Annotated in this window: 55 protein-coding genes and 1 rRNA gene (1 of these 56 running past the window's edge); 26 read left to right on the forward strand and 30 right to left on the reverse strand. The window is 39.0% G+C overall.

The window, feature by feature from the left end:
• The 3 genes from rrf to putP all read left to right on the forward strand — a co-directional run.
• Window positions 1-100 (forward strand): 5S ribosomal RNA (rrf, locus tag G7B20_RS18325); the annotation flags it as partial.
• 168 nt (window positions 101-268) lie between these two features.
• Window positions 269-1,738 (forward strand): S10 family peptidase, encoded by a 1,470-nt coding sequence (locus tag G7B20_RS18330; protein WP_205600282.1) that lies wholly within the window; start codon window positions 269-271, stop codon window positions 1,736-1,738.
• A 98-nt stretch (window positions 1,739-1,836) separates the two neighbouring features.
• Window positions 1,837-3,333: a sodium/proline symporter PutP gene (putP, locus tag G7B20_RS18335; RefSeq protein ID WP_164112879.1), complete on the forward strand. Its 1,497-nt coding sequence runs from the start codon at window positions 1,837-1,839 to the stop codon at window positions 3,331-3,333.
• Window positions 3,334-3,370: 37 nt separating this feature from the next.
• On the opposite strand, the gene G7B20_RS18340 is transcribed toward putP, so the two are convergent.
• A complete protein-coding gene (locus G7B20_RS18340) occupies window positions 3,371-5,230 on the reverse strand; it encodes a CocE/NonD family hydrolase (RefSeq protein ID WP_164112880.1) in 1,860 nt (619 codons plus the stop codon).
• Between the two features lie 84 nt (window positions 5,231-5,314).
• Between G7B20_RS18340 and G7B20_RS18345 the strand changes: the two genes are divergently transcribed.
• Complete coding sequence (locus G7B20_RS18345; protein WP_164112881.1) at window positions 5,315-5,815, forward strand: DinB family protein; 501 nt, start codon at window positions 5,315-5,317, stop codon at window positions 5,813-5,815.
• Between the two features lie 57 nt (window positions 5,816-5,872).
• Here G7B20_RS18345 and sucD read toward each other — a convergent pair whose 3' ends face one another.
• Together sucD and G7B20_RS18355 are read right to left on the reverse strand one after the other, a co-directional pair.
• Window positions 5,873-6,745: a succinate--CoA ligase subunit alpha gene (gene sucD / locus G7B20_RS18350; protein WP_079645253.1), complete on the reverse strand. Its 873-nt coding sequence runs from the start codon at window positions 6,743-6,745 to the stop codon at window positions 5,873-5,875.
• A 63-nt stretch (window positions 6,746-6,808) separates the two neighbouring features.
• On the reverse strand, window positions 6,809-7,357 hold the full coding sequence (locus G7B20_RS18355; RefSeq protein WP_164112882.1) for an RNA methyltransferase: 549 nt from the start codon (window positions 7,355-7,357) through the stop codon (window positions 6,809-6,811).
• A gap of 174 nt (window positions 7,358-7,531) precedes the next feature.
• Here G7B20_RS18355 and rpsT point away from each other — a divergent pair, with 174 nt between their 5' ends.
• Window positions 7,532-7,786: a 30S ribosomal protein S20 gene (gene rpsT, locus G7B20_RS18360; RefSeq protein WP_079645251.1), complete on the forward strand. Its 255-nt coding sequence runs from the start codon at window positions 7,532-7,534 to the stop codon at window positions 7,784-7,786.
• A 67-nt stretch (window positions 7,787-7,853) separates the two neighbouring features.
• Here the strand turns inward: rpsT and G7B20_RS18365 are convergent, their stop codons facing one another.
• Window positions 7,854-8,708, reverse strand: coding sequence for a DUF1080 domain-containing protein (locus G7B20_RS18365; RefSeq protein ID WP_164112883.1), 855 nt, complete (start codon window positions 8,706-8,708; stop codon window positions 7,854-7,856).
• A 39-nt stretch (window positions 8,709-8,747) separates the two neighbouring features.
• Complete coding sequence (locus G7B20_RS18370; RefSeq protein ID WP_240452902.1) at window positions 8,748-9,632, reverse strand: helix-turn-helix transcriptional regulator; 885 nt, start codon at window positions 9,630-9,632, stop codon at window positions 8,748-8,750.
• Window positions 9,633-9,899: 267 nt separating this feature from the next.
• On the opposite strand from G7B20_RS18370, the gene G7B20_RS18375 reads away from it, so the two are divergent.
• Entirely contained in the window at window positions 9,900-11,390 is a 1,491-nt protein-coding gene (locus G7B20_RS18375; RefSeq protein ID WP_164112884.1) for a succinate CoA transferase, read from the forward strand.
• Between the two features lie 21 nt (window positions 11,391-11,411).
• Here the strand turns inward: G7B20_RS18375 and gldG are convergent, their stop codons facing one another.
• The 7 genes from gldG to G7B20_RS18410 all read right to left on the reverse strand — a co-directional run bounded on the left by gldG (window position 11,412) and on the right by G7B20_RS18410 (window position 18,546).
• Complete coding sequence (gene gldG / locus G7B20_RS18380; RefSeq protein ID WP_164112885.1) at window positions 11,412-13,835, reverse strand: gliding motility-associated ABC transporter substrate-binding protein GldG; 2,424 nt, start codon at window positions 13,833-13,835, stop codon at window positions 11,412-11,414.
• A 98-nt stretch (window positions 13,836-13,933) separates the two neighbouring features.
• Window positions 13,934-14,515 carry a hypothetical protein gene (locus G7B20_RS18385; protein WP_164112886.1) on the reverse strand — a complete coding sequence of 194 codons (582 nt, stop codon included), beginning with the start codon at window positions 14,513-14,515 and terminating at the stop codon, window positions 13,934-13,936.
• Window positions 14,516-14,581: 66 nt separating this feature from the next.
• Window positions 14,582-15,292, reverse strand: a complete 711-nt coding sequence (locus tag G7B20_RS18390) for an ATP-binding cassette domain-containing protein (RefSeq protein WP_164112887.1) — start codon at window positions 15,290-15,292, stop codon at window positions 14,582-14,584.
• A gap of 3 nt (window positions 15,293-15,295) precedes the next feature.
• Entirely contained in the window at window positions 15,296-16,264 is a 969-nt protein-coding gene (locus G7B20_RS18395) for a glycerophosphodiester phosphodiesterase family protein (RefSeq protein ID WP_164112888.1), read from the reverse strand.
• Window positions 16,261-16,788: a shikimate kinase gene (locus G7B20_RS18400; protein WP_164112889.1), complete on the reverse strand. Its 528-nt coding sequence runs from the start codon at window positions 16,786-16,788 to the stop codon at window positions 16,261-16,263. The genes G7B20_RS18395 and G7B20_RS18400 overlap by 4 nt, the downstream gene beginning before the upstream one ends.
• Window positions 16,788-17,996, reverse strand: coding sequence for a BT_3928 family protein (locus G7B20_RS18405; RefSeq protein WP_164112890.1), 1,209 nt, complete (start codon window positions 17,994-17,996; stop codon window positions 16,788-16,790). The genes G7B20_RS18400 and G7B20_RS18405 overlap by 1 nt, the downstream gene beginning before the upstream one ends.
• A gap of 1 nt (window position 17,997) precedes the next feature.
• Entirely contained in the window at window positions 17,998-18,546 is a 549-nt protein-coding gene (locus G7B20_RS18410; RefSeq protein ID WP_164112891.1) for a DUF1599 domain-containing protein, read from the reverse strand.
• 168 nt (window positions 18,547-18,714) lie between these two features.
• On the opposite strand from G7B20_RS18410, the gene G7B20_RS18415 reads away from it, so the two are divergent.
• The 4 genes from G7B20_RS18415 to cysM are packed head-to-tail and all read left to right on the forward strand — an operon-like array spanning window position 18,715 to window position 21,601.
• Window positions 18,715-19,512: a HipA family kinase gene (locus G7B20_RS18415; protein ID WP_164112892.1), complete on the forward strand. Its 798-nt coding sequence runs from the start codon at window positions 18,715-18,717 to the stop codon at window positions 19,510-19,512.
• The gene (locus G7B20_RS18420) at window positions 19,490-19,873 is read left to right on the forward strand and encodes a DUF3037 domain-containing protein (RefSeq protein WP_164112893.1); all 384 of its coding nucleotides are present in this window, start codon (window positions 19,490-19,492) and stop codon (window positions 19,871-19,873) included. Before G7B20_RS18415 ends, G7B20_RS18420 begins: the two co-directional genes overlap by 23 nt.
• 31 nt (window positions 19,874-19,904) lie before the next feature.
• Complete coding sequence (locus G7B20_RS18425) at window positions 19,905-20,729, forward strand: serine O-acetyltransferase (protein ID WP_164112894.1); 825 nt, start codon at window positions 19,905-19,907, stop codon at window positions 20,727-20,729.
• Entirely contained in the window at window positions 20,729-21,601 is an 873-nt protein-coding gene (gene cysM, locus G7B20_RS18430) for a cysteine synthase CysM (protein WP_164112895.1), read from the forward strand. Before G7B20_RS18425 ends, cysM begins: the two co-directional genes overlap by 1 nt.
• Window positions 21,602-21,671: 70 nt before the next feature.
• Here cysM and G7B20_RS18435 read toward each other — a convergent pair whose 3' ends face one another.
• From G7B20_RS18435 to G7B20_RS18470, 8 genes are all read right to left on the reverse strand, one after another.
• Entirely contained in the window at window positions 21,672-22,481 is an 810-nt protein-coding gene (locus tag G7B20_RS18435; RefSeq protein ID WP_164112896.1) for an META domain-containing protein, read from the reverse strand.
• A 185-nt stretch (window positions 22,482-22,666) separates the two neighbouring features.
• Window positions 22,667-23,848, reverse strand: a complete 1,182-nt coding sequence (locus G7B20_RS18440; protein ID WP_164112897.1) for an aminopeptidase C — start codon at window positions 23,846-23,848, stop codon at window positions 22,667-22,669.
• 81 nt (window positions 23,849-23,929) lie between these two features.
• Entirely contained in the window at window positions 23,930-27,673 is a 3,744-nt protein-coding gene (locus tag G7B20_RS18445) for an ATP-binding protein (RefSeq protein WP_164112898.1), read from the reverse strand.
• Between the two features lie 141 nt (window positions 27,674-27,814).
• The gene (gene rpsA / locus G7B20_RS18450; RefSeq protein ID WP_164112899.1) at window positions 27,815-29,749 is read right to left on the reverse strand and encodes a 30S ribosomal protein S1; all 1,935 of its coding nucleotides are present in this window, start codon (window positions 29,747-29,749) and stop codon (window positions 27,815-27,817) included.
• A gap of 128 nt (window positions 29,750-29,877) precedes the next feature.
• A complete protein-coding gene (locus G7B20_RS18455; protein ID WP_164112900.1) occupies window positions 29,878-30,849 on the reverse strand; it encodes a YihY/virulence factor BrkB family protein in 972 nt (323 codons plus the stop codon).
• A gap of 175 nt (window positions 30,850-31,024) precedes the next feature.
• A complete protein-coding gene (locus G7B20_RS18460) occupies window positions 31,025-31,432 on the reverse strand; it encodes an acyl-CoA thioesterase (protein WP_164112901.1) in 408 nt (135 codons plus the stop codon).
• Between the two features lie 86 nt (window positions 31,433-31,518).
• Entirely contained in the window at window positions 31,519-32,559 is a 1,041-nt protein-coding gene (gene mltG / locus G7B20_RS18465; RefSeq protein ID WP_164112902.1) for an endolytic transglycosylase MltG, read from the reverse strand.
• Window positions 32,560-32,561: 2 nt separating this feature from the next.
• The gene (locus tag G7B20_RS18470; RefSeq protein ID WP_164112903.1) at window positions 32,562-33,314 is read right to left on the reverse strand and encodes a PASTA domain-containing protein; all 753 of its coding nucleotides are present in this window, start codon (window positions 33,312-33,314) and stop codon (window positions 32,562-32,564) included.
• A gap of 206 nt (window positions 33,315-33,520) precedes the next feature.
• Between G7B20_RS18470 and G7B20_RS18475 the strand changes: the two genes are divergently transcribed.
• A complete protein-coding gene (locus G7B20_RS18475) occupies window positions 33,521-34,522 on the forward strand; it encodes a D-alanine--D-alanine ligase family protein (protein ID WP_164112904.1) in 1,002 nt (333 codons plus the stop codon).
• A 56-nt stretch (window positions 34,523-34,578) separates the two neighbouring features.
• Here the strand turns inward: G7B20_RS18475 and G7B20_RS18480 are convergent, their stop codons facing one another.
• From G7B20_RS18480 to G7B20_RS18505, 6 genes are all read right to left on the reverse strand, one after another.
• Entirely contained in the window at window positions 34,579-35,799 is a 1,221-nt protein-coding gene (locus G7B20_RS18480) for a serine hydrolase (RefSeq protein WP_164112905.1), read from the reverse strand.
• An 82-nt stretch (window positions 35,800-35,881) separates the two neighbouring features.
• Window positions 35,882-36,481, reverse strand: coding sequence for an alpha-ketoglutarate-dependent dioxygenase AlkB family protein (locus G7B20_RS18485; RefSeq protein ID WP_164112906.1), 600 nt, complete (start codon window positions 36,479-36,481; stop codon window positions 35,882-35,884).
• A gap of 13 nt (window positions 36,482-36,494) precedes the next feature.
• On the reverse strand, window positions 36,495-37,337 hold the full coding sequence (locus G7B20_RS18490) for a bifunctional transcriptional activator/DNA repair enzyme AdaA (RefSeq protein ID WP_205600283.1): 843 nt from the start codon (window positions 37,335-37,337) through the stop codon (window positions 36,495-36,497).
• 52 nt (window positions 37,338-37,389) lie between these two features.
• A complete protein-coding gene (locus G7B20_RS18495) occupies window positions 37,390-38,091 on the reverse strand; it encodes a class I SAM-dependent methyltransferase (RefSeq protein WP_164112908.1) in 702 nt (233 codons plus the stop codon).
• Window positions 38,084-39,262 (reverse strand): nicotinate phosphoribosyltransferase, encoded by a 1,179-nt coding sequence (gene pncB, locus G7B20_RS18500; protein WP_164112909.1) that lies wholly within the window; start codon window positions 39,260-39,262, stop codon window positions 38,084-38,086. Before pncB ends, G7B20_RS18495 begins: the two co-directional genes overlap by 8 nt.
• Before the next feature lie 294 nt (window positions 39,263-39,556).
• The gene (locus tag G7B20_RS18505; RefSeq protein WP_164112910.1) at window positions 39,557-40,921 is read right to left on the reverse strand and encodes a DUF6600 domain-containing protein; all 1,365 of its coding nucleotides are present in this window, start codon (window positions 40,919-40,921) and stop codon (window positions 39,557-39,559) included.
• A gap of 239 nt (window positions 40,922-41,160) precedes the next feature.
• On the opposite strand from G7B20_RS18505, the gene G7B20_RS18510 reads away from it, so the two are divergent.
• The 5 genes from G7B20_RS18510 (at window position 41,161) to G7B20_RS18530 (ending at window position 44,791) form a co-directional block, all read left to right on the forward strand.
• Window positions 41,161-41,919: an MlaE family ABC transporter permease gene (locus tag G7B20_RS18510; protein WP_164112911.1), complete on the forward strand. Its 759-nt coding sequence runs from the start codon at window positions 41,161-41,163 to the stop codon at window positions 41,917-41,919.
• Between the two features lie 3 nt (window positions 41,920-41,922).
• Window positions 41,923-42,696: an ABC transporter ATP-binding protein gene (locus G7B20_RS18515; protein WP_164112912.1), complete on the forward strand. Its 774-nt coding sequence runs from the start codon at window positions 41,923-41,925 to the stop codon at window positions 42,694-42,696.
• 10 nt (window positions 42,697-42,706) lie between these two features.
• The gene (locus G7B20_RS18520; protein WP_164112913.1) at window positions 42,707-43,702 is read left to right on the forward strand and encodes an MlaD family protein; all 996 of its coding nucleotides are present in this window, start codon (window positions 42,707-42,709) and stop codon (window positions 43,700-43,702) included.
• Between the two features lie 26 nt (window positions 43,703-43,728).
• The gene (locus G7B20_RS18525; protein ID WP_164112914.1) at window positions 43,729-44,427 is read left to right on the forward strand and encodes an RluA family pseudouridine synthase; all 699 of its coding nucleotides are present in this window, start codon (window positions 43,729-43,731) and stop codon (window positions 44,425-44,427) included.
• An 88-nt stretch (window positions 44,428-44,515) separates the two neighbouring features.
• Window positions 44,516-44,791 (forward strand): DUF4366 domain-containing protein, encoded by a 276-nt coding sequence (locus tag G7B20_RS18530; RefSeq protein WP_164112915.1) that lies wholly within the window; start codon window positions 44,516-44,518, stop codon window positions 44,789-44,791.
• A gap of 29 nt (window positions 44,792-44,820) precedes the next feature.
• Here G7B20_RS18530 and G7B20_RS18535 read toward each other — a convergent pair whose 3' ends face one another.
• Window positions 44,821-45,105, reverse strand: a complete 285-nt coding sequence (locus G7B20_RS18535; RefSeq protein WP_164112916.1) for a DUF4286 family protein — start codon at window positions 45,103-45,105, stop codon at window positions 44,821-44,823.
• Window positions 45,106-45,209: 104 nt separating this feature from the next.
• Between G7B20_RS18535 and G7B20_RS18540 the strand changes: the two genes are divergently transcribed.
• From G7B20_RS18540 to G7B20_RS18580, 9 genes are all read left to right on the forward strand, one after another.
• Window positions 45,210-47,090 (forward strand): S9 family peptidase, encoded by a 1,881-nt coding sequence (locus G7B20_RS18540; RefSeq protein ID WP_164112917.1) that lies wholly within the window; start codon window positions 45,210-45,212, stop codon window positions 47,088-47,090.
• A gap of 3 nt (window positions 47,091-47,093) precedes the next feature.
• A complete protein-coding gene (locus G7B20_RS18545; RefSeq protein ID WP_164112918.1) occupies window positions 47,094-48,767 on the forward strand; it encodes a sensor histidine kinase in 1,674 nt (557 codons plus the stop codon).
• Between the two features lie 3 nt (window positions 48,768-48,770).
• Complete coding sequence (locus tag G7B20_RS18550) at window positions 48,771-49,466, forward strand: response regulator transcription factor (RefSeq protein WP_164112919.1); 696 nt, start codon at window positions 48,771-48,773, stop codon at window positions 49,464-49,466.
• A gap of 141 nt (window positions 49,467-49,607) precedes the next feature.
• On the forward strand, window positions 49,608-50,081 hold the full coding sequence (greA, locus tag G7B20_RS18555; protein WP_164112920.1) for a transcription elongation factor GreA: 474 nt from the start codon (window positions 49,608-49,610) through the stop codon (window positions 50,079-50,081).
• A gap of 196 nt (window positions 50,082-50,277) precedes the next feature.
• Window positions 50,278-50,691, forward strand: a complete 414-nt coding sequence (locus G7B20_RS18560; RefSeq protein WP_164112921.1) for an HIT family protein — start codon at window positions 50,278-50,280, stop codon at window positions 50,689-50,691.
• Window positions 50,692-50,724: 33 nt separating this feature from the next.
• Complete coding sequence (locus G7B20_RS18565; protein ID WP_164112922.1) at window positions 50,725-51,375, forward strand: DedA family protein; 651 nt, start codon at window positions 50,725-50,727, stop codon at window positions 51,373-51,375.
• 15 nt (window positions 51,376-51,390) lie between these two features.
• Window positions 51,391-51,933, forward strand: a complete 543-nt coding sequence (locus tag G7B20_RS18570; protein ID WP_079645170.1) for an inorganic diphosphatase — start codon at window positions 51,391-51,393, stop codon at window positions 51,931-51,933.
• Between the two features lie 6 nt (window positions 51,934-51,939).
• Window positions 51,940-53,253, forward strand: a complete 1,314-nt coding sequence (locus G7B20_RS18575; protein WP_164112923.1) for a hemolysin family protein — start codon at window positions 51,940-51,942, stop codon at window positions 53,251-53,253.
• On the forward strand, window positions 53,253-53,966 hold the full coding sequence (locus G7B20_RS18580) for a 16S rRNA (uracil(1498)-N(3))-methyltransferase (RefSeq protein WP_164112924.1): 714 nt from the start codon (window positions 53,253-53,255) through the stop codon (window positions 53,964-53,966). The genes G7B20_RS18575 and G7B20_RS18580 overlap by 1 nt, the downstream gene beginning before the upstream one ends.
• Here G7B20_RS18580 and G7B20_RS18585 read toward each other — a convergent pair.
• The 3 genes from G7B20_RS18585 to G7B20_RS18595 are packed head-to-tail and all read right to left on the reverse strand — an operon-like array spanning window position 53,963 to window position 56,593.
• Complete coding sequence (locus tag G7B20_RS18585; protein ID WP_164112925.1) at window positions 53,963-54,445, reverse strand: hypothetical protein; 483 nt, start codon at window positions 54,443-54,445, stop codon at window positions 53,963-53,965. The two genes, G7B20_RS18580 and G7B20_RS18585, sit on opposite strands and share 4 nt — an antisense overlap.
• Window positions 54,446-54,474: 29 nt before the next feature.
• Window positions 54,475-55,965 (reverse strand): ABC transporter permease, encoded by a 1,491-nt coding sequence (locus tag G7B20_RS18590; RefSeq protein WP_164112926.1) that lies wholly within the window; start codon window positions 55,963-55,965, stop codon window positions 54,475-54,477.
• A 1-nt stretch (window position 55,966) separates the two neighbouring features.
• Window positions 55,967-56,593 (reverse strand): ABC transporter ATP-binding protein, encoded by a 627-nt coding sequence (locus G7B20_RS18595; protein ID WP_164112927.1) that lies wholly within the window; start codon window positions 56,591-56,593, stop codon window positions 55,967-55,969.
• 289 nt (window positions 56,594-56,882) lie between these two features.
• Between G7B20_RS18595 and G7B20_RS18600 the strand changes: the two genes are divergently transcribed.
• Window positions 56,883-57,671, forward strand: the 5' portion of a protein-coding gene (locus G7B20_RS18600; RefSeq protein WP_164112928.1) for a TonB-dependent receptor. The gene runs 2,067 nt beyond the window's last position; the window shows 789 of its 2,856 coding nt (coding positions 1-789); the start codon lies at window positions 56,883-56,885; its stop codon lies beyond the right edge, outside the window.

The raw sequence follows: 57,671 nt of genomic DNA on the forward strand, positions 1-57,671 counted from the left end.
ATCGGCGGTGTCTACCTCTTCCCATTCCGAACAGAGAAGTCAAGCCCGCCAGAGCCGATGGTATTGCCGTAACAGGTGGGAGAGTAGGTCGGTGCCTTTTTTTACACGAAGCCCCTTCAGGAAACTGATGGGGCTTTTTTGTTGTTGTAAAGTTGTTACTATCTAGAAGTATAAAGTACACGTATTTCTCTATCATAATTTGTATTTTCATATAAATTTGTGTGAATAACACGACATCAATTTTATGAATACATTAATAACCAAAAGTATGAGAGTAAGTTTATGTTTAGTTTTTTTTCTCTTTTCTAATTATTTAAAGGCACAGCGAGTCCCCCTAGCGGACAGTGTGATTACCACAAAGCATCAAATAACTGCAAATGGACAGAAGTTTGCTTATACAGCAAAGACCGGGACTCAACCAGTCTGGGATGGAAATGGAAAAGTATTAGCAACTGTTCATTTTACGTATTACACGAGGGATGATGTCTCTAATCGCAACAAAAGGCCTTTAATAATTTCTTTTAACGGTGGGCCTGGATCTGGCTCGGTTTGGATGCATTTGGCTTATACGGGACCTAGGTTATTAAATATTGATGATGAAGGCTATCCCTTGCAGCCTTATGGTGTTAAGGAAAATCCCTATACAATATTAGATGTCGCTGACATTGTGTATGTAGATCCTATTAACACGGGGTATTCACGAATTTTGGATGAAAAAGCAGATCGCACATTGTTTTTTGGCGTTAATGCAGATATTAAGTATTTAGCGGAATGGATAAATACGTTTGTGACAAGGAACAATCGGTGGAGCTCACCAAAGTATCTTATAGGGGAAAGCTATGGTACGACACGCGTATCTGGACTGGCGTTGGAATTGCAAAATGCACAATGGATGTATCTTAACGGTGTTATTTTGGTTTCTCCAACAGACCTAGGCATTAAACGTGAAGGTGCTGTGGATAAAGCCAATCGTCTACCTTATTTTTTAGCAACGTCATGGTATCACAAACGATTGTCCCCGGAATTACAAAGTAGAGATTTAGAGGAGTTACTTCCTGAAGTGGAAGCATTTACATTGAATGAGCTGCTTCCCGCTATAGCGCGAGGAAGTAGTTTGCCTGTCACAGAGAAGGCTACTATCGTGAAAAAGATGGCTAGATATTCGGGACTTACGGAGCTTTTGATAGAACAGAACAATTTAGACGTTTCTACTTCCCTCTATTGGAAAGAATTATTGCGGGATAAAGGAATGACTATAGGACGGTTAGATTCTAGATATCTGGGAATAGATCTTAGGGACGGTGGAGAACGACCGGATTACAATGCGGAGTTAACTTCTTGGTTGCACTCATTCACACCTGCCATAAATTATTATTATTTAAATGAGCTAAACTATAAAACTGACGTGAAGTATAATATGTTTGGACAGGTACATCCTTGGGATCGATCAAATGATAATACTGGTCTTAGTCTGAGACAGGCTATGGCTGCGAATCCGTTCTTACACGTTATGGTTCAGTCTGGGTATTACGATGGAGCCACAGATTATTTTAATGCGAAATATAACCTATGGCAGATGGATCCTTCGGGCAAACTTTCTGGAAGGATGAATTTCTTTGGTTATCGAAGTGGACATATGATGTATTTGAGGAAGGAAGACTTGATAAAGGCTAATAATGATATTCGAGAATTTATCAAAAGGTCTATTCCGGCAGTCGATCAAGCAGCTAAGTATTAAGGTTGTTGACCGAATTCCTAGACAATGCATTTTTATTGGATCAAATTTTGGACGTTAAGCCATTTTAATAGCATCTTTATACTTTATAAATTTTACATATGAATGTATATGAACTAATCTCAATCGGATTATACATGTTGCTGATGATTGGAATAGGTGTTTATTCGTGGAAGAAGTCTACGAGCAACTCTGAAGAATTTTTAATCGGAGGTCGAAAAATGGGAGCTGCAGTGACAGCACTTTCTGCCGGTGCGGCAGATATGAGCGGTTGGTTATTGATGGGCTTGCCGGGAGCCATGTATCTTTCTGGATTGTCAAGTGCCTGGATAGCCATTGGATTAACAATTGGTGCCTTTTTGAACTATGTGATTGTAGCTCCACGTCTACGAGTTTATACCGAGGTTGTTAATAATGCGATCACACTGCCAGTTTTTTTTGAAAACCGTTTTCGGGATAAAACACAGTTGTTGAAGATCTGTTCTTCCGTATTGATTTTGGTTTTTTTTACCTTGTATACGTCGGCAGGTATGGTTTCTGGCGGAAGGCTATTTGAATCGGCTTTTGGAATAGATTATTATACAGGACTTTTTTTGACAACCTTTGTCGTCGTACTTTACACCTTTTTAGGAGGCTTTTTAGCCGTGAGTTTAACGGATTTTGTCCAAGGAACTATTATGGTCACTGCCTTAGTAATTATTCCTATCGTCATTGTTATGCAAATTGGTGGTTTAGGTACGACGTTGGATATTATTAAACAAAAGAATATCAGTTATTTAGATCTTCTAAAGGGTACAACAGCAGTTTCTGTGGTGTCTTTATTAGCCTGGGGCCTAGGTTATTTCGGGCAACCACATATCCTTGTTCGTTTCATGGCTATCGCTAGTATTAAAGATATGACTAAAGCGAGGCGTATAGGTATTAGTTGGATGATTTTTACCGTTGGAGGAGCAATGTTGGTTGGACTTTTTGGGATAGCCTATTTGTATAAATTTGATCAGCTCAAAATGGCTAGTTTCGATGGATCGAAAGAAATGGCGGAGACAATTTTTATACACTTGTCTAGGGTACTGTTTCACCCCTTGATTGGAGGTTTTTTGCTTTCGGCAATATTGGCTGCAGTAATGAGTACAATATCTTCTCAGCTACTGGTTACCTCGAGTTCCATGACAGAAGATATCTACAAGGCATTTTTTAATAGAAAGGCTTCTCCTAAGAATATGTTGGTGATGAGCCGTCTTTCCGTGCTTATAGTCGCAGTTATTGCATTATTATTGTCGTTAAATCCGAAAGATAGTATCCTGAATCTTGTGGGCAACGCATGGGCGGGATTTGGTGCTGCTTTTGGCCCCTTGATCATTCTGTCTCTCCTGTGGAAGCGAACTACGGCGATGGGAGGCTTATTGGGGATGTTAGTTGGTGGAATAGTCGTCTTACTATGGGTATATGTGCCACACAATTTTAAAACAGTGTATGAAATTATACCAGGGTTTATCTTGAGTTTTTTAACAATAGTAGTGGTTTCTTTAGCTAGCAAACCCGTTAATAAGGAAATTCAGGATGAGTTTGACGAAGTTAATAAAATTGTTAATTCATAATGAATAGAAAGGGAGTATGTGCATGCTCCCTTTCTATTTATAGCACAGCGAAGTTTATTCTGCTGGGTGCTGATTTATCAAAGTATATGCGGTGTGAGTTTTTGATGTAGTCTTCAGCCTTTGCTTTGTATATATCCATAAATTGATTCGGATTTCTGTCTGTTAAAGGGAACCAACTGTGTTGTACTTGAACCATTATTTTATGACCTTTTTTAAAAGTATGAGCTACGTCAGGTAGATTTACTTTTACATTGGTGATTTCATTGGGTTTGAATGGTTCTGGTAAACTGAAACTATTTCGAAATTTACCACGCAATATTTCACCTCGAACCAACATTTGATAATTCTGCATAACTGTTTCTGTATTCAATGGAGAAATATCACTTGAGCTATCTGGATATACATCGATCACTTTTACAATAAAATCAGCATCTGTACCAGTCATGGATACATACAGATCCGCTTGTATAGGACCTACTACAGTCAAATCGTTTGCTAGAACTGCCGTCTCAAATACCATCACATCAGGTCTGTTCGCAGCGAAACGCTGATCTGCAATCATATATTCGCGCGTTCGGTTTGTAAATATTCCATCTTGAGAAGGGATGGGCTTTTTTGGATCACTCGTATATTCAACATATTTATTTTGCGTGTCGTTCGCCTTTTCTGTCAGTTGATTATCTTCATTGAGGTAGAGTGAAGTCATTTTAGCTTCTTTAGGTGGCCATTGTGAAAATTGATGCCATTTATTTGAACCTGTTACAAATATATTAGCTTCTGCAGGATCAAAGTTACCCTTTCCTTTAAGATAGTATTCAAAGAAAGGAAGTTCAAAGTTCTCTTGATAATACGTGCTAGTTTCTTGATTAAACTTAATGTCACCAAAGGAATCTCCCTTTGTACGTACCCATCCGCCATGGAACCAAGGCCCCATCACTAAAATGTTGTTGTTCTTGTTATTTTTCTTTTCAATCTGTTTATAAGTTTCAAAGGCACCATAAGTGTCTTCTGCATCAAAGAGTCCTCCAACTACCATGACGGCGGGTTTTACTGCATGAAGATGGTGTGTAATGGTACGATTGTTCCAGAAAGTATCTAGCGTGCTGTGCTTGGCAAGGTTATCCCAGAATTTCACAGTATGATTTAAATACTTCGTTTTTAATTCGCTTAGTGTGGGATTGTCTAAAAAGAATTTATACCAATCTTTTGAAGGTAGATTAAATCCTTTCGGACCTTGCTCGTTAGTGATAGGTGCAGGTCTGGGAGCGTCAAAGGTATACATGAACCGAAAGGCATCAATAAGAAATAACGCACCTCCATGATGAAAATCATCACCGATAAACCAATCGGTAACTGGTGCTTGCGGGGAGACTGCTTTTAGAGCCGGGTGTGAGCCAATAAGTGATACTGTAGAATAGAATCCTGGGTAAGAGATGCCATACATTCCTACTTTTCCGTTGTTATTCTTAACATTTTTTACGAGCCAATCTATGGTGTCATAGGTGTCTGTACTTTCGTCTATTTTATGCTTGTTTTCTTTTGTTCGTGTGGGTCTGATGTCTTCAAATGTACCTTCGCTCATCCATTTGCCCCGTACATCTTGATATACAAAAATATAAGAAGATACCGCCATTTTGTCGAAATTACCCAAGCTCTTTTTGTACTTATCAATTCCATAAGGAGCTACCGTGTACGGAGTCCTATTTAGTAATATAGGGTATTTTGTACTCTTGTTTTTAGGGACATAAATAGATGTGAATAGTTTGGTTCCATCTCGCATAGGGATATATTCTTCTATTTTGTCATAATGTGCCTTAATGTAAGTTTCATTAACCTCCTGCGCCCGAAGAAAGTTAATGAGTAAAAGGAGCAGGGGTAGGGTAAATAATTTTTTCATAAATAAAATGGTAATCAAATTACAATTGAATATAGCGAATTATACTAATTTTTCTAAATTAGGCTACACAAATTTTAAAAGGTCATGGGGTTAAAGCAAGGATTTTTAGTCGAGTTAGAACGAGAAACAGAGAATACAAGACGTATTATAGGTAGATTGAAAGATGAGCATTTGGATTGGAGGCCGCATACCAAATCAATGACAGTTGGAGAATTAGCAGCTCACGTTGTCGAATTGCATAACTGGGTATATGCCGCCTTAGGGATGGCCGAGTTTGATTTTAAAAAGCATTATATTCCACTTAAAGCGACAAGTATAAACGCAATAAAGGAAGTGCTTGATCAAGGGTATGATAAGAATGTTGCAATGATCACTTCGTTAACAGAGGAGGACTGGTCTTCAATGTGGCGTTTACGCGCAGGAGATTATGTTATAGCGGAGATGTCCAAAGAGGGGGCAATGCGCTTTATAATCCAAAATCATCTCATTCATCACAGAGGACAGCTATCTGTGTATTTACGGTTACTAGATATTCCTGTGCCAGGAATATATGGACCATCTGCCGACGATATGAATAAAGGCTAGCAAATAAAAAAGGCTTCATTTCCCATGAAGCCTTTTTATTATATAAATTGAGACGGCTTATTTAGCTAATTCTTCCGCAATAGCTTTACCGATTTCAGCTGGTGATTCTACAACGCGGATACCGCACTCACGCATGATTTTCATCTTAGCTTCTGCTGTATCATCTGCTCCACCAACAATCGCTCCTGCGTGTCCCATACGACGTCCTGGAGGCGCTGTTTGTCCAGCGATAAAGCCAACAACAGGTTTAGTTCCGTTTTCTTTGATCCAATGAGCTGCTTCAGCTTCCATTCCTCCACCGATTTCACCAATCATGATGATTGCTTCAGTTTCTGGATCGTTCATTAATAATTCAACAGCTTCTTTAGTAGTTGTTCCAATGATAGGGTCTCCACCGATCCCGATTGCTGTAGTAATTCCTAAGCCAGCTTTAACGGTTTGATCTACTGCTTCATATGTTAATGTTCCTGATTTAGAAACAACACCTACTTTACCTTTTTTGAAGATAAAGCCTGGCATGATACCTATTTTAGCCTCTTCAGCAGTGATGATTCCAGGACAGTTAGGGCCGATTAAACGAGAGTTTTTGTCACTCAGGTAAGATTTTACTTGAATCATATCTTTAGTAGGAATACCTTCCGTAATACAAACGATTAAAGCGATTCCTGCCGCTGCCGCTTCCATAATAGCATCTGCTGCAAATGCTGGGGGTACAAAAATGATGGAAACATTAGCTCCGGTATTATCTACTGCATCTTGTACAGTGTTGAATACTGGACGATCCAAGTGGGACTGACCACCTTTACCTGGTGTTACACCACCTACAACCTGAGTACCATACTCAATCATTTGAGAAGCATGGTAAGTGCCTTCTGTTCCAGTAAAACCCTGAACGATAACTTTTGAATCTTTATTTACTAATACACTCATTGTTCTATTTTTTTGCAGAGCAAATCTACTATTTTGTAATGACTTCTGGAAATTATGCCGCCGCTAATCGGATTTTTTGTTAGAAAACTTCATCTTGGATAGCAAATCCCAAGATACGACTCCCACGGTAACGGAGACATTGAAAGAATGTTTAGTGCCAAATTGTGGTACTTCGATGCAGCCATCTACTAAGGGTAAAAGTTTTTCATCAACTCCGTTTACTTCGTTTCCAAATATTAATGCGTATTTGTCTTCAAGAGATGGGACAAAGTCCGGCAGAGATATCGAATTAGATACTTGCTCTATTGCATAAATTTTATAGCCTTCGTTTTTTAGTTCTTGGATGGCTTCTATATTATTGTCGTAATGTTTCCATTCTACAGATTGTGTAGCACCGAGAGCTGTTTTTTCTATTTCGCGATGTGGTGGTTGCGCTGTAATACCACAAAGTATAATTTTTGTTAGACCGAAACCGTCGGCCGTTCTAAATGTTGAACCCACATTGTGCATACTGCGAACATTGTCTAATACCAATACGATAGGGGTCTTTTCCTGTGCTTTAAATGAGGTTATATCAGTACGATTCAACTGATCCATTGAAAGTTTTTGCATGCACAAAATTAGCTAGTAAAAATGTAAAAAGGAAGATATGTGACAATTTGTATTTGTGCCGCTCGGGAAACACAAAATAAAACTTTAAAATAGATTTTGAATATTGGATAATACTGGTTATTTTTGCAATCCGAATTTAGTATAAAAAAGTATAATAAAATATAGCTAAGAGAAATGGCAAATCATAAATCAGCGATTAAAAGAATTAGAGCTAACGCTGCGAAGCGTCTAAGAAACCGTTACCAAGCAAAAACTACACGTAACGCGATTAAAAAATTACGTACTACAACTTCTGCTGAAGAGGCTAAAGCGTTATTACCACGCGTAGTTTCTATGTTAGATCGTTTGGCTAAGAAAAATGTTATCCACAAGAAAAAGGCTTCAAATAACAAATCTAAGTTGACAAAATTTGTTAACAAATTAGCATAGTCTTTTTATGAAAGAATATAAAAAAGGATGCCTGTGCATCCTTTTTTTTATATGTAATAAAGGCAGTTTATTGACTGCCTTTATTATTGACGATAGCTTCCGTGATGTTTTTTAGTTGCTCTGGATTATTTTTGTAAGCTTCTAAGTCATAGAGTTCGACTTTTCTAAAGTCAATTGGATGACTTTCTGATTGCAAGTAAATAAACCCCGATTTAAGTAACTGTCCATCTTTCTTTTGTGTCTTGTCGTAGTTATTTACATTTCCTCCGCCTATTTGAGGCTTATAATATTCGAGGACAGTTTCCCCCTCAAGTACATGTCGTATCACGGAGTCGCCTAATACTATAAAGTCGGCTTTGACCCATTCATCTCCATGGTATGTTTTAGAACTGGAATTAACACAATGTGGTGTGAATAATTCGTTACGATATACGACATTTGTCCCAGGGGTACATAGATTAGAAGTGGTACGTACAGAGCTAGGGGTATTATCTCCACCCAATAATTGGGCCTCGATAGATATAGGGAAATCTTGGTCTTTTAACATTGTATTCGGAGATTGACTATGTAACATTGCTCCGCTATTGCGCCAAGCCCATCCTTCACCACCACTTGCCTGTTCATCCACAAATCGATATTCAAGACGGAGTACATAATAACCGTAGGGTTTATTGTAGCCTAAATGTCCGTACTGTTGGTTAAAACTTTCATACCCATCATAACGTACTTTTAATAAGCCGTCCTCTACTCGGAATGTATTTTTGTAGTTTTCGCCAACCTCATGCGATCGAATTTTAACGGTCCAGTCTTTTATGTCTTTGCCATTAAATAGCTGTATAGGCTTTGGAACTTTTGAGACTGTGTTGGATGTGCTCTTGACCGTGTTGCAGGACAACAGTGTCGCGGTAGTTACTACCGCCATAAAAAAAGGTTTTAGGTTCATTTGATTATTGTATCTTGATTAGAGTAACGTGTTTTGATGCTTGACATAGTCGCTTGGACGTATACCTATTACTTTGTTAAAAGTATTGCTGAATGTCGGTAGACTACTGTATCCCACTCGTAAAGCGGCTTCATTGACGCTTATTCTTTCGTCTAATAAGAGACGAAGAGCTGTAAGCATTCTGAGTATGGTATAGTACTGGATGAATGACATGTTTAGCTCTTTTTGAAAAAGACGGGCCAACGTACGCTCACTAACATCAAATTTCTGTGAGAGGTCTTTAAAGCTAATATTTTCAGATATATTCTTTTCTAAGAATGATACGATATCTTTTAGTTTGTCATGTTGAGGATAAGGTAGAGCTAACGGCAGCTCGCATTGGGACAATTCAGGTAAAATTAATTTGAATGCTTTTGCAATAGAATACTTCGGCTCTTCGACAGGGAAGATATTGCCGTTCCAACGATTTGTAAACATGATTAACTCGATAAGTAAATCATTAACAGGATAGATGTTTATTTTATCAAAGAAATCAGTATCTGTTTCATATTTTGGAAAATATAAGTTTCTCATAACGACATGAGAAGAGCTAGGATGAATGCTGTGTTTAATACCTGCTGGGATCCAGATGTAATGGCGAGCGGGTAAAAAATAAGACTTATCTGAAGTTTTCAGGAATACCACGCCACCTTCAGTATACAAAAATTGTCCCTTTTTATGTAAATGCTCTTCGATATGATTATTGCCCATCAATGCATGGTGACAATAAATACTATCTTCAAATGCGTCTACATCGGTCATGTAATACTTATTAACATACTCCTTTTCCATAGCTTGTTGTTTGAGCCCTAAATTTCTTGATTTTTGCTTACAATACCAAAAAGTAAGTGTTAGCTTACTCAAAAAATAAACGATGCCATGTAAAACAGTGTCTTAACCTTTGTCTGAATAAATTTTTAGCTATTTGATATTTAAGGGATTAAAGTGTTTCGTACTTCTCTTGTCTTTGTTTTTTATCCTTTTTATTGTTTGACTATCAGAACGTTGTGTTTTTTTTGATTAGAATCAATAATTTACTGGCAGAATATAATAATTTAGCTATATTATTAATTTATAATATTGTAAATTGTTTGATTAATAGAAAGATACAAATAGCCAGATTTTAAAATAATGAGCATTGAAAGAATACGTTTAAAAACTTTGCAAGATAAAGTTATGACTGCAGAACAGGCTGCCGCATTTATCCAAGATGGTATGGTAGTCGGCTCTAGTGGTTTTACAAAGGCAGGAGACAGTAAAGTTGTCTTACCTGCATTTGCAGAAAGGGCTAAGAGAGAGCATATAAAAATTACATTGATGACAGGGGCTTCTCTGGGACATGATACGGACGGCAAGTTGGCCGAAGCTGGTGCACTTAGTAAGCGTATGCCATTTCAGGTAGATCGCACGTTGCGGAATAAAATTAATGCAGGAGAGGTTTTATTTATTGATCAGCATTTGAGCGAAAGTGCTGAATTATTGCACAATAAAAATCTTCCTCCAGTAGATATTGCGATACTGGAAGTAGCATATATTGATCGAGACGGTAGCATCGTGCCGACTACCTCGGTAGGGAATTCTGTCACTTTTGCGGCTTTGGCCAAACAGGTAATTCTCGAGATCAATACCGCAGTTCCGGAAGAGGTATACGGCATACATGATATCTATCAGGCGGAGGATTATCCACATCGTAACGTTATTCCCATTGTGGCTCCTTGGAACAAAATAGGCAGAAAGACGATTCCGTTAAATCCAGAAAAGGTGATAGGTGTCGTATTTACAAATATTACGGATAGCCCCGCAGATATTGCGGCACCCGATCAGAAAACCACTTCTATAGCGAAGCATATCTTAGCATTTTTTGAAAATGAGGTTAAACTGGGACATTTGACAGATCGCTTACTTCCTATCCAAGCAGGAATAGGCAAAGTAGCTAATGCCGTGCTGATGGGCTTTAAAGACAGTAACTTTTATGACTTGACAATGTTCTCAGAAGTCTTGCAGGATAGTACTTTTGATCTTATTGATTCCGGAAAGCTTAGTTTTGCTTCTGCTTCTTCAATAACAGTGTCGGAGGATTGCTATCACCGTGTTTTTGATAATTTGCAGCGTTATAGAGATAAATTTGTCCTACGGCCTCAAAATATATCCAATACACCAGGTTTAATAAGACGTCTCGGTGTAATTGCGATTAATACGGCAATAGAGTTTGATATTTATGGAAATGTCAATTCGACACACATTTCCGGAACAAAGATCATGAATGGTATAGGTGGTTCCGGAGATTTTGCCCGGAATGCTTACCTAAGTATTTTTGTGACGCAAGCCGCTTCCAAAGAGAACGCGATCTCCCACGTATTGCCTATGGTCTCTCATGTAGATCATACAGAACATGATGTTGATATCTTGGTTACCGATATTGGATTAGCTGATCTAAGAGGGTTAGCGCCACGGGAAAGAGCTCAACAGATAATAAACAACTGTGTACATCCAGATTATAGGTCAGAGTTACAGTCGTATTTTGACCGAGCTTGTGAAAGAGGTGGACATACTCCACATTTGCTAGAAGAAGCCTTTAGCTGGCATTTAAGATTAGCTGAAAGTGGTACAATGAAAAAATAATACCAAAAGACTACAGGGGAATTAGCCTCTTGTAGTCTTTGTTGTTTTTGTAAAACGGCGTTTGCGTAAGTAACTTTGGCTCCAAGCAGCTATTACTAGTATTAGGATCGGCAGTACAACATTAATTAGTTGCCATTTCAACTTCTCATTTTTCACAGCCGACTGGTCCAATAGACGTAGTTTTACCTCTCGGTTTCGGAGAGAAATCAACCGTTCATCATTCATGAAGTAATCGACAATATTTTCCAGAAATACCCTGTTTGCATATTGTTGTTCTGTAAAACGGTCCCAACCTAGCGGATATGGGGATTGATCTTTGTAATTAACTTGATTAATAAGCCAATCTCCGTCAGCTATTACCAACATTTTTGCCTCTTCAGAGATATTTGTCAAATCTATTTTTTCGGTAATTCCTATTGGGATCGGTCTGTTTTGAAATAGGTAAGGGAATTTACCCCTTAGCAGAGCAGCTACTGCTTTCGGTTCTGTTCTAAAATTTTGAGGATCAGGTTGCTCTTCGACCATTTGTAAAGAGATAGGTCCTGGAGTATTAATTATACGGCTGAAAGGGGATGAGTATAACAGAATCTCTTTCCTAATGCCTTTTACGGCTATTGTATCCACAGTTCCGATGAATTCAGTACGTATACCATCTAGATTTTTTAGAATGGGGTTTTGACTGGTAGGCATAAGAATTGGAAACAAATACCAAGGAACAAGTTCAATCTGCGCTTGCGTACCTATATTTCCTACTGACAATGGGATTTGGGAGCAGTTTAAATCAGCGATTAGATTGTAGTTCAATCGTGCTCCATAAAGGAATAATTGATCGTCTAGGTTTAGTTCTTTTCCAATCAATGGTTGACTACCCGTTTTTTTTAGGTAATCCAAGCTTGCGTCTATTTGATCTATCGCCCAAATGATGGAACCACCATTTCTTACATAATAGTCCAATTTATATTTTTCTTGCTCAGAAAATGCCTTTTGGGGTTTAGCAATAAAGAGAATAGCAATTTCTTTAAGGTCATGTAGTGATATGGAGTCGAGGTTTAATCGACCGACCTGATTAGAAACCCCTAAGGATCGCATGGCGTCATATAGTTCGAGATCAGATGGTTCGCCATGGCCCTCTGTAAAAGCAATGTATGGAAGCTTGTCCGTGTTTATTTTTGTGATAGCGGAAACAAAAGCATACTCTAAATTCTGAATAGAGTTGTTGAGCACCTGCTCCGGCGATTGCCCTATTTTGTTTTGCAGTAGGTTCACGTTGATTTCTTGTTCATCATGGCTAATAATAGCCGCAGGAAAAATCAATGTCTGATTGAAGCCACTCTCTGATTTGATACTTAAGTTGGTCGGATATAGACCGCGGCTGATAAGTGCTTCCGTGTATTGTTTTTGTTCTTCTTGACTTCCTGCGTTAGGATCGATAATATTGACTTTCACTTTACCTTTAGAATAGGATTTTAAATCATGAGCCATATCTATCGCTGCTTGTCTCAATCTTTTAAACCCCGCTGGCAATTTTCCATCCAAAAAGATCGTAATATAAGTGTCTTTTTTAAGGTCAGAAACTATCGCCTTAGATGTTTCGTTTAAAGTGAATCGTTGATCGGATGTGAAATCCAACCTTCCGTATAATTGTTGAAAAATAGAATGATTTAAAGTGAAAGCAATTAAGAGGCAGATGGCGTATACGACTAAGGTTTTTTTTCTAGGTCTGAATTGACGACCTAAGTGGCCTATGGAAAATACTATAAAAAGGGATTGTACACTCAAAAAATAAATCAGGTCACCGAAATTCAATACACCTCTACTTACAGCGTCGTAGTGTTCAATGATCCCAATTTTTTTAATGAGCTCTTCGTTGTAAGATACAACGCTGATTTGGCTAATGGCGTCAAATCCGTAAAAAAATAAGAAACAAACGAAGACCGCTAGCAAGAAGGCTATAATGGGATTATTGGTCAATGATGAACAGAACAATGTTATAGAAGTAAAGGTCGCACCTAGTAATAGGAGACCTAAATAGCAACCGATAGTGGCTCCGATATCGATATTTCCTATAGGGAATGCTAAAAGATAAGTCGTTATTGCATATACTATCGTAGGGATGATAGCGAGCAAGACAATCGTCAGAATTCCTAGAAACTTGCCCAGTATGATTTGTGCCAAGCTGATCGGACGACTTAATAGCAACTCCCATGTACCATCAGATTTTTCTCCCGAGATACTGCGCATACCGATCGCCGGGACTAAAAATAGTAATAAATATGGTGCTAGGTTAAAGAAGCTATCTAAAGATGCATACCCCGTTTCTAATATGGAAGTGTCGGGAAAAACCCATAGTAGTAGACCGGTTATTAGGAGGAAAATTCCGATTGCCAGATAGCCGATTAAGGAATTAAAGTAACCTGCTATTTCTTTTTTGTAAATGCTAAACAACTTGCTTTCGATTAATTTGTTCCGAAATTAGGAAAATGTATGTTAGAAAGCAAGACAGCATGAGTCTATGATTCATGCTGTTTATGCTATAATAAAGTTTATCTGCTTTTTCCTGGAAGATAGATTTGAAAACCAAGACTGACTCCTAATCCGGTAGCTTTTTCTCCGACGTTGACGTTAGCTTTGGAGTAGTTATAGCCCGTCATCACTTCAAGTGCTACAGTCTGCGTGATGAAGTGTGCATATCCCGCATTAACACCGAATGCAAAAGAGGTTCCTTTACCGGCGTTACTACCTGTTATACCAACATCACCATGACCAAAGAAGCGACCTGTAGCACTGGCTCCGCGAGGGATATAGTAGCGTACAAAAGGAGCGATACCATAGTTCCATTGGTTGTCATCACCTTTTACAGTTCGAAGTCCCAATGAGGCTTGAGCGCCTAATGCAAGACCATTAGCGATAAAATAACCGGCACGTGGACTTACACCAATATTAAATGCTTCCGATTCAAAGCTGTATCCTAAGCCTCCGATAGATCCTCCGACCATCCAGTTCCCCGTTTTGATAGGGGTAAGACCCACATTTGCCGAATGCTGAGGTACAGTTTTAATTTCCTGTGCATTCGCAGACGCAAAAGTAGCTAGAAGTAAAGCTGCTGAAAGTAATGTTTTCTTCATATTTTTTCATTTTGTAACGCGTAAGTAATTTCATTGTATAAACAACAAATTAAATACAGACTTGTTTTAGGAATTTGTCAATTTTACGAAAATTTCCTCCATATTCAGATTAGGGTATTTCGCCGCTCTGTCCTTAGATAGAAAGTGATCTTTTATTTGTCCTTTATGAATTACAATTACTTCCTCGCAGATAGCTTCAACTTCTTGCATAAGATGGGTAGAAATAAAAACTGTTTTGTTTTTTGCTAGGTGCTTTATAAGTGTTCGGATTTCAATTATCTGGTTGGGGTCTAGCCCTGTTGTAGGCTCATCTAGAATCAATACTTCTGGGTCATGGATGATCGCGAGCGCTAACCCGACGCGTTGTTTGAATCCTTTGGATAGTTGCGCTATTTTTTTATGTTGTTCCTGCTGGAGTCCAGTTTGTGCTATTACCTCCTTAATTCGTTTACTAGGATTTGGTAGTTTATGAATTTGCGCTTCAAAATAGAGTATTTCTTGCACATACATATCGAGATAAAGAGGGTTGTTTTCAGGTAGATAGCCAATCATCTTTTTGGTTGATAGTGGGTTTATTTTTATATCGATACCATTGATCATGCAGAGCCCCTGTTCAAAAGGGTATATACCTGTTAGAATCTTCATTGTCGTAGATTTACCTGCCCCATTAGGGCCAAGGAAACCTATAATGTGATTGCTTCCTGTCGCAAACGAAATATCGTCTAAAGCTTTTTGCTGCTTATAGCTTTTTGTAAGATTTTGGACTTCAATAGACATAGCTTAATGGCGGATATAAGGAGAGCTGATGTTTCGCTTTCGAATGTAGTAATCTAACGCTTTATGGGCTTCTAACGGACGATCAGTGCTTAAAATATCAGCCCCATTTTCAACGTATTCAGCATAGGTTTGGTAGCCCTTGCTGTCAGCTTGTCGATCCAGGTTACCGATAGTACCTAATATGATTTTTATACCATGTTGGTGTAAAAGCTGTACCAATTCCGGTTCCGGCTGACGTGTCCCAACAAAAGCGACAATCCTATTGTCAGGAATACCTTGACTCGCTAGCCTACCTAGATCTTCGATAGACTTTATACTAGTTGAAATCATCAGATCCGGATTAATCCGATATAGTGCCTTAGCTTGTTTAGTGTTGTAAGTGATTACAACGGTATAGGACTGCGCATTAGTTTTAGCAATGACACGCGATAATAATTTATAAGGAATATCATTTTTCGCATCCAAAGTGAAGATTACTCTTCCTTTTCCCCAAGTGAGGGTTTCTTCTAACGTAGGGATTTGGTAGGAGGTGACTTTTCCTTCCGTGTCTTTTAATTTAAGTTTTTTTAACTCAGAAAGCGTAAAATCGCCAACTTTTCCATTTCCATCGGTGGTTCTATCTAATGTCTCATCATGCATCAGCACCAAGATAGAATCTTTAGAAATCCTTACATCGCATTCGATAATAACTGGCATCTTATTGGCAATACGGGCAAAGGTTTCAATAGCATTTTCCGGATAGCCTTTAGCTGGGCCACCGCGATGTGCACTGATTAGTGGATAGCTGTTTTCGCTATAGGTCAATAGTTGATAAAGATCCTCTACTGTATTGAGCTCAAAAGTCTGATTTTTGAATAATTGTGTACTGCTTTCCCTTAGCGAGTTTTTTTGTGTACTATCCGTTGAGCGAAAGCAACTGCTAGCTAATATTAGCAGCAATATTCCGAAGATATATTGGGTGTTTTTTTTCATAGTTGAGCCTTTTTTTGATAATCGCTTATCAATCGGACAATATCTTCAACAGAAGTGTGGAGCTGATCAACTATTAATTGTGACTGTTCATAAAAAGGGGAACGCTCTTTAAGTTTACTTTCAATGAATGCTAAAAGTTCGTCTCCATTTAGTCCTTTCAGTACAGGTCTTTTATTTATGTCCGATTTGCTTAGTCTAGACCATAGAGACTTGGAGGTATGTTGGAGGTAGAGTGCTATACCGTTTTCAGTAATCCATTGCATGTTGTCATAAAAACAAGGGGTACCTCCTCCTGTAGAAATTATAGCATGAACCCCTTGCTGACGTTTCAGAAAAGTGCGCTCCAAATCACGGAATTTATCTTCGCCATACCTGTTGAAATATTCTGGAATACTCATGCCGATATACGTTACTATTTCGTGATCCAAATCAACGAATTGTCTTCCTGTTGCAGCAGCTAGTTTCTTTCCTATTGTTGTCTTCCCACTGCCCATAAATCCAACAATGAAGATCGGTGTTTTCATTATTGCGCTTTTAAATACATATTTATTAATGCCTCTTTGTTAGGGAAAGCATTCTTAGACCATTTTTTTATGACAACTCCATTTTGTAAAAGCATCACACCAGGATTTGAGCGGACCATACTCTTGAGCGGAACAGCATCCGTATAAAATGTTTCCAGTACTAGATCTAGTTGATCATTAAGATAATTAACGTCATCCGATGAACTTGCTGTTAATAACACAGCCCGAAGATTATATTCGCCGGATAAATCACGTATAGTCTTGTTGATCTTATCTAAAGCTACTAAATCTGTGGCGGAAAGTTTTGTGACATCCACACTGGTCACTATAAAGTTATAATACGGATTTCTGACAATTTCTTGGGTGAGTTCATTACCTTCAGCATCGGAGATGATCAAGTCCGGGATTGGTACTTGGTACCCTTTCTTTACGAGTTTTGACTCAGGTTCACCTATAACTTCCCAATTTTCATCTTCCCAGATTTTCTGATCCATATATTCCTTATCGGACATTTTCTTTTCCTCTCCTGTAGATTTGTTTTTCAGCGAATAGATGTGTTCATACTCATCCTGCGCAGCGCCTTCCGGTATTTCCATCAATTTAGGAATATTATTCCCTTCTTTGTAAGGTAAAAAGTCAACAAATGGTAGGAAGCTGATAGTGTATATACCTATTCCAAAGGATAGAATAATGACAAAAAAACTCAATAGATTATTCGTAAATGAACTCGCTACAAGTGGAGCTATTTTTCTTCTCTTTATGAATATAACCAATATAAACGCAAGTAATATCAGGTCTTTTATAAAGGATTGCCAAGGTGTCAATGGAATAGCATCTCCGAAGCATCCACAGGAACTTACAACTTCAAAAAATGCGGAATAGAACGTCAAGAAAGTAAAGAATATAATCAGCAATAGCAACCCCCAAGCTACTTTGCGGCCAGCTATACCAAGTACCAATAAAGCACCTAAGATAATCTCAAAAGCACAGATGCCGACAGCAATCCATGTGCTATAATCATTCAGAAGATTGAGGTTAAAGACATGAAAGTATTCTTGCAATTTATACCCAAATCCCATCGGGTCATTAGCCTTGATAAGTCCCGAAAATATAAATAGGAATCCAACGAACAATCTTGATATCCACAATAGGATATCCACTGAAGATTTGTCGTTATTTAATGGTGCATAGTAAGAAGTAGTAGACATTTTATTTGTTTTTATCAGCAAAACCTAATTTTATTAACGCGAAGACGGCGTAGTTTAGCATATCTTGATAATTAGCTTTTAAACCTTCGGAGACAAGCGTTTGTCCATTGTTGTCTTCAATTTGTTTGACACGATGTAATTTCATAAGTATGAGGTCTGTCATCGAAGAAATGCGCATTTCTCGCCAAGCCTCACCATAATCATGATTTTTTGCAAACATCAAGTCGCGTGTTTCGTCCACCTTTTCGCTGTATTTTTGATCAACAAAAGCAACGGGTAGGTTTTCTTCCCCATCCTGTCCCAGTTCCAATTGCAGAAGAGCCATTACACAGTAGTTGACAATACCGATATATTCACCTGAAATGTCTTCGCCTACCAGTGATACCTGTTTTATTTCTAGGGTGCGTATACGTTTTGCTTTAATATAGAGCTGATCTGTAATGGATTGTAGACGCATTATTCGCCAAGCAGTCCCATAATCTTTTGTTTTCTTGATAAAGAGGTCTTTGCAATATTGTATTACAGCATTGTACTCTGCGGTTGTATTCATATAATGTAATTCGTATTCCTATTCGATGAATGACAAATATAGCTAGAAATCTGATTGTTTGATAGTCACAAAACTGTATGATTTGCTTTTTTCTATCAATAGCTAAGGATTTTTAAACTAGATTAGAGTTGTGAATTTTATTTTTATAGAAGATATGTAATAGAATAAATGGAGGAAAAAAAAATAGAAATAAGGGATGTGAATATCATCCGTTATATACAGCCCTTTCGAGAAGGAGGTTCTTTACCAGGGTTGGTTGACGCAGATGATGGTTTTAGTTATGTGATCAAGTTCAGGGGGGCAGGCCAAGGGAAAAAGGCTCTTGTTGCGGAGTTGATCGGAGGAGAGTTGGCCCGGTTAATAGGTCTTCGTATGCCGGAGATGGTTTTTGCTGAGCTTGATGAAGCGTTTGCCCGTATGGAACCGGATGAAGAGATCCAGGATCTTTTACGTTTCTCCGTAGGTAAGAATCTTGGTGTACATTTTTTAAATGGGGCTATTACTTTTGATGCGAATGTGGATGCTGTATCCGAAGAAGAGGCTTCTAAAATAGTTTGGTTGGACGCTTTGTTAATGAATGTGGATCGTACGGCGCGCAATACCAACATGTTGATCTGGCATAAGCAATTGTGGTTGATAGACCATGGAGCGTCACTGTATTTCCACCATTCTTGGGACAATTGGGAGGAGCTTATGGCAAAACCTTTTGTACAGATCAAAGATCACGTGTTGCTGAGTAAAGCCAGTCAGGTCAGAGCTATCGATAGACAGTATCGAACCGTCTTTAATGAAGATAATATATCCAACATCTTACAGGCTATCCCCGATGAGTGGTTGCAGGAGGAAGGTAGATATTTATCAGCAGATGAGGTACGTAAGGTATACCTGAGGTTTTTGATGGGTAGATTGAGTCAGTCCGATATATTTCTAAATCAAATAGATCATGAGCGAAAGAACGGTATATGAGTATGCGGTAGTGCGGGTCGTACCTCGTGTGGAACGTGATGAATTTATAAATGTTGGAGTTGCGTTGTATTGTAGACGCCAGCGCTACGCAGATGTTAAATTACATATTGATGAGATAAAGCTGAAAGCGCTGTATGCTGATGTAGATATTGTAGTGGTCAAACAACACCTAGAATCTTTCCGTCAGATTTGTAGAGGGGATAAGGGAGCAGGACGTATCGCCGGATTGGAACAAGCGGAGCGTTTTCGATGGCTCACGGCTAATAGAAGTACACTAATTCAATGTTCGGTGACTCATCCAGGTATGTGTATTTCTGCCGAAGAAACACATCAAGAATTGTTTGAGAAATTAATTCTATAATGTTGGTAGTATTAATAGTATATTTGGATTGATGAAACATAATCATTTAACCGATTTTTATCAACAGTTGTTCTTAAAGCAATTGGAGGTTCAGGACATGCCTTCTAATGGACGTATTTCCAATTGGGCTAGACATGTATTGGATTTGTTGTATCCCGAACGTAATTCGAAAGGCTTCGGTAGTGTAGAGGAGTTACAGCTTGCTTTCGGGCAGGCAGAAATAGAGCTATTTGAACTTTTACTTAAAACCAAGGCTTGTGCTCATTGTGATAACAGAATAATAGCTAAGCATTTTTTTGAAGACTTACCGGATATTTATGAGCTGATGAATACAGATGCTCAAGCAATATTGAATGGAGACCCCGCAGCGCAGAGCCTAAGGGAGGTAATTCGTACTTATCCCGGTTTCATGGCTATCAGTATGTATCGTATAGCGCATCAGCTTTTAAAGTATGGGGTACCTTTGATTCCTAGAATTCTTACTGAGTATGCGCATTCCAAGACAGGGATTGATATTCATCCTGGTGCTCAGATCGGTCCTTATCTTTACATTGATCATGGAACAGGTTTGGTAATTGGTGAAACCTGTATAATAGGAAGCCATGTTAAGCTTTATCAAGGCGTTACTTTAGGAGCTCTTAGTGTAGAAAAATCGTTGGCAAATGTACAACGACATCCAATTATCGAAGATCATGTTATTATTTATGCAGGTGCTACAATATTAGGAGGAGAGACTCGGGTAGGGCACCACTCGATAATTGGTGGAAATGTGTGGTTAACAAATAGTGTAGAGCCTTATACTACTGTGTATCATCAATCTAATTCAAAATTTATAGACACGAAACCAGCTTTATAATGGGAAATATAATTGATACTATTGGTAACACTCCTTTAGTTGAAATCACACGATTTCACAATAATCCAGACGTTAAGATTTTTGTAAAATTGGAAGGAAATAATCCAGCAGGATCTGTCAAGGATAGACCGGCCTTAAATATGATTCGCTCTGCTATGGAACGTGGAGAAATCAAGTACGGAGACCGATTGATTGAAGCGACAAGTGGTAATACGGGGATAGCATTAGCGATGATCGCAAGCATGTATGGTTTGGACTTAGAATTGGTAATGCCTTCTACATCCACTAGAGAACGTACACTCACAATGGAAGCGTTTGGAGCTCGCGTTACGTTGTTAGAGTCCATGGAGATTTGTCGTGATTATGCAGAAGAAAAGGCGGCTAATGAAGGTGTCTTTATTTTAAATCAGTTTGCTAATCCAGATAATTATTTGGCTCATGTTAAGACCACTGGTCCTGAGATTTGGCGTGATACAAAGGGACAGATCACACATTTTGTGAGTGCTATGGGAACTACAGGTACTATTATGGGCACTTCCATGTACTTAAAGGGTATGAATCCTGAGATACAGATTATAGGATGTCAACCGACAGAAAACTCTTCCATTCCAGGTATAAGACGCTGGCCCGCCGCCTATCTTCCCAAAATTTTCGATCCTACTCGTGTCGATCAGGTAATTGACATAGATGAAAAAGATGCAATAAAGCGATCTAGGGAACTCGCCCGATTGGAAGGTGTCTTTGCAGGTATGAGTAGCGGAGGAGCGTTGGAGGCTGCTTTGCAGGTTGCAAATGGATTACAGCGAGGCGTAGTTGTCTTTGTGGCCTGTGACCGAGGCGATCGTTACCTAAGTTCGAGCTTATTTGGATAGACTGTAAATTATAAAAAGGCTGTATCAGGAGTGAAATGAACCTGATATAGCCTTTTTAATTTATAGCTTTTTACTTTTTCTGAAAGCGCATAATTGCCATGTCATCACTTATTAAGGTAAGGGTGTTTTCTGATATTGAATAACGGCTTACTCTTTCCATACTTTTCATAAAGACAGACTCTCCGTTTCCAGGACAGAACTTTCTTGTGCTTCCCAAAGACTCAAATCTGATACGGTTGGCTTCTCCAGTTGTGTAGGAGCCAAAGAAGTTATTGCAGCTGTTGTTACCATTTACTTTATGCTCTGCTGGCTCAAATGTTATTGTAGGTTTTGCTCCTGGATATAAAACCTGAAAAGTCTCGTTGGGATTTAAAACATAGTCCAATTCCCAAGTTCCTTTCAGTGAAGATTTTTTATCAGCCGTTTGGCTAACTGTCATTTTGGCCAACGATGATTTTCCCTGATTTAGAAAGAGCATACTGTCTTTTAGCGTGAAATTGTCTACTTTACTTAGCATTTGGCCTATGCCTTGCTCTACACTCATATCCGGACAAGCCATCATGGTAGACATACCCTGCGAAAATTTAATTTTATTCGATTTCAGCTCGAAAGTACCACCTATTCCATTGCAGCCTCCACTTGCAGTGTATCTATTTTCTTTCTGATCAAAACACATAAAGGGTTCTTTTCCATTTACCTGATCAGGAACAGGCTTCCCATTTAATTCTATTAATTTCCATGTGGTATTGTAAAATCCTGTGGCCATATCTGGTTTTTCTTTTGAGCCCGGCTTGGATACCCCACAGCTAGTTAGGGCCAAAGAAATGATAGCAATAGAAACAAAAAAAATGTTGTTTAGAGTAATAAATGATAATCTCATATGTATGTTTGTATTTATTTGTATACTTTAATATCACAACGAGTAGTGCGTATGAAGCGCTACAGGTAGACATCCTTTATACAGAGAAAACATAATTTGTCGCGAATTGTTTCAGTAATTCTAGGCAATAAACAAAGCCTACTAATTTAAATCAGTAGGCTTTGTAAACAAAGGTATAGGATGCTTTATATTCCTAGTTTTGATTTAATTTCTTTTTGGATTCCGTTTTTGTGTAATAGGATAGAAATGGTTTTAAATCGAACATACTCTTTTGTAACATAAAGATACCCTTTATAGTCATTAGATTCTCCCCAAGAGTTTTTTACGATATAATACTCTTTGCCATTTTGATCTTTTACCAAACCTACAATATGCATTCCGTGATCATCTGTCGTTGAATAATCATCAAAAGCCTCTTGACGTACAATTTCAGTAGTTTTTGCTTCTGTTTTAGGCCCATTGAACAAGTCTGCTAGCTCTTCTTTGTTCATTTTGTCCATGTCTTTTTCTGGAACAAAAGCGACTCCGTTTTTCCAACTGAAATATTTTTCTGAAACATCACTTGCCCAAGCTACCGTATAGCCATTTTGAAGCGCATTGTCTATGATACTTGTTAAGTCGTTCATCTGTACATTATAGAAGCTTTCAAATGACCAGTTGTCTTGAATCAAAAGTACAAATGGCTTGTAGTAAGTATGCTCTTTGAAAGAACTGATACCGACATAGTCATCTGGATTAATACCTATCACTTGATCAGCCCATGTACGAGGGGTGTATGTTTTACCATTGTATTGGAAAGATTGAGGTGGCATGCCTAGGTATGAATCCATCACACCTGTGATCGCTTTTTGCCAAGCCGGTGTTGGTTTTTTACTTTTGACAATATTTTCGTTCATGCCTTGGATAAGCGTAGACATTTCCGAAAAATTATTGCGCGTCTGTCCGTCTCTTAGTCCAGTATAGACTTCACGAGGTACCGCGCCATATTTACGGAAGATCGTCAATACATCGTGCAATTGTCCTCCTTCACCTTGAGCTTGGTCACCATGTAGTTTTACATATGTCTTTGCTTTCTCCAGATAGGTATAATAGGCAGTGTATATTTGAGAGATTTCAACAGGTTTTTTTCCCATACGAATCATTTCAGACTCTAAAAAAGAGTTTCCGGAGTAAGACCAACATGTACCCGAAGAACCTTGATCTTTGATTGACGTATTCCCTAAATTAATCACTTGTGTAAAGACAAAGCCGTCTTTACTTTTGTCACTTACATTGTTTTTAAGGGCATTGATTAGATTATCTTGTGCGAAGGTTTGCGTAGTAGCAAACATCGCAGCGGCGATAAATAGAGATTTTCTCCAATTCATATTATTTGTATATTAATTTGTTGCTAATATAAAGGTTTATTAGGTCTGTTAAGAAACATACCTTGTAAAAATATTATGATGCTACTGGGGTTGTTTGTATCGGGGGATTTCCATGATGAAGGAGGTCCCCACATTGAGTTCGGTCTGAAAAGTTATTTTTCCCCCCATACCATCAATCGTTTGCTTTACAAATGCTAAACCTAATCCTGTACCGGAGCTTTTGGTGGTGAAGTTTGGTCTGAATATGTTTGGAATTACTTCTTTTGCAATTCCATCGCCATTATCTTTTACGATGATTTGTACCCAATCTTCATTTAATAGATTAGCATGTATATTTATTTTGTGTTTTCTACGTCGTGAAGTTGCTTCGATAGCATTTTTTAATAAGTTGTTGAAAGAACGCAAAAGCTGATCCTTATCACCCAGTACAATTATGTGTTGCATATTTGTATGATTTTCGAATACAATAGCGGTGTTTTGATTGTTATTGTAAACGTCTATCGATTTGTTTATTTTGGCAATCAAGTCAATTGGAGCTAGGTTTGTATCGGGGAGCTTAGCAAAGGCTGAAAATTCAGACGCAATGTGCGACAGGGCATCGATCTGCTGTATGAATGAAGTTGATACTTTCTGAAATCGCTCTTTTAATTTGGGATCGTTTTCGTAAAAGGAACGACTGAGTTGCTGTATACCTAATTTCATAGGAGTCAATGGATTTTTAATCTCATGGGCTACCTGTTTGGCCATTTCCCTCCAAGCACTTTCTCTTTCTGCATTACGAAGTTGCTTCGCATTTTCTTCCAGTTTTACCAACATGAAATTATACTCTTTGACCAGTACACCTATTTCGTCGTTTTTCTCCCAATATAGTGGCTCATTCTGTTTTCCTCCTAAATTGGTCTGTGACAATTTCTTACGGATAATCTGTAGTGGTTCTGTAATCTTATTCGAAATATAGACTGATAAGAAAACAAATACAATCAGGATAACGGTGTATACATTCAATATTGTATTGAGTAGGATTCCTCTACTTTCAGAAGCATTAGCATTTGAATCAAAGTATGGAACTCCTAGATACGCTATGGTATGGTAGTTGGAGTTCCGGATTGTTGCATAAGAGGATACGTATTTGAAATCTGCGATAGATTCATTATTTTGTGTCTCTGTCTTTTTCAATACATTGAGTGTAATGAATGCATCAGGATCTATGTATTCTGATAATAGTTTCTGATCGTAGATTTTAGGTTGAGTGGTGAAGAATAATTTTCCGTTTTTGTCATACAGATTGAAATCAGAAATCAGTATATCAGATAGCGAAGTCATTAGCGACTTTAGATCTGTAGTAGCATCACCAGCAGAGTCTATCAAGGCGCGTGTCTCTAACTTAGTTACCAACTCCGAAATATAATTAAGACGTTGTTCTTCCGTGCTTTTTTTTGATTGATAACTGATACTGAAGAAGGTGATAAGTCCCGAAATTACAATTGCAATCAGTACTGAAGATATTACCAATGTCTGTATTCGGGTACTGTATCGTATGCGGGATAATAGGATCCGTATTTGGTAACTGATATTCCGTAGCTTGAAGTCATTTCTTGCGTATTTAGGGAGAATAACGAGGGCAAATTTCGACATTAGTAATGCTAAATAAAGCGTTAAAAAGGCCAATGATGCCACGGCTATATATTGCCAATACGATTGATGCTGCTTACTGACAATTATAGTTGTCTCTTTATTCGGTTTATAGATGATGTGGTAAAAACCGTTATTGTCATCTAGGTATACGAATTCTTGTGTCGTCTTCGGATAATTGTTGTCGGAATTAGGGTAGGTATATTTTCCGTTTTGAGTAACTAAATTTCCGTGTTTGTACAAGGCAAAACTGTCTTTTATTACTCTTTGCGGGCTGTTCCCCTCAACTGATTGGGATTCTATTAGAACTGGGAAAGGGAAGTTTGGATTGAAAGCTTTGCTTTTGAGATCCAGTATGAGCGATATACTCTGTTCGTTTGCGAGTGGGATAGCAACAATACAGAAATATTCATAGGTGCCAATTTCAGTCTGCACTTTATAAAATAAGTTCGTTTCGTTGACTTTGATTGATTTATTAATAACCTTTTCCCTATACTCTTCTATTTTATTACTGGTGTATTTACCGAGCGGAGTGTCGTTGTAGTAATAGTAACCTCTAAACTCATATTTAGATAAGTAACCGTCTAAATATTTCCGTTTTATGTATTCGTTGATTACCCTGGTGTCCGTATTCGGCAAGGATATCTCGATTAGATGTTTAAGTTGTTGATCGTTTAGTAAGCTATTTTCTATTTCTGAAAATCGAGATATAGCTTCGATGTCATCGTCAGATTCCAAAGTCATCAGCGTTATTTTCATCTGTTCCTGTTGCGTCTTTTTAACTGCCTCGGCATATTTGATAGTAGAGATTAGAGCAAGCGTGACGAGAGATACAACATGTGTAGATAAATTATTGTCTTTAAACATAGCATAGTCAAAAGAACGAATCATAATGAGCAGGCCTACAAGAACATTGAAAAGACTGAAATCTTGCGTAACAGCGCCCAAAATCAGAAACTGAACGATAGTAACTAATTGTATGTTTAGATTTAAAGTTACTTTTTTGCAAACGGCTTTTCCAAATGCAAGGATTAGATCTGTTAGATAAATAAGGGAAAGTATACTCAAACAATAGATCAGGACATGGAATATCGTTTGGGGATTAAGATAGAATACCTGCACAAAATCCTTGTTCATTATTGGAGAATGTGTAATCAACGTGTTCACTTGGTCGAAGCCCCAAAAAAAGGATAGATAAAGTGCAGCTAGTAGAATATAATAAACGAATGCCCCCCAATTGGTGCGGACTAATCGTGGCGGGATCTGACATTGCTTTTTAATGTTTTTGATAAAGCAAATGATCCAGAATATAGCAATATTGTTAATTAAAAATGACCATAGGTTTGGCGAAAGGTAGCTATAAGCATAATATCTTGGGTCGAAAATGTCTAAGCTGGAATATTGGGTAAACCAGTTGGTTTCAATATCTATGATCCGTACCATGAAGAAGGTTAGGGATAGAATAATGACAGATAGTAAAGGATGTCCTCTACGTGCTAGATCCAAGCATGCACCATTTACCCATAGCACAAAACATAAGGTTCCTAAAATCCAACATATCAGCTGTATTTTAAGAAAAATACTGTTATGTTTTCCTTCTTTAAGTTTGACGGAGAAAAGGAAGGTGTTGTCTTTGGCATAGATGTTTCTTATGTTTTCCGAATCGCCAAAGTTGGCTAGTCGAAGGTTGTCCGTGTTTAGGAAACTAAAAAACTGCGCTGTCTTTAAATACCCACTGGAGGCATTGAAGCTTCTTTCTATCGGAATTAGGGCAAGGATACTGATTTCATCGGTTATTTTTTTGCGTTTGACGACAAAAGAAAAATTGTCCGGTTTGATGAAACTGACATTGTTTTTCAGCCCAGCTTCCGTTTCTGGAACATACATATTAGAACTCCAGAAGATAGGCTTCTTGTTTTTGTAGAGGTAGAGGTATATAAATTCCTTTTCATAGCGTTGGGATATTTCTTTTATCTGTAGGGGATATCTATCACTGTTAATAAATGTTTTTAGGTATAGCGAGTCCGTAAAAATATCATCAATTAATACCTCTCTCTTTCGAAGGTTTTCGGTAAGGTGTTTCGTGTCTAGATCCAGAATGTCTGTTTCTGATATGGATTTTCGGATAGAAAAAGCTGTTGCTATAAATAATAGCGTCAATACCAATAACAGAATTCGAAGGTTATTCTTCATTACAAGAGTAAATTTACAGACATCATACCGTGGGCCACTTCGCTTTAGGTTACGGTGTTTAAAATTAATGTATTAATGGCTAGTATACAAATAAAAAAGGCCCCATCGTATGATGGGGCCTTGATATAAATCTAATAGAGATTATTTAGATTTTTTTTCGTCACCTTCCATTTGCTCTTTTAATTGAGCTAATACATCTAGGTCACCTAAAGTAGATTTTTCAACAGAATCTTTTACTTTTTTAACAGCTGTTGACGCAGCTTTAGCATCTTTTTTACGGCTGTTAGATTCTTCTTTGCGAACTTCTTCTTTAGCATCTTCCCAGATACGAGAGTGAGAAATTACTAAACGCTTGTTCTCTTTATTGAATTCAATAATTTTGAACTCAGTAACGTCATCAACTTTCAATGAAGCACCGTCTTCTTTTACAGAGTGTTTAGATGGACAGAATCCTTCAACACCGTATTGTAAAGCTACGATATCTCCTTTTTCACCTACTTTGATAACAGTTCCTTCGTGAATTGAGCCTTCCGTAAAGATTGTTTCAAAAGTATCCCAAGGATTTTCTTCTAATTGTTTGTGACCTAAAGATAACTTACGGTTTTCTTCATCTAATTCTAATACAACTACGTCTAATGTCTCACCAACTTTAGTGAACTCGTTAGGGTGGTTGATTTTTTTCGACCAAGAAAGATCAGAGATATGGATTAAACCATCGATACCATCTTCTAATTCAACAAATACACCGAAGTTAGTCATGTTTTTAACAACAGCTTTTTGTTTAGAACCTACTGGGTAACGCTCTGTGATGTTTTGCCAAGGATCTGGAGTCAATTGTTTGATGCCAAGGCTCATTTTGCGATCTTCACGATCTAACGTTAAGATTTGAGCTTCGATTTCATCACCTACTTTTAAGAACTCTTGTGGAGAACGTAAGTTTTGAGACCATGACATTTCAGATACGTGGATCAAACCTTCTACTCCTGGGATGATTTCTAAGAAAGCACCGTAATCAGCAACAGTAACGATTTTACCTTTTACTTTAGAACCAATTTCTAGCGCTGTATCTAAAGATTCCCAAGGGTGTTGAGAAAGTTGTTTTAAACCTAATGCGATACGTTTTTTCTCGTCATCAAAGTCTAATACAACAACGTTGATAGTTTGGTCTAATGCCAACACTTCTCTTGGGTGCTCGATACGACCCCAAGAAATGTCTGTAATGTGAAGTAAACCATCTACACCACCTAAGTCGATGAATACACCGAAATCAGTGATGTTTTTAACGGTACCTTCCAATACTTGACCTTTTTCTAATTTCGCTACGATTTCGGATTTTTGGTTTTCTAAATCGTCTTCGATCAATACTTTGTGAGAAACTACTACGTTTTTGAACTCGTGGTTGATTTTTACAACTTTGAATTCCATAGTTTTTCCTACGTAAACATCGTAATCACGGATAGGTTTGATGTCAATTTGAGATCCAGGTAAGAATGCTTCTACACCTTTGATGTCAACGATCAAACCACCTTTTGTGCGGGATTTAACGAAACCATCGATGATAGCATCGTTCTCTAAAGCTTCATTGATAGCTTCCCACGATTTTTGAGTTTTTGCACGCTTACGTGACAATACTAACTGACCATTTGCATCTTCTTGCGATTCAACAAATACATCAACAGTATCCCCGATTTTTAACTCAGGTAGATCACGAAACTCAGTTTTTGCTACAAGACCATCTGATTTGAAACCAACATTTAAAACGACGTCTTTGTTGTTGATAGATACCACGACGCCTTCAATGATTTCGCCTTGGTTGATTTGGTTGAAAGTTCCAGCATATTGCTCTTCCAATTTTGTACGTTCAGCTTCGCTGTAATTACCGAAAGCTTTCTCGTCAGCATCCCAATCAAAATCTCCAGCTGGAGTGATCCACGTGTTGGATTTGATTTCGTCAATTAAGTTTGAATCAGCTTCAGACTCAATTTGTTCAGTGTCTTTCACTACTTTAGTGTCAGCACCTTGTAGCTCTGCGTTTTTCGCCGCTAACTCTTTTTCTGCTTCTTGTTTTTTTGCCATTAATTAATTATCTCCTTTTTCCTACATTGTAGGAAGTGCAAAGATACGAAAAACTTTTATTTTCAATATTTTAAGTGAAAAAAAAAGTATGTCACTTCTTATTCTCTTGAAATGAGGCAATCCAGAAATTAATTTGAAGAAGATTTGAATGAATTGTAAACCTTTGGTTTGACTATTTTAATACTCTGCTTGGACAAGGTGATACTTGCATTGAGTTCAAAACCTATTAGAAGGATCAAGGAATTTAGATACATCCAGACCATAATCACAATAATGGTTCCAATGGAGCCATATAGTTTATTGTAAGCATTGAAGTTGTCAATGTAGAAAACAAAGCCTGAAAATGTAAGAATAGCCAGTATCGTGGCTAATGTGGCTCCTGGGCTGAAAAGTTTCCATCTTTTGGATACGGATGGGCCAAATTTGTAAAGTAGACTTACTGTGATAAAATAAATAGCAAAAAGGATCAGCCAGCGTGCAGCCTTGATAATGAATGTCCAAAGCCAAGAAATGTCGTAAGCGATATGGTTTTTTAAGTAACTAATAACCATCCCTGCTCCTGTAAAGACAGCGATTCCTACGGTCAGTGCGAGCACGATCGCAATAGACAGGCCTAATGCAATTAGTCTACGGTGGGCCCAGCTTCTATTTTCTCGGGTCAAGGATGATTTGTTAAATGCCATCATGAGATTTGTAACACCGTTGGTGGAAAAAAATGTAGCAAGAAGAAAGCCAAATGACAGTAATCCACCATTTTGATTTTTAATAATATCCTCCAGAGTAGATTCAATAGCCACGAATGCTTCTAGTGGAATCACGATCGCCAGAAAATCCATAAGTCCTTGTTGAAAATTATCAATGGGAATGTATGGTATTAGCGTAAATAGGAAGATAATTCCCGGAAACATAGCGAGCATAAAATTATATGCCAGTGATGATGCCTTATTTAGGATAGCTTCTCGCTTGATTTCTTGAAAGAAGAATGTCGCTACTGTAAAAAGAGGGAGATTACTGAATCCCGGTAGTACAGCTGTCTTAGACCATTCGATAAAATTATCGTAAGGTTTGAAAAGGAGCAAACTGTTGTGTAGCTTTTTCATCTGTAAATATTATCTTCGATGAGCTTGCAAGCTCGGTTTGACTTTCAATGGTCACATGGAATATCCAAAGTGTTTTATACACGTTTTGTTGCGAAATAGTGTGTATGCTGCTTCGCTGTCAATTGTGTTTGTGAAATTCTGCTACGTGGATATTTCATTTGGACAATATCTTTCTTTACGAAAAGTAAGCGTCAATTTTCTCCATAAATACTTCAGGCGCACGACATGGCCTATTTTTTTTCATGTCTACAAACACGAGCTGGGTCATACCTGTGTTTAGTAATGTCCCGGCTTCATTGAAAATCTCATATTCAAATGTGATACGGATACTTGGTCGCTCTCGTATGATTGTTCGTATTGTGATCAGCTCGTCATACTTGACAGGCTGAAGGTACTTAGTGTACATCTCTAGGACTGGCATCATCACGCCCATTTCTTCCAGTTCTTTGTAGGACATCCCTGTCTGACGTAACATTTCGGTACGGGCTACTTCATAAAAAGCGGCATAGTTGCCGTAGTAAACATAACCCATCTGATCTGTTTCTGCGTATCTTACCCGTAATTGGTGTTCGTATGTAAACATTTAATTCGTATTGCGTACTCCGATTCTTTATAATTTCACAGTTTCACGACTTTACATTTAATCGCTAACTTCCTCATTCTTTCGCGCTATTTTTTAATATTCCTTTCGTCAAGTGCTTTTTGAAACTTACGCGCATTGACAAGGTGCTCGACTTCATTTGATGCAAATGCATGGTATCCCGAAAAATCCTCTTTGGCACACATGTATATGTAGTCGTGTTCTGCAGGATTTAGCACTGCATCAATTGCTACGACAGGAGCCATAGTGATTGGGCCGGGAGGCAGTCCTTTATAGCGGTAGGTGTTGTAAGGATTGTCTATGGTAAGATGTTTATTCAAGACCCTTCGGATCGTAAAATCATTGTTCGCAAAAATAACAGTGGGATCGGCCTGTAGCAGCATACCTCTTTTTAGCCTATTGAGGTATAGCTCTGCGATTTGTGGCATTTCGTCATTATGTAAGGCTTCACCTCGGACAATTGACGCTAAAATAGACACTTCTATAGGTGTAAGATTTTGTTTTTTTGCTTTTTCTTTTCTTTCATCTGTCCAGAACTTTTTATATTCTTCGTTAAGACGTTCAATCACCTTGTCCGGTGATGTATTCCAATATATGTTATAGGTATTTGGGATGAACATGCTGAAAAAATTGTCTGCAGTGAATCCGTATTTTTCAGCTACAGCTTCATTGTTTAGAAGTGCGCTAAACTGAGCCGAGTCTGCTTCAAAGTTTTTGCCCAATAACCCTGCTAGGTTTTCTTTGAGTCTTATATTCGCAAAACGTAGTTTGACAGCATCCTGAAATCCACCTCTCAGGTTGCCGATTAATTCGCGATTGCCCATGCCTGGGGTTAGTTTGTACCGTCCTGCTTTTACACTTTCTGGGTATTTCATTGCTTGGGCCGCATAATCGAAAGACTCGGGATTGTCCACAATTTTTTCCTGTTTGATGCGATGTAACACGTTTTCATAGGTGTCATTCGTATGTACATAAAGGTATTTTTGAGCGTCTGTCACCGAAGGCCCCCAAAAAACCTGATACGCTTTCCAGCCGATAAAAGCGCCGACAACTAATATTACAATAATAGCTCCTTTTAACCAATTCGGGAAAATTCTTGTTGCTGCCATATTTATTCGTTAGATAATGTCAAATTGATAGGTGTGCCAATACTGATAAATCGGGATGTAGAATCTGGTGTTTGTGCGATAACTCTTGCAGAGGTAGAGTCCGTAATGTTTCCAGATATGACGCCGAGGTGTAGACCAAGTCCTTGCAGCGCGAATTTTGCCTCCGATAATGTGAGGTTGATAAGTCGAGGTACCTCGACTTCGTTTGCTCCTTTGCCATTTCCGAGTACGAGTGTTATCGAAGATCCTTTAGATATCATTCGGCCTGCTTTTACTTTTTGACCGCCGAATTGAACATCCAATACAACATCCCGGGCTATATCGTTGACGTAGATAGTGTCTGCGATTTTAAGATTGTGGTTTTTTAATATTGCGGATGCTTCAATATAATTTCTTTCGATAATATCGGGCAGGGCAATTTCTGGAGCGACCTGTGTGATGATCGTTAGGTAGATTGTTCGTCCTCCTTTTACCAATGCAGTGGCCTCTGGGTCTTGCTCAATCACCAAGCCAGGTTTGGCATCCATTTGGTACACGGAGTCTATTTTGTATTCTAATCCAGCTTTATCCAAAATCTGTTTGGCTTCGGATATGGTTAGTCCTTTTAAAACAGGAACTTCTTGAGAATCCCCATGTTTAGTGTAGAATTTTAAGCCGAAGTATACGAATAGGAATAAAACGAAAAGCGTGATCAAAGCATAAATCAGATTTTTTCTGAACACGTCAGTTCGTAGATAGAGCAATAGTTTGGACATGAAATGAAATTTTTATTAATCCTATATGGTTCTACTTAAAACGCAGAATCCTTTTTTATATTCTAGTTTTTACCGAGCAAAAATATTTGTATTTTCTGGGTATCACAAATTATATTTCTTGTAAAACCAAAGCCAAAATATTTTTCCACGATGTATTCGTGAATGCTGAGCATTTTAATTAGGTTTGTGATGGACAAACTAAATATATGAAGACAAAAGTAGCATTAATTACTGGTGGATTCACAGGAGAGGCCGAAGTATCTTACAAAAGTTCGGCTTTCGTGTATGGTCAACTGGATAAAAGTAAGTATGACGTATATATCATAGACATCACCAAAGACGGTTGGTATGCTACAGTGGGGGAGGGGTGTAAAGTTGAAGTCGATAAAAGCGACTTTTCTATACTGTTACATCAAAATAAACTATATTTTGATGTTGCACTGATTATTTTGCATGGTACCCCAGGAGAGGATGGCCGTCTGCAAGGCTACTTTGATATGATCGGCCTATGTTATACATCCTGCGGAGCACTCACCTCAGCTCTGACGATGAATAAAGGCTATACCAAGTCGATTTTGGCCGATATTCCCGAACTCAATGTTGCTAAGTCAGTACTTCTATTTGATAGCCACCGGGAGGATGCCGTTCGTCTTGTTGAAGAAAAACTGTTGTTGCCTTATTTTGTTAAACCTAATGCCGGCGGTTCGAGTATCGGTATGACAAAGGTAAAAGAAGCGTCACAGTTGCAAGAGGCGCTGGATAAAGCCTATGATGCCGAAAATACGGGAAAGCAGGTGCTCGTGGAAGAATTTGTACAAGGACGTGAATTTTCGCAAGGTATCTTTAGGAATGCTAAAGGGGAGCTAATTGTATTGCCAGCCACCGAAGTGCGGACTACACGTGAATTTTTCGATTTTGAGGCCAAATATGTCCCCGGATTGACGGAGGAAATCACCCCAGCAGACCTAACCCTAGAGCAACAGGAACGTGCAGCCCGGATCATTAAAGAGATCTATGTGCGACTCGATTGCAAGGGGATGGTTCGTGTGGATTTCTTCCTAGAAAACACTACGGATAAGTTTTATTTTATTGAAATTAATACGATACCTGGTCAGACTGCCCAGAGTTTTATCCCACAGCAAGTGAGAGCCTATGGTATGAAAGAGGCTGATTTTTATGGCGAACTAATAGAAGCAGCTATGAAATAGGCTGAATGATTTATATTTTCACCCCTGCTTTTAGAACACCCTGAATGCAGGGGTGCTTATTTTTGTGCGGACATAAACCGTTTCAGATTCGGTCGGAATAGCCTCGGCCGCTTTAATTCTTCTTGATAGAGTACTTCTCCCAGGTTCTTTAAAAAAGGGTAGGTAATGGTCTCATATTCGTAGATGCCATCATTATAGATGCCATCTTCATTGGATTGAATAACAACAGCAACCAAAAACTCAATTCCTTTTTCAAAATCGACAATATATGCATTGTCTATATTATAGCCGTAGGAATCCCCATATTTGTTAAAGCTACGGATATTTTGAAATGATTTTACCGACTTGTCACGACCGAAATAGACAAACTTGCTGTAGGTTGGCCAAAACTCCCTGCTATTGTATTTTGGAGAAGTGACTTCCTGAGGCCCTCGTGACATATAGTGATAAAGAAAACGGTAATCATCGTCTGTCAGGTTGAAGCGCTGTTTCACGGGAAATGCCTCAGGAAAGAGTAGTTTTCTTAATAATAGTTGCTGGTCTTCCAATGCATATACATTCAGACCTTCAAAGGACCAGGGCTCATTTACCAACTCCTCATTTGCATTCATATAGCCCTTGCCCTGAACGGTGTTCTTTAACCAAGGCATCGCGTACTCCTCGGGATCATATTGTGCAGCTTGATGGTAAATGATTTTGCCTTCTTTATAAAAAGTGAACGGATTGGTGTGCTTTGCCCAAATTCCTTTGTCACCGATTGCCAACCGGTTTACAATGCGGCTGTACTTGCTACCGTGTTTCTTGAGTTTTTGATTGATCTCGGCGCGTCCTACAAATTCGAAAAGACGGTTATGAGCATCATTATCCGAGGTGAGAAGAACCTTTTTGATGTAATGAGCAATGCTAGGCAAGTTGTTGTGCGAAGAGCTGTCCGTTTGTACAGAGGTTTGCCGTTCATAGGCTGAATCAATCCTAAGAGGAGTGTCTTTGTTTAGTCCTTTGATTTTTAGTTCATTTATTTTTTCGAGAGCGAATATGGCTGTAGGAAGCTTCACTGTACTCGCCGGGTAAAAATACCAGGTTGGGTCTATTCGAAAGCTATACGATTTAAAATGAGGTAAATTGTTTTTGTCGCGATCGATCTGTGTATATAGTATCTGCACTTCGTTATGTGTGGGGTGATCCAGCACCTGTCTGAATAAATCAGCGTGCTTTTTAAGGAGATCTCCCAGATAGGTGCTGTCGACTTGTTGACCTAAAGCTATAAAAGTGCTCATTGTGGCGAAAATAAAGGAAAGTACTGCACGCATACCTAGTTTACATCTTTTGGAAATGAAAGTTACGAAAAATATTAAAGGTTTATAGTTCTATTGTTCTAAATGTGAGGTTTATTCGTGCTAGCTTTGTGTTTTTTGTTGGAGGTAGTCGATGCTGCCAATAGGTTTGTGTAGTATCCTTCATTATAAGTAAGGAACCGTGTTCCAGCAGTAAGTCTATTTTTTCCTTGCTTTCTTTATGTTTGAAAGAAAATTTTCTTTCTGCGCCAAAGGTGAGTGAAGCAATAGCACCATTCTTTTTTAAGTCTTTCTCTCCGTCACTATGCCAGGCCATTCCTTCGCTGCCGTCATTATAAAGATTGAGAAGACACGAGTTGAACGTTTCGTTGACCTGTTTTTCTACAGTATTTTTCAACTCTAAAAGACTATCGATCCAAGGGAGAGCGACTTTCTGTATGCCAGAATACGTATACGCAAAAGGTTTGTCACCATACCATGCTACCATGCGTTTGGTATACATATGTTTTCCAAATATGACGGCTTCATCGTGACGCCAGGCAACAGTTTCGCGCAGAACTTTGAAGTAGTGATCGGGATTTGAAAGTATGACACCGTGATAGTTGACTACTCCATCGTAGGGAAGCCAGTTTTTATTGGGGTCATCGAAAGAGAATAGTTTCATCTAATTTAGGAGTTTAGCGATTTATCTGAGCATTTTCCCATCCTATAATGGCAGTTTTACGGATGGGGTTCCACATATATCCACCGATTATTCCTGAAGATTGGATCACACGGTGACAGGGAATTAGAAAGGCGATAGGGTTGCTTCCTATAGCCGTGCCTACCGCTCGGTATGCTTTTGGATTACCGATATGTTCGGCAATTTTACCATAAGTCTCTAGATTTCCCAGAGGAATTCTCAATAGAGCCTCCCATACTTTTATCTGAAAGGCGGTTCCTTTTACATGAAGTTTTATAGGAGCAGAAAGATTAGTATCTCCACGCATGAAGTCTGCAACTCGATGGTGTAAAGGTGTAAAATCTGATTTGAAGGAAGCATTGGGGAAATCTTGGATCAGATCTTTTAATCCAGCGTCCCGATCTGTAATAAATGAGATATGACAGATGCCTTTTATTGTCGCAGCTACAATCATTTCTCCAAACGGTGTGTTAATATAACTGTAAGTTATAGCTAGGTCCTGGCCTCCGTTTCTATATTCATTAGGCGTCATCCCTTCTAATTTTACAAATAACTCATGGAGCCTGCTCGTACTACTAAGTCCGGTTTTGTATGTTGTCGTAGCGATGGAGTCTGCTTTTTGAAGCAATGATTTTGCATGACTTAAACTGATATATTGCAGGAACTTCTTAGGTGTAGTACCTGCCCATTCATGAAATAGACGTTGACAATGGTAAGGGCTTAAATGGATATGCCTAGCAATATCATCCAGGCTAGGTTGTTTTTCAAAGTTGTCCTTAATGTAAACTATAGCTTTTGCTATGCGTTCGTAGTTCCAGTGTTGTTCTTTTTCAGTCATACACAAAATTCGTGTTAAAGGCGACGTACTGCAATCCGAAAATTGCGCAATTCTATTTCAGGGGTTCCATTCGCACTAAATACTGATCGTTATCATCTTCATAAAGTACCTGGACTACCCATTTTTCCTCATGTGCTATATTGATGAGTGTTTTTTGGTCTAAGTAGAGCCATTTAAATGGTGCCCCTTTGAAGCCTTCGAACTCGTATTGATAGCCGATTTCGCCAAAATAGTAATCCGGTCTAGGGATTCGATATTCGTTATAAAGATAGGAGATGTCCGAGCTATCAAATAGCAATTGACCCGTTTCTGTCAATAAATTTTTGGCATGAGAAAGTAGGCGCCGGAATCCCTGAAGATCTTCGGCCAGACCTATACCATTCATTAAGAAGAGTAAGGTGTCGTACCTCTCTTGGTCATAGGCCCAGAAGTTATCTTGTATGATATGATGCACACCACGCTCCCGCATAATGTTACAGGCAGGTGTAGATACTTCTAGTGCGGCGACATCAAAACCTTTGTCCTGCAGGTAGAGTGCATGAGATCCCACTCCAGCACCGACATCCAACACCTTGCCATCGCAAAGGGATAATGCTATGAATTCGAGTTCAGGAAAATCTTCTTCTGTTCGGAAAAAGACCTCAATAGGCATTTCTTCGATGTCTCCATATGTACTGTGCAATAGTAATGGAGTGCTAAGTGTGCCAGTTTGGTGGAATCGGCTTAATGCTTCGCCGTAAATGTCTCTATGCATGTTCATCAAGTTGGAGGTATCGTCTTGCCATTTCTATTTCACTGCGATCACCTGTATGTTTAAGAGGTTCGTCCGAAAGTTTTATCACAGGAGTCCACTCGCCATCCTCAGGGAGCGTCTCGGTCATTTTGAGTACAATATTCATTCGTTCTAATCCAACATCATTGGTGAAGTCCGTTCCTATCCCGAAAGAGAAACCTATTTTCCCGTTGCAGTAGTCCGAGATTTTCTTTACTTTCTCATAGTCTAGACCATCCGAGAAAATAATTGTCTTGGAGAGCGGATCTATTCCTTTACCCAGGTAATGTTTGATTGTCTTATCCGCAAACTCTATCGCATCGCCACTATCATGCCGCACTCCATCAAACAATTTGGTGAGTTTTTTGTCAAACTGTCTGAAAAAAGCTTCGGTCGTATAAGTGTCGGACAAGGCGATGCCTAAATCTCCCCTATAGACATTAGACCAATTTTCTAAGCCCAATAGATTCGCCATTTTATAACCATATTTTGCTGCATGAAACATAAACCATTCATGCGCGTGCGTGCCTATCGGTTTGGTCTCATATTTCATTGCTAGGTGTACATTGCTTGTGCCGATGAACGTATTGGAAGGATGTTCCTTTAGTGTTTTGATGACAAGATCGTGTACTGCGTAAGAATGTCTGCGGCGCGTACCAAAGTCGGCAATTGTAATTTTTAGCTTATCGTACTTATTCATTTTTTTCGTTACGATATCCGTTACTTCTGCGTTATCTACACGTTTCTCATTCCGCATTTCATAATATAGTTCACATATCAAAGACATGATGGGTACTTCCCAGAGTATCGTCCGGTACCACAGGCCCTCAATTTTAATCGATAGTTCTCCTTCAGTCTGAGTGATGCTCACTTCTTCGGGGTCATAGCGGTATCCTTGGAGGAAATCAAAATAAGTAGGGTCTATATAGGGGCAGGTCTCTGAAAAAAAAGTCTTCTCAGATTTGCTGAGTTTTAAGGCTGCCATATGGTTTATTGCTACTTTCAGCCGCTCAGCAAAGCCTGGAGGAAAAGAATGCTGCCCTCTGTTAATAAACTGATATTTCGACCTTGCTTTAGGAAAGAGTTTTACGACTGCATATTGCATCGTAAACTTATAGAAGTCATTATCTAGTATAGAATCGAGTCTTGCCATTTCGAAATCTGTTTTTTGTACTATTCCAAAGACGATCCTGATCATAAAGGCTGCTTTGGGGTAAAGTGAACGAAAATACCAAAAAAAAATGACGCACCCTTGTTACATCGAGGGTTAATTGTACATTGAATTTCTTGTACTAAAAAAGCGGGCAGCAAAATATTGCTGCCCACTGCATTTATGTTTCAATTAAAATTATAAGGAAATGCTCATCGGCGGATCATGATAGTTCTTGATGGCCTCTGAGAATATATCCTTTCAGGAAAAAAAAGAACTAGGTTCGATGTTGAAAGTTTATCGTCTACTACTCCGACCACTTGATTCTCCTCCTCTAGTTGACGCACGTTCCTCACGTGCATTACCAGAACGAGAAGACGATCCTGAGGAGCTTTCTCTACTGGATGCCTGAAAGACCGGTTGTGTATTTGTTCGCTGTGGCGAACGACTTTCTCTTGATTGTCCCCGTTGTGGAGCCGTTTGTGTTGGCTCTCTACGGGTCTCTTGATTCCTTTGAGTAGGAGAGGACTCTCGTCCACCCACAGACCGTCTTTCTTGACGTTGCGCGATGCCTCCATTGTTTTGAGGACGTGCTGTGGCTTCCGACTCTCTTGATCTTCGGGATTGATTGCTTGGCTCACGTTGATTTTGACGTTGAGCGGTACTTTCAGTTCTTCTCTCCGTATTCCTTTCTGTAGGTTGATTTTGTGTAGTTGTTCCTTCATTCCGCATAGAGACGTTACCGTTCCTGTCGATATGCATTTCGCGGTTGCTGGTATTTGCATTTCTTGACCCCACGCTGGAGCGGTCACGGTTTGAAACATCCCCCGCTCTAGATCCATTGCGTTCGTTTCGGTTTGCTTCGGCTCCTCTACGGCTAGCATTGCTTGAGCTGCCACGATCCGTGCGGCTGGATATTGTCTCTCTACGACTATTATCTTTGTCTGGACGATAAATGGAAACAGATCTACGGTCAATTTGTGAAGCTCCCGGTCTGCTCGATTGTCTGAGTTCTCGTACTTCAATCCTTCTTCCGGTGGTACGTTCCATATCTCTTCGAGATGGCCCTCCGTAGTAGTGGTGGTTGTTAACGATATACGTATTGTTTATCACCGTAGTGTTGCTGTATATATTTCTACTTCTGTGATCATAGTAGCTGTGTCTGTGTATATCCCGGGCATATATGTGTCTTGTAGGAGCAAACACCCACACGTCTATAGGCAAGCCGATCGATACATGCACACCGATACGAGGAGCCATAGGAGCCCATCCGTAGTAACCATTGCCAGAGCGCCATTCTACCCAAGCTGGTCCCCATTCATAACCAGGTATCCAGCCCCACCCCCTGTAGTTGGTGTGTACCCAACGACCATAGTGAAAGGGCGCCCAGCCCCAAGGATAGCCCGATACCCAAGTGTTGCCATATTCTGTCATGGTCCAATAACCATTGGTATTGTAGGGGCGAAAATTTCGACCTTCATTAGGATACCATATTTCTCCATAAGATGGATCGTTATCCCAGTACCCATACGGTGATAGTTCATCGTAGAACAGATCCAAGGAAACGTTTCCATAGACTTGTGCATATGTTTTGGAAATCTGTAGAGCACCTACAAAAATGAAAACCAATGTTGCGACTAATGTTGATATACCCCTTTTCATACTCTTCTTTTCTTTAAACGTAATTATTTTGTTTCCTTGTTGTTGGTAGGACGTAATAATACAGCGAAAGGTTTAATTGCTTTGTGGTGAACTTATATTTAATGGAAAATTTTGGTAGTTTTATTACTACATTTCGTGTTTTACATGTTTTGTACCGATGATAAAAATTAAAAAGTTGTACCTTTGGCCAGTTTTTTGATAAACATGTTGTTGTTTTTTATTCACTTCTAAAAAGATAAATGGGAAGGAAATTTAATAATCTACTCCTTGAATTTGCCCGCTTACATCGCTTTTTGATACGGTTTTTCCGTGAAGTTGTAAGTCCACCATTTGAATTCAAAGAGATAATAAGACAATGTTACGAAATCGGTTGGAAGTCGTTTCCTCTGATCTCGTTAACCGGCTTTATTGTCGGCTTTGTCTTTACGAAGCAGTCCAGGCCTTCGCTTGAAGATTTCGGAGCTACTTCTATGCTCCCTAATTTGATTTCGATCGCTATCGTTAGGGCATTGGCTCCTTTGGTCACGGCGTTGATTGCTTCCGGAAAAGTAGGTTCGCAGATTGGTGCAGAGTTGAGTTCCATGAATGTTACGGAGCAAATTGATGCGATGGAGGTGTCGGGTACTAACCCTTTCAAATTTTTGGTCGTGAGCCGCATAATCGCTACTACCATAATGATTCCTATTCTGTGTTTTTATGTCGCCGGTATAGGTTTATTAGGTGGCTATCTCAGTTTAGCAGCAAAGGATGATCTTAGTCTATTAAGCTTCTTTACTCAAGTTTTTGAGTCCATAAAGTTAATCGATATTTTTGCAATGGTCCTTCGGGCTGTTGTATTCGGCTTCACCATTGGTTTTGTAAGTACCTATGTCGGTTACTTCTCATCTAAAGGTACAGAAGGAGTAGGAAAGGCAGCAAATAGTGCTGTTGTAGCCTCTATGTTTATTGTATTTATTGAGGAACTGCTTATAGTTCAGGTGTTATCTTTAATTTCTTAAGACATGGCAAAGATAGGATGTGCAATTAACTACGAGGACTGTGTGATTCATGTAGACAACGTCAGTAAGTCTTTTGGAGATCTACATGTGTTGCGTAACGTCGATCTGAAACTTTATAACGGTGAAAACTTAGTGGTGTTGGGTCGATCTGGGACCGGTAAATCCGTGCTTATTAAGTTAATATCCGGTTTATTAAAGCCAGACAGTGGAAATATTAATGTTTTAGGACACAAGGTTAACGATTTGACAGAAAAGGAGCTCATGAAATTACGTTTACGTATAGGCTTTTCCTTTCAGAATTCAGCTTTGTATGATAGTATGACGGTAAAGGAAAATCTGGAGTTTCCATTGATTCGGAATAAGCGAAATCTCACTAGGGCCGAGATCAATCGAGAGATCGAAGATGTACTGGATGGTGTAGGGTTGCTACAGACCTTGAATCAGATGCCCTCGGAGCTTTCGGGAGGTCAAAAGAAACGTGTTGGTATAGCACGTACTTTGATCTTACGTCCCGATATTATGTTGTATGATGAGCCTACTGCAGGATTGGATCCGATCACTTGTTTGGATATCAATGGTTTAATTAATGAGGTGCAGGAGAGATATAAAACTTCATCTATTATCATTACGCATGACCTTGCTTGTGCTAAAATGGTTGGAGACAGGATGGTGATGTTACTAGATGGTAGATTTGAACGTGAAGGTGTTTTTGAAGAGATTTTCAATACAGAAGATCCCAGAGTAAAGCCTTTTTATGATTATAATTTTATAGTATAATAGTTTAAGAATGAACGCAACAGAAAATAAGAGATCATTAATCGTTGGACTTTTTGCATTAATAGGTCTTGTGATTTTGGTGGCAGGTATTTTAGTATTGGGTACCCAACAGAATAAATTTAGTAAAAACCTTATCGTGAAGAGCTATTTTCATGATGTAAAAGGCCTTAAAGTCGGTAACAACGTGTGGTTTTCTGGTGTCAAGGTAGGGATTGTTAAGGAAATTGCATTCGAGAGCGTTGAGAATGTTCGTGTTGTGATGAGCATACAGGAAAAAGATAGTAAGTTTCTTCGTAAGGATGTTGTCGCTACATTAGGTTCGGATGGACTGATTGGTAATTCGATTATTAGTCTTGTTGGTGGTAGTGCTACGACTCCCCAAATCGAAGAAGGTGATGTCTTAAAATCAGGGCCTAGTGGTGGTATGGAGCAGATGATGGGGCTTCTACAAGAGAACGGCGCCAATCTGACCGTAATTACCCAAAACTTTGCGAAGCTATCACAGCAGATGGTCGATGGAAAGGGAACAATTGGGGCATTGATGACAGATGATGCGATAGCTACGAATTTGAAGTCGTCGGTCGTCTCCTTGAACAATGTAATGACCGATGCTAATAAGGCTGTTGATAATTTGGTTACTTTGACGGAGAAGCTGAATAGCAATCAGGGACTTATCCATGACTTGACGACTGACACAGAAGTTTTCTCCAGCTTGAGAGAATCTGCTGCTCAGTTGCAGGGGGTAACGCAGACCGCAAATGCGCTAATGCAAAATCTGAATAAGACGTCAGCGCGCTTGAATGATAAGGATAACGCATTGGGTGTGCTTACAAATGATGCTGAAGCTGCAAACGAGATTCGCCAAATATTAAAGAACTTAAATGCAAGTACCGAAAAGTTGGATGTCAATATGGAAGCTTTGCAGAGTAATTTTTTGTTGAGGGGATATTTTAAGAAAAAAGCTAAGGAAGCTGAGAAAGAAACTACAGATTTCACTTCCAAGTAAAGATATAGTTGAAGGGATAATATAATATGGGAGAAGTTACAGATAAGGATGTTATCTACGAAGACAATCACCTGATAGCAATAAATAAAAGAGGCGGAGATATCGTGCAGATTGACCCTTCAGGAGATAAGTCTCTCGAAGAAATGTTGGCCGATTATCTCGCACAGAAATATAATAAGCCAAATCGGGCTTTTGTGGGGGTGATTCATCGTTTGGATAGGCCTGTTAGTGGAATGATCCTTATGGCCAAAACAAGTAAGGGGCTTGATCGTATGAATAGGTTGTTCCACGATAGAGCGGTAGAAAAAACTTACTTAGCTGTAGTGAAGGAACGTCCAGAAAAAATGAAAGGAAAACTTACCAACTGGTTGTTGAGAGATCGAAAAAAAATGATCACCAAAGCCTATGATAGGGAAGTGAAAAACGGTACTTATGCGGAATTGGACTATGAAGTATTAGGCCAGTTAGATGGGTTCTATTTATTAAAGGTGTCACCATTGACAGGGCGTACGCATCAGATTCGTTGTCAATTAGCCTATATGGGATGCCCAATAGTTGGAGATAATAAGTATGGCTATCCCAGAGGATCCACACGCCGCACGATCTGTTTACACTCTCGGTCTTTAGCCTTTGTACATCCAGTCAAAGAGGAGTATATGTGTATTGAAGCTCCGCTACCAGAAGATGGTTTCTGGGAGAAATTTAATCGTATTTTGTTCCAATAGGAGTATTAAATCGCTGTCTTGTTCTGTTGGTCTTCTCTGGGGTGTTTTATTACCTTAATATGTGTATTAAATTCTTTAACTTTGTAGAATGAAAGTAGTTAGCCGCATACTTAAAATCGGATTATTGTTTCTTGGGTTAACAATAGTATCCTCAACAGTTGCTTCTAGCCAGTGTGCCATGTGTTCTTTGAATGCTGAAAACAGCACACAAAATGGCAATACCCAGGGCAAGGGATTAAATAACGGGATATTATTTTTATTAGGTGCGCCTTTCTTAATAGGAGCGGGCATAGGAATTCTCTGGTATAAAAAATATAGACCAAAATCCCCTAAACCCGCAGTCTTGTCTCGTCACTCGTCGTGATAATCTGGCCGTATAGCTTAATCTCTATTTTATAGGTATTGCATTACACTGTCGAAAATAAAAGCTTTTTCGTTATGGTGCTGTGCTATATGGGTTTGTAGAGAAGAGATGTACTCCGATTGAAAATGTTGAATCTGTTGTTCGTCATTAACAATCAGCTGTACACAGTAAGTGTAACCTTCGTGCGGCGAATTAAGCATTTTGAGCAGTTTGATGTCTGCGGGTAAAGTCGGTATCCAAGACTGTTGGACCCATGAAAGAAGCGCATGATGCTGACTTTCTTCAATGATGATAGAAATGTTGTATAGATACATGTCACAAAGGTACGAAATGTAGTTTTTGAACCTGTAAAAAAAAAGTTGCAATATAGGTTTAGTCTAGGAAAATTATAATATTTGGTAGAACGAGAAATAGTTGGATGAGATTTTTAATAACAGTCTTTTGTTTGCTATTCGTTACATCCCTTATTATAGGTTGTAATGGACCCCGGAGTGTTGAACGTATTCCGGTGCAGGATTTTTTTGGAAAACCAGAACGATTGAATTTTCGCGTATCTCCAGATGGACGGTACATAGCTTACTTGGGACTGGAAGATCACTGTCGTAATATATTTGTGTTGGATATTGAGGAACCGGATTCTTCTAAACAATTGACCTATCAGAACAATATCAATGTGCAATATTTTTTCTGGAGTGCTTCAGATAGTATTGTTTTTTCCAATAGCCAGTCTCCTGAAGATAGTTTGCGTCTTTTTACGATTGATATCCATCACGAAGTAGCGAAGCCGTTACTGCCGCCGACCAAGCATGCTTTAGCATGGTTAAGTCCTATGAAATCTAAGAATGGAAACCTTCTTGCGGAGATGAATAGTCGAGATTCGTCAGTTTTTGATTTATACCGTATTCCGCTTGATGGGTCAGGTCCTAAACTTGTAGAGCTTAACTCAGGAAAAATCAGTTCATGGTATGCCTCTTCGGATGGAAAAGTAAGACTTGCACTGTCCAGTGATAGTGTGGAAGATCAGCTGTTGTATCGCGAGGAAGAAGTGGAACCCTATAAAAAGGTGGTAGAGACAGATTTTGCAACCACGGTTTTGCCAATGGGACCAGTTAAAGGAGAACATGCCAAAGTGTATGCAATGTCTAATATAGGACGTGATAAATTAGCCGTTGTGAAGTTAGATCTGCGAACTGGCAACGAAGAGGTAGTTGCAGAAAATAAACAGGTGGATATGAACAGGGAAGGCTATTCGTTTTCTCGAGAAGAGGTGATCTATACCGCTGGATTATCGAATAAAAAGGAAACACGTATCCTCAATAAAGAGTTTAAAACAATATATTCCAAAATTACCAATAAGTTTGACGGTTATAATATAGATATCCTTGATATGGATAGCTCGTTTAATGCTGTATTATTCAAAACCTACACAGATGTAAATCCCGGAGGTATTTACTATTATTCGAAGAAGAAAGATAAAATAGTTGAGCTTTCTGTTATTAATCCTGCTTTGACCGGAAAGAGCTTGGCCCCTATGCAAGAGGTCAGCTTTAACTCTAGAGATGGGAAGACTATTAAAGGATATTTAACGTACCCCTTGGTCAAGCAAAAATCTTATCCGGTAGTGGTGTTGATTCACGATGGGCCAAATAGGAGAGATGTGTGGGGTTTTAACCCGGAAGTTCAGTTTTTAGCAAATCGGGGATATGCCGTATTTCAGATCAATTACAGAGGATCTGTGGGATACGGAAAGCAATTTTATACTGCAGGGTTTAAGCAATGGGGAGGAGAGATTCAGAATGATATCAGTGATGGTGTGGCCTGGCTTATCCACCAAGGGATAGCAGATAAAAGTAGAATTGCTATTATGGGCACGGGCTTTGGAGGGTATTCAGCATTGTATGCTGCATGTTTCAATCCTACCTTATATAAATGTGCTATTTCCTCGTCCGGATATACCAATTTGTTTACTTATTTAAAGGAGATACCTCCCTATTACCAGCCTTATTTGCAATTATATTACAAGATAATTGGAGATCCGACCAAGGAGTACGAGCTGTTTAGGGCAATATCACCTCTATTCAATGCGGAGAAAGTCAGGATGCCTATTCTCATGTTTCACGGAGGAAGGGATAGATTTAATAGTCTTACAGATGTTAATCAATTTGTACAGAAGGTAAAGAATAATAATGTTGCCGTTCGTTATGTGTTTAAAGAGGATGAGGGCCGTCGGTTTAAGAAAGATGAGAATGTCATTGAGTATTATCAGATGATAGAACAGTTTCTTAAAGAACAAATGTAGCGAATGGGAAACTTTGATTTAAGATATCGAAAGAATTTTGGTCTACTAATAACATTCTTGGTCTTGGTTACTGTCTTGTTTGTCACTTCGGCCTTCTTTGCGCGCAAGATGACAACAAATTTTGTCGAGACAGAATTCAATAACAAGAAAGTTGAGGTTTTCGACGAATTCATCAAACCATTTAATGATTTTTTTACCCAAAAAGTTCCGGAGATATCCTATTATCAAGGGTATATTGACTCTGCACAGGCCGCTGAGTTTTCAAATACCGTATTACGACGTTATCCCTTCGTAAGTAACGTTAATTTTTTTGATGTCGTATTCACCAATAGAGACACCTTAGGCAAAGGTCTTCGCTTTAATAATTTAGGGATTTCCTTGCGCAATTCGTATAGTTTCAAATTGAATTCGGAAAATCGCTTTATGGGCCTACATCAAAGCTCGGATGATTATAAAAATCACGCAGAGGATTTTAACAATATGATGCTCAAGCTAGCTGGATTTTTGGACCGGGTTTCCGATTCCACCAGATTGACAGACAATGATATTTATAAAGTATTCTACACACTTCAACCAGGCAAGATCTCCTATTTGAATATTCCACGTATGTCGGATATTATGGCCTATAAGACAATGATGCGTTTTAATGATCTCCCCAAGAGTGACTATGAGCAGGATTTGTTCGTTTTTTCGATAGAGCCTCGGAAAATGGCTATTACCAACAAACATCCAAATCTATACGAAGAGATCGTTATAAAGCCGGTGGTGGATCCGTATGTGGACGAGCATGTAGCATATCTCCGGACAGAATTAGCTCTGCCTGGAGCTTTGTCGGATTATAAACTTCAATTTGATACATCCCGTGAGTTTATTCAACGCGATATCAATCGACGTTTTTTTCCTGTTATGATCGGACTGTCATTAGTTTACTTAATCCTCTTGACGGTAGGTTATCTGATCTATAGAAATGTAATGATCAATAGCCGGTTGTACCAGCTACAATATGATTTTATCAATAACCTGACCCACGAATTTAAGACCCCTGTTAGTGTTATCAAGATTGCCGGAAATAATATCAAGAGTGCCGAAAAACTGTCGGATGTAGAGCGAAATATGTACGGGCGTATCTTGGACCAGGAAGCTGATAAGCTTAATGCGCTGATGAATAAGCTGCTTTCCTTTGCGCAGATTGAAAATAAATCCATTAAGTTTAACGGTGAGTATATTGAGCTGAATGAGTTTTGTCAGCATATGTTTGATGCTACGCATTTAAAATATCCTGATTTGACATTAAATTACGAAATTGACGTCAAGACGGAGATGTATGCAGACCCTGTTCTATTAACCAGTGTTTTTCAGAATCTGATAGATAATGCTTACAAGTATTCTGCACCTGATCGGAAGATTTTGGATATCCGTGTTCAACAAAACAAAAAAAATTTTGTTATTTTATTCAAAGATCACGGAATCGGTATAGATAAGAAAGAATTTAATAGTATTTTTAAAAAGTTTTACCGAGTCAAGAATCAATTTAACCAACAAGGGAGTATTGGTTTGGGGCTTGCATTTTGTAAAGAGATTACTGAGTTTATGAACGGGGAAATAAAAGTGGATAGCCAATTGAATGTTGGTACGGTTTTTACACTTAGTTTCCCAATAGAAGTTAAAAAAACATAAATTATGGAAAAAGATATTACGGTTGCAGTTGTTGAAGATGACGAAAACTTGCGTTTTTTAGTGAGTCATCGTTTGCAAACTGAAAATTATAAGGTTGTACAAATAGGCAACGGGTTGGAAGCGGAAAAGTTGATTTTGGAACTTCAACCTGATATCGTATTGTTGGATTGGATGCTGCCAGGTAAAGAAGGTATTGAAGTGTGTGAAGCGGTACGTAAAGAAGGTTTTGAAAACATCATTATCATGATGACAGCCAAATCACAGGATGTAGACAAAATAGACGCTTATAGTTACGGGATCACCGATTATATTACAAAGCCTTTTAATATGGATGTTCTTGTCGCTATGATCGAGAACAAAGTACGCTTCTTTGTTCCTAAAAGCAGCAATAAGGATATACATGTCTTTGGCAGTACGGAGCATCATCCGCAGATTCATTCCTTAGTTCGGGACGGTCGTAAAATTGAGTTGACGATTTTAGAGAACAGGATTTTATTACATTTTCTGCAGAATATGGGGAGGGAGATTACACGTGAGGAACTTATGGAAGTCGTGTGGGGGTATAGTTCCAATGTAAATACCCGTACATTGGATATGCATGTGGTTCGTTTGCGTAAAAAAATAGAAAATAATCCCGATAAGCCTACTTATCTCCAAACGGTCAGGGGCTTAGGTTATAAATTTGTTGACGAAGAATAATGTGCTTTATTTGGATAATTAAATCGTTTTAATTATCTTCGTCATTATCGAGCAAGACCACTCTTTCAAATACCGAAAGAGTGGTCTTGTTTCTTTTTTGTTAAGAGTTTAGTGTTTACTATTTAAGTTAATTGAATAATTATGGCGGAAGTAACTTATTACACAGAGGAAGGGTTAGCGAAATTAAAAGAAGAGCTACAGTACCTAAAAACTGAGGGAAGGGCTAAAATGGCCAATGCGATTGCTGAAGCGCGCGACAAAGGAGATTTGTCTGAAAATGCCGAGTATGACGCAGCAAAGGAAGCGCAAGGCTTACATGAAGCAAAAATTGCTAAATTAGAAGAGGTGTTGGCCAGTGCTCGATTGATTGATGAATCAAAATTGGATCTTTCCAAAGTATTGGCTCTTTCTATTGTCAAGATCAAGAATAAGAAAAACGGAGCTGAGATGACTTATCAGTTGGTGTCGGAGACTGAAGCTGATTTGAAAGCAGGTAAAATATCTGTTAAATCTCCAATCGCCCAAGGCTTGCTAGGCAAGTCTGTAGGTGATGTAGCAAAGGTTAACGTACCAGCAGGAGAGATCGAGTTTGAGATAATGGATATTTCTAGATAATATTTATATAGGTTATGTGCGGTTCGCCATAACCGCTCTCATAACTTTATTATTTTGAAAAGAGGACAATTGATCTATTGTCCTCTTTTTGATTTTAAGCATGTACAAAGGGATATTGGTCAACTTTCATTACAGTTTATACCAATACTTCTTGTAGGTTTTGTTATATTTGCTCATTGATCAACTTGAAAGATAAATGTCTACAATATTTTCAAAGATTATTTCGGGAGAGATTCCTGCATATAAAGTTGCGGAAAGTAACGATTATTTGGCATTTTTAGATATTTCACCTCTTACAGCGGGCCATGTGTTAGTGGTACCAAAGAAGGAAACCGATTATATATTTGATATCAGCGACGACGAATATATGGGGATGTGGGTTTTTGCCAAGATTGTATCCCAAGGTATAAAGAAAGTGATACCTTGTCGTAAAGTCGGAGTTGCCGTAGTCGGTCTAGAAGTTGCACATGCACATATACATCTTATTCCCTTGAATCAGGTTAGTGATATGAATTTTGAAAAGGCAAAATTGTCCCTACCTACCGAGGAAATGACTCGAATTGCAGAAGAGATCCGTCACGCTGTGGTCTCCATCACAAATGGTGATTAATTGTGATCTCTTCTGGTACCCTAACAAATTAATATGCAAGAATTTTTAGTGTCATTCCAACAGATAATGGACGCGGAGTACTTATTAAGTCATGGCGGGTTCTACATTGTTTGTTTAATAGTATTTGCAGAAACTGGACTTTTCTTTGGTTTTTTTCTGCCAGGAGATTATTTGTTGTTTTTAGCCGGGTTGTTCTGTGCTTTAGACAAAATTGATGTCGATATCACGACGATGTATCTCGGTATTTTGTTAGCTGGGATACTGGGTAATTTTGCTGGCTATTGGTTTGGGCATCGAACCGGGCCTATGCTCTTCAAACGAAAAGACTCGCTTATTTTCAAGCGTAAATATGTCGTGATGGCCGAAGAGTTTTATCAAAAATACGGTGGTACGGCATTAGTTATTGGACGGTTTGTTCCAATTATTCGTACATTTGCCCCAATATTTGCTGGGGTCGTTAAACTAGACTTTAAAAAATTTGTGCTTTATAATGTATTGGGCGCATTTATTTGGGTGTCTGTTTTGACGCTTTCGGGCTATTATTTAGGGGAGCTTTTCCCTTCTATTATCAATTATGTAGAGTATATTATCGTCGGTATGATTTTGATCGCATTCTTGCCGATTATTATTGCACTCATAAAACGTTGGTTAAAAAGAAAAAAAGAAAATAAAGAAACAAAATAAACAGTAATTATATTAATGAGTACACAACACCCTTGGCACCAAGTTTCTCCTGGAGAGGATCTGCCAAATTCCGTAAATGCTATTATTGAAATACCAAAAGGTTCTAAAGCGAAATATGAAATTGATAAAGACAGTGGCTTACTAAAATTGGATCGGGTTTTATTCTCGTCTGTGATGTACCCTGCCAATTATGGTTTCATTCCGCAAACTTACTGTGATGACAAAGATCCTTTAGATATTTTGGTTCTTTGTTCTGTAGATGTTATCCCAATGAGTCTTATTGAAGCTAAAGTAATCGGTGTCATGCATATGATCGACGGTGGCGAGCAAGATGATAAGATTATAGCTGTAGCGAAAAACGATATGTCGGTTAATCATATTAACGATCTTTCTGAGTTGCCTCCACATACGATGAAAGAAATCGTTCGTTTCTTTCAGGATTACAAAGCCCTTGAAGGGAAGAATGTTACGATAGAAAATCTGTACGGACGCACGTATGCTCAAAATGTTATTATGGAGAGTATCGAATTGTACAACAAAGAAATTAGAAACAAATAAAACCTAATGGCCCTCGATATTTTTTGGACAATTTTTTTAGTTTTTGCGAATGGATTTTTTGTTGCAGCAGAGTTTGCAATTGTAAAAGTCAGGGCATCCCAGATTGAGCTTCAGGCAAAGTCGGGTAGCAATGTGGCAAAAATTGCCAAAAGTATTACCGAGCATTTGGACAAATACCTAGCTGCGACACAGCTAGGTATTACTTTAGCTTCACTAGGTCTGGGATGGAAAGGAGAGGCTGTGATGACCCAGATTGTATCTCAGCTGTTTGGCTATCTACAGGTGGACGTATCACAGGGCTGGGCCAAGTGGCTCGGGTTTGCCATTGCATTTGGTACCATTACCTTCCTGCATGTAGTTTTAGGGGAGCTTGCTCCCAAGTCTATAGCGATACAAAAGCCTGTGGCTACGACAATGAAAGTAGCTGTTCCATTACGTGTTTTTTCTTGGGTGCTAATGCCTTTGATCTATGTGTTTAATGGATTTGCCAATTTCTTGTTGAGACTGGTCGGCATACATCCCCATCCCAATGATTCTACACACTCTTCCGAAGAACTTCAATACCTATTGGAGAAAGGAAAAGAGTCAGGAGCTCTCAATACGTCAGAGCACGAGCTTATTAAAAATGTCTTTGATTTTAACGAACGTATCGTAAAGAATATCATGGTACCCCGTACCAAGATTATCGCTGTGGAGGTTGATGATACGGCCGAGGAGTTCATAAATACCGTTACCGAAGAAGGGTACTCCCGTATTCCTATTTATGACGATAATATCGACCAGATCGTAGGAGTCGTACACACCAAAGATATCCTCCCATTACTTGTCAAAGGAAAAGAGGTGGTATTAAAAAATATCATGCGTAAGCCCTATTTTATTCCTGAAACCAAAAAAATCAATGATTTGATGACCGAGTTTCAACAAAAGCGTATTCAGATTGCTTTTGTACTGGATGAATTTGGCGGTACGGCCGGGATGGTTACGCTAGAAGACATCGTCGAAGAGTTGGTCGGAGAGATACAGGACGAGTACGATGAGGAAACACCCGTTGTAGAACGTATTTCTGAAACAGAGTATATGGTTGATGCCGGAGCCTCTGTACATGACTCGAATGGATATCTTCCGTTAGAGCTTCCTGAGAGCTCGGATTACGATACCATAGCTGGGTTGGTGAGTCATGTCTTTGAAAAAATACCTGACGTAGGTGAGTCAACAGAAGAGTTTGGTTATGTTTTCACGATTATGAAGAAAACACAACAGAATATCGAGTATGTAAAGCTGGATCTTGTAGAGACAGCCGAAGATGATGATAGTGAATAATGCATCTTTTTTATACCCCCCAGATAGAGCCCCATCATACTTCTTTTTTGCTGAGCGAAGAAGAAAGTAAGCATGCTGTACGTGTGCTCCGCTTGCAAGCAGGAGCGTGTATTTACCTTGTTGATGGCAAAGGAGGATTTTATAAAACTGAAATTATTGATGCGCATCCTAAACGTACAAGTTTAAACGTATTGGAGGTCCAGACGGCATACGGTGCTGTACCTTACCGATTGCATATGGTTGTAGCACCTACGAAGAATATGGATCGTTTGGAATGGTTTTTAGAGAAAGCTACCGAAATAGGGATTCAAGAGTTTACACCCATTATTTGCGAGCACTCCGAACGCAAAGAGGTAAAGGTAGAGCGATTAGAGAAAGTAGCTATTTCTGCTATGAAGCAATCGCTAAAGGCTTATTTACCCAAGATTAATCCGGCAATTTCATTTTCTAAATTTATGGCACAAGCGGAAGACTTTGACGGATTCAAAGGCGTTGCACATTGCGTAGATGCGGACAAGAAATATATATCGACAGCATTTACAAAGCAAAGTAATTACCTTTTGCTCATAGGGCCCGAAGGAGATTTCTCCGAAAAAGAAATAAGCCAGGCATTGGATGTTGGCTTTATCCCCATCTCTCTTGGAGAAGCTAGATTACGTACAGAAACGGCTGCTCTAGCTACGGTTCTCGAAATCTCGTTATTGAACCGTTAACGGATCAGTTCTGCATCCATTATCTGTATTTCTGCATTACCCTTTAAAGGTTCCGGATTGAATTTCATTTTACCTTTTATTTTGATAGGCTCTTCCGTGTATTTGATAGCTCCTTTTTTCATAAATACCTCCACCATTGGCGGGATACCGTTGGTGCCACAGAATTGACATTGTGCGATTGGGAGTACCGACAGCATAAATGTACTGTGATTACGTCCACTGGTCAAGGGAACGATATACCCCGGTAGATCCACAATTTTGTTTTCCAATTTTTTTAACTCAGGTGGATAGTGTGGCGTATATACTTTTTTGTTTCCTTCTGTGCTCACGCGATACATCATTTTGTCAATAGCTTCCCACGTATTATTCATCATAGGCGTATGATCGGGCACATTAAGGTTGGGATAGTCTTTAATTTGGGCATTACTAATCGCAGTGCCGAGTATCAGAAAATTTAATAGGAGAAGTATTCTGTTCATCTTTTTGTTTTTATTGTCGTTTCCGCTTCCTATTTAGAAGCTAAAGTTTTGGATATTGTCGTGTTATATGCTTTAAAAGCAGGGATCAAGGCTGCTATTACACCCAAAGCAATTGCAGCCAATAGGATCAGTAGTTCATTTGGATACAGCTTGAATGCCTCAATAAAATCGGCGCTCTGGCTGGTTTGGGTGCTTATATAATACAATATGCTATGTCCCAGTAAGAGTCCTATCAGACCACCGATTAAAGTAATCACTAAGCCCTCTGCAACCACCAAAGTAAATAACTTGGCTTTAGTAGCGCCCATTGTCCGCATGATAGCCATGTCGTAGCGACGATCCTTCAATGCGTTGTAGAGGCTAATAAAAACACTAAGTGCTGCAATCAACATGATCACATAGGCCAAAATTGCTAGTGAATCCAGGCCTACACCCAATAGGGAGAATATTCTAGAACTTTCTATTGCTGGCGATGCCGCCTGCATATGTGTACTCTGATTGACCAGCCGCGGCAAGACACCAATGGCAGCTGGAGAACTATATTTAACTAATAACGCAGTGATTTCTACACCGTGATCTTCGATCATATCCTGGCCTATACTTTTTACTAACCCCGGTTCTTCCAATTGCGGTTTTTCTTTGACAAGTGCTTCCTCTCTTTCTTCGTCATTCCGACTGGAGTGCAACGCAACGGAGGAATCTATAGACTTACCATTTGTATTATGACCGTGATGGTCATGATGCTCATGTTCTTCTGCGCTTTCGGTATTGGTTGCAGTAGCCTTGTTTTCTTCTATAGACTTTTCTTTTCCATCATGGCTATGGTTATGATCTCCATGGTCATGATGATTGTGGTCGTTATCATGATTACAATCCGGACCATGTATATGCTCTCCATCGTGAGCTATGCCATGAACCTCCCAGACACTTGCGAGGTTGGAGAGGATTAGATTGTCTACGACAGATCGAGCAGGCGATAAAATCCCCACCACCTTAAACGGATGATCATCATGCACATGAGCATCAGCCGATAGACCATGTGCACTATGTATCTCATCGCCGATTTTTAACTGGTGCTTACGTGCTACCTCAGCTCCGAGTACGATTTCGAAGCTTTTCGACCACAGCTTACCATCAGCCATCTTTAGTTCATACAATCCCATGAAGGAGGTATCTGTACCTATTATACGGTGCCCTTTATAGTTGTCACCCAACGAGATGGGTACGGCTAGTTGTACAAAGGGGTTCTCGGCTATTTTATTCGCTTCCGCGAGCGATATGTTGCCCGTTGGATTGTCGACATGATATAGACTGCTTAATATGAGTTGCATCGGACTGCCTTTGGCACCAATAACCAAGTCCACATTTTTACTGTTGTTTTCCAGCTGTTTCTCAAAGGTGTCTCCCGATATATAAATTACCAAAAGTATAGCAACACCAAATGCCGTTAATACTATACTTAATAGCGTAGCGCCCCATTGCTGGGTTATATTCTTCCAGACTAATGCAAAATTGTTCATATTATAACTGATAGGTATTGGCGAAGTTGTCTTTTATTCTTTTGTCGTGTGTAGCTATGAGTAAGGTTGCTCCAAAAGATGTAGCCGTATCTAATAGTAGTTCGAGTACATGCTTAGTGTTGGTATCGTCCAACGCAGCCGTAGGTTCGTCGGCAACCAACAGTTTAGGCCCATTGACTACAGCTCGAGCTATGGCGGCACGTTGCAGTTGTCCCCTACTCAATTGAGATGGGTAGCTATTCGTCTTATCCTTCAGTTGTAATTTATCTAAGATTGTTGCTATGGCATTTTTGTCTACTGTTCTTTTTGCTAAATGTTGCGCCAGTTCGATATTTTCTCCGATGGTCAGATTTTTTAAAAGGTGTGCTTCCTGAAATATAAAGCCAATGTTATCGGCACGGAAACGGTCGAGTTGACTTTCACTCAATTGATAGATATCTTGTCCATCAATAAAGACTTTTCCGTTAAAGGGTTTCGATAGCCCGCTTAGTAAATGCAGTAGTGTGGTTTTTCCTGTACCCGAATCGCCCAACAAGAGCGTATGTTGATGTTTCTCTATTTTGAAGTCAGGAAACTGAAGTTCGTGCGAGGGTAGATATTTGAACGTAAGATTTTCTGAACGTATCATGAATTTAATTATTCCTGCGGTGTAAAATTTCAACCTTAAAGGTATCGGAAATTGCTTACAATAGAAAATCTTAATGAAATTATTACAGGATTAAGCGCTATTCTTCTTAAAGAAAAGTTAATGTATCGGAAATAAAAGCAGGTCTATTGTAGTGTAATAGGGAAGCTTTACGGTTTGTTTGGGGGTGCTTAATAATTAATTAACACTAGGTTGAGGTAAAGGTAATTTGTCGGTAACATTGAATTAATATGTCCATTATACTTTTGTGTTAAATTAAAATTAATTCAAGTTGAAACTAAATTTAAACATTAAAAAGGCAGGTTTGCTAGTATTAGGTGTAGTAGCAGGCTCTGTTGTTTTCGCACAAAAGACAGATACCAAAGGAAATGTCTTGGGAAAAGAGGCGAATAAAAAAGATACGGTCAATACGTTGAACGCACAGCAGAAAAATAGCGCCTCGATAGCAGATGGAGTTTCAGCAAGTTCATCTGTTTTTGGTATTCGCGGTAAGGTGATCGACGTAGAAACGATGAAACCTATCGCAGGGGTCAGTATTTCCCTTTCGGACAATAGTAAAGTGACCTCGACCAATGCTAACGGTGAATTTATTATCCCGGTCAACAAAAAAGGAGAATATAAAATAGTAAGTAGCTATTTAGGATATAATAAGGAAACCACGCCGGTAGTTCTAGAAGCTAAAAACTGGGAGATGGTGAGCGTTGTATTAGTCAATGAATCATCGACGCTAGATGAGGTGGTCGTAACTCGTAGACGTGTACAGGCTAGCGAGTTTGCTTTATTAGAAGAACGCAAAAACGCTAACCTATTTGTAGAAAAGATCGGTTCGCAGGAGCTATCACGTAAAGGGGTGTCTGATGCAGCTGGCGCGGTAAGCCAATTGTCTGGCGTTTCTAGACAAGAAGGTTCGACGCAGGTCTACGTACGTGGATTGGGCGATCGTTATATCTCTACATCATTGAATGGTTTGCCAATACCAGCGAGTGATCCTAATCTGAAAAACATTGCATTGGATATATTCACAACTGATGTTGTTGATTACATTGGTGTCGATAAGTCG

The organism is Sphingobacterium sp. xlx-96 (assembly GCF_011007365.1).
In the GTDB taxonomy this organism is placed as follows: Bacteria; Bacteroidota; Bacteroidia; order Sphingobacteriales; family Sphingobacteriaceae; genus Sphingobacterium; species Sphingobacterium luzhongxinii.

Excerpts from the sequence above, each read along its gene's own strand:
- G7B20_RS18455 (WP_164112900.1), bottom strand. The coding sequence starts at position 30,849 with ATGAAAAAGCTACACAACAGTTTGCTCCTTTTCAAACCTTACGATAAT.
- G7B20_RS18480 (WP_164112905.1), bottom strand. The coding sequence starts at position 35,799 with ATGAGCACTTTTATAGCTTTAGGTCAACAAGTCGACAGCACCTATCTG.
- G7B20_RS18565 (WP_164112922.1), top strand. The coding sequence starts at position 50,725 with ATGCAAGAATTTTTAGTGTCATTCCAACAGATAATGGACGCGGAGTAC.
- rpsT (WP_079645251.1), top strand. The coding sequence starts at position 7,532 with ATGGCAAATCATAAATCAGCGATTAAAAGAATTAGAGCTAACGCTGCG.
- G7B20_RS18505 (WP_164112910.1), bottom strand. The coding sequence starts at position 40,921 with ATGAAAAGGGGTATATCAACATTAGTCGCAACATTGGTTTTCATTTTT.
- G7B20_RS18445 (WP_164112898.1), bottom strand. The coding sequence starts at position 27,673 with ATGAAGAATAACCTTCGAATTCTGTTATTGGTATTGACGCTATTATTT.
- G7B20_RS18560 (WP_164112921.1), top strand. The coding sequence starts at position 50,278 with ATGTCTACAATATTTTCAAAGATTATTTCGGGAGAGATTCCTGCATAT.
- G7B20_RS18570 (WP_079645170.1), top strand. The coding sequence starts at position 51,391 with ATGAGTACACAACACCCTTGGCACCAAGTTTCTCCTGGAGAGGATCTG.
- G7B20_RS18460 (WP_164112901.1), bottom strand. The coding sequence starts at position 31,432 with ATGTTTACATACGAACACCAATTACGGGTAAGATACGCAGAAACAGAT.
- greA (WP_164112920.1), top strand. The coding sequence starts at position 49,608 with ATGGCGGAAGTAACTTATTACACAGAGGAAGGGTTAGCGAAATTAAAA.
- pncB (WP_164112909.1), bottom strand. The coding sequence starts at position 39,262 with ATGGCAAGACTCGATTCTATACTAGATAATGACTTCTATAAGTTTACG.
- G7B20_RS18530 (WP_164112915.1), top strand. The coding sequence starts at position 44,516 with ATGAAAGTAGTTAGCCGCATACTTAAAATCGGATTATTGTTTCTTGGG.
- G7B20_RS18585 (WP_164112925.1), bottom strand. The coding sequence starts at position 54,445 with ATGAACAGAATACTTCTCCTATTAAATTTTCTGATACTCGGCACTGCG.
- G7B20_RS18485 (WP_164112906.1), bottom strand. The coding sequence starts at position 36,481 with ATGAAACTATTCTCTTTCGATGACCCCAATAAAAACTGGCTTCCCTAC.
- G7B20_RS18545 (WP_164112918.1), top strand. The coding sequence starts at position 47,094 with ATGGGAAACTTTGATTTAAGATATCGAAAGAATTTTGGTCTACTAATA.
- G7B20_RS18580 (WP_164112924.1), top strand. The coding sequence starts at position 53,253 with ATGCATCTTTTTTATACCCCCCAGATAGAGCCCCATCATACTTCTTTT.
- G7B20_RS18415 (WP_164112892.1), top strand. The coding sequence starts at position 18,715 with ATGGAGGAAAAAAAAATAGAAATAAGGGATGTGAATATCATCCGTTAT.
- G7B20_RS18425 (WP_164112894.1), top strand. The coding sequence starts at position 19,905 with ATGAAACATAATCATTTAACCGATTTTTATCAACAGTTGTTCTTAAAG.
- G7B20_RS18435 (WP_164112896.1), bottom strand. The coding sequence starts at position 22,481 with ATGAGATTATCATTTATTACTCTAAACAACATTTTTTTTGTTTCTATT.
- G7B20_RS18515 (WP_164112912.1), top strand. The coding sequence starts at position 41,923 with ATGGCAAAGATAGGATGTGCAATTAACTACGAGGACTGTGTGATTCAT.
- G7B20_RS18510 (WP_164112911.1), top strand. The coding sequence starts at position 41,161 with ATGGGAAGGAAATTTAATAATCTACTCCTTGAATTTGCCCGCTTACAT.
- G7B20_RS18440 (WP_164112897.1), bottom strand. The coding sequence starts at position 23,848 with ATGAATTGGAGAAAATCTCTATTTATCGCCGCTGCGATGTTTGCTACT.
- G7B20_RS18330 (WP_205600282.1), top strand. The coding sequence starts at position 269 with ATGAGAGTAAGTTTATGTTTAGTTTTTTTTCTCTTTTCTAATTATTTA.
- G7B20_RS18525 (WP_164112914.1), top strand. The coding sequence starts at position 43,729 with ATGGGAGAAGTTACAGATAAGGATGTTATCTACGAAGACAATCACCTG.
- G7B20_RS18365 (WP_164112883.1), bottom strand. The coding sequence starts at position 8,708 with ATGGCGGTAGTAACTACCGCGACACTGTTGTCCTGCAACACGGTCAAG.
- G7B20_RS18535 (WP_164112916.1), bottom strand. The coding sequence starts at position 45,105 with ATGTATCTATACAACATTTCTATCATCATTGAAGAAAGTCAGCATCAT.
- G7B20_RS18385 (WP_164112886.1), bottom strand. The coding sequence starts at position 14,515 with ATGAAGAAAACATTACTTTCAGCAGCTTTACTTCTAGCTACTTTTGCG.
- mltG (WP_164112902.1), bottom strand. The coding sequence starts at position 32,559 with ATGGCAGCAACAAGAATTTTCCCGAATTGGTTAAAAGGAGCTATTATT.
- G7B20_RS18345 (WP_164112881.1), top strand. The coding sequence starts at position 5,315 with ATGGGGTTAAAGCAAGGATTTTTAGTCGAGTTAGAACGAGAAACAGAG.
- G7B20_RS18475 (WP_164112904.1), top strand. The coding sequence starts at position 33,521 with ATGAAGACAAAAGTAGCATTAATTACTGGTGGATTCACAGGAGAGGCC.
- G7B20_RS18395 (WP_164112888.1), bottom strand. The coding sequence starts at position 16,264 with ATGAAAAAAAACACCCAATATATCTTCGGAATATTGCTGCTAATATTA.
- G7B20_RS18595 (WP_164112927.1), bottom strand. The coding sequence starts at position 56,593 with ATGATACGTTCAGAAAATCTTACGTTCAAATATCTACCCTCGCACGAA.
- cysM (WP_164112895.1), top strand. The coding sequence starts at position 20,729 with ATGGGAAATATAATTGATACTATTGGTAACACTCCTTTAGTTGAAATC.
- G7B20_RS18410 (WP_164112891.1), bottom strand. The coding sequence starts at position 18,546 with ATGAATACAACCGCAGAGTACAATGCTGTAATACAATATTGCAAAGAC.
- sucD (WP_079645253.1), bottom strand. The coding sequence starts at position 6,745 with ATGAGTGTATTAGTAAATAAAGATTCAAAAGTTATCGTTCAGGGTTTT.
- G7B20_RS18575 (WP_164112923.1), top strand. The coding sequence starts at position 51,940 with ATGGCCCTCGATATTTTTTGGACAATTTTTTTAGTTTTTGCGAATGGA.
- G7B20_RS18400 (WP_164112889.1), bottom strand. The coding sequence starts at position 16,788 with ATGAAAACACCGATCTTCATTGTTGGATTTATGGGCAGTGGGAAGACA.
- rpsA (WP_164112899.1), bottom strand. The coding sequence starts at position 29,749 with ATGGCAAAAAAACAAGAAGCAGAAAAAGAGTTAGCGGCGAAAAACGCA.
- G7B20_RS18490 (WP_205600283.1), bottom strand. The coding sequence starts at position 37,337 with ATGACTGAAAAAGAACAACACTGGAACTACGAACGCATAGCAAAAGCT.
- G7B20_RS18390 (WP_164112887.1), bottom strand. The coding sequence starts at position 15,292 with ATGTCTATTGAAGTCCAAAATCTTACAAAAAGCTATAAGCAGCAAAAA.
- G7B20_RS18470 (WP_164112903.1), bottom strand. The coding sequence starts at position 33,314 with ATGTCCAAACTATTGCTCTATCTACGAACTGACGTGTTCAGAAAAAAT.
- G7B20_RS18375 (WP_164112884.1), top strand. The coding sequence starts at position 9,900 with ATGAGCATTGAAAGAATACGTTTAAAAACTTTGCAAGATAAAGTTATG.
- G7B20_RS18340 (WP_164112880.1), bottom strand. The coding sequence starts at position 5,230 with ATGAAAAAATTATTTACCCTACCCCTGCTCCTTTTACTCATTAACTTT.
- G7B20_RS18590 (WP_164112926.1), bottom strand. The coding sequence starts at position 55,965 with ATGAACAATTTTGCATTAGTCTGGAAGAATATAACCCAGCAATGGGGC.
- G7B20_RS18355 (WP_164112882.1), bottom strand. The coding sequence starts at position 7,357 with ATGCAAAAACTTTCAATGGATCAGTTGAATCGTACTGATATAACCTCA.
- G7B20_RS18420 (WP_164112893.1), top strand. The coding sequence starts at position 19,490 with ATGAGCGAAAGAACGGTATATGAGTATGCGGTAGTGCGGGTCGTACCT.
- putP (WP_164112879.1), top strand. The coding sequence starts at position 1,837 with ATGAATGTATATGAACTAATCTCAATCGGATTATACATGTTGCTGATG.
- G7B20_RS18495 (WP_164112908.1), bottom strand. The coding sequence starts at position 38,091 with ATGCATAGAGACATTTACGGCGAAGCATTAAGCCGATTCCACCAAACT.
- G7B20_RS18540 (WP_164112917.1), top strand. The coding sequence starts at position 45,210 with ATGAGATTTTTAATAACAGTCTTTTGTTTGCTATTCGTTACATCCCTT.
- G7B20_RS18520 (WP_164112913.1), top strand. The coding sequence starts at position 42,707 with ATGAACGCAACAGAAAATAAGAGATCATTAATCGTTGGACTTTTTGCA.
- G7B20_RS18405 (WP_164112890.1), bottom strand. The coding sequence starts at position 17,996 with ATGTCTACTACTTCTTACTATGCACCATTAAATAACGACAAATCTTCA.
- G7B20_RS18550 (WP_164112919.1), top strand. The coding sequence starts at position 48,771 with ATGGAAAAAGATATTACGGTTGCAGTTGTTGAAGATGACGAAAACTTG.